The 53,850-nt window shown below is 60.0% G+C and carries 68 protein-coding genes and 1 pseudogene (1 of these 69 only partly in view); 49 read left to right on the top strand and 20 right to left on the bottom strand.

The window, feature by feature from the left end:
* The 3 genes in view from AAC076_RS08380 to AAC076_RS08370 are tightly spaced (at most 9 nt apart) and all read left to right on the top strand, a layout consistent with a single transcriptional unit that may run on beyond the window.
* On the top strand, positions 1-161 hold the end of the coding sequence (locus AAC076_RS08380; protein ID WP_339844508.1) for an iron ABC transporter permease. It extends 877 nt beyond the left edge of the window; the window shows 161 of its 1,038 coding nt (coding positions 878-1,038); the start codon falls outside the window, past its left edge; the stop codon is at positions 159-161.
* Positions 161-925 carry a heme ABC transporter ATP-binding protein gene (locus tag AAC076_RS08375; protein WP_339844381.1) on the top strand — a complete coding sequence of 255 codons (765 nt, stop codon included), beginning with the start codon at positions 161-163 and terminating at the stop codon, positions 923-925. Before AAC076_RS08380 ends, AAC076_RS08375 begins: the two co-directional genes overlap by 1 nt.
* Before the next feature lie 9 nt (positions 926-934).
* Positions 935-1,477: a ChaN family lipoprotein gene (locus AAC076_RS08370; RefSeq protein WP_339844378.1), complete on the top strand. Its 543-nt coding sequence runs from the start codon at positions 935-937 to the stop codon at positions 1,475-1,477.
* Positions 1,478-1,575: 98 nt separating this feature from the next.
* Here AAC076_RS08370 and AAC076_RS08365 read toward each other — a convergent pair whose 3' ends face one another.
* The 16 genes from AAC076_RS08365 to AAC076_RS08290 all read right to left on the bottom strand — a co-directional run bounded on the left by AAC076_RS08365 (position 1,576) and on the right by AAC076_RS08290 (position 11,246).
* Positions 1,576-1,929: a Mor transcription activator family protein gene (locus AAC076_RS08365; protein WP_339844376.1), complete on the bottom strand. Its 354-nt coding sequence runs from the start codon at positions 1,927-1,929 to the stop codon at positions 1,576-1,578.
* Position 1,930: 1 nt separating this feature from the next.
* Positions 1,931-2,464 carry a hypothetical protein gene (locus AAC076_RS08360; protein WP_339844374.1) on the bottom strand — a complete coding sequence of 178 codons (534 nt, stop codon included), beginning with the start codon at positions 2,462-2,464 and terminating at the stop codon, positions 1,931-1,933.
* A 118-nt stretch (positions 2,465-2,582) separates the two neighbouring features.
* Complete coding sequence (locus AAC076_RS08355) at positions 2,583-3,176, bottom strand: regulatory protein GemA (protein WP_339844373.1); 594 nt, start codon at positions 3,174-3,176, stop codon at positions 2,583-2,585.
* Complete coding sequence (locus tag AAC076_RS08350) at positions 3,173-3,391, bottom strand: TraR/DksA family transcriptional regulator (protein WP_339844372.1); 219 nt, start codon at positions 3,389-3,391, stop codon at positions 3,173-3,175. The genes AAC076_RS08355 and AAC076_RS08350 overlap by 4 nt, the downstream gene beginning before the upstream one ends.
* Positions 3,388-4,098 carry a DUF2786 domain-containing protein gene (locus AAC076_RS08345; protein ID WP_339844370.1) on the bottom strand — a complete coding sequence of 237 codons (711 nt, stop codon included), beginning with the start codon at positions 4,096-4,098 and terminating at the stop codon, positions 3,388-3,390. The genes AAC076_RS08350 and AAC076_RS08345 overlap by 4 nt, the downstream gene beginning before the upstream one ends.
* 2 nt (positions 4,099-4,100) lie before the next feature.
* Positions 4,101-4,346, bottom strand: a complete 246-nt coding sequence (locus AAC076_RS08340; protein ID WP_339844366.1) for a hypothetical protein — start codon at positions 4,344-4,346, stop codon at positions 4,101-4,103.
* A gap of 1 nt (position 4,347) precedes the next feature.
* Entirely contained in the window at positions 4,348-4,980 is a 633-nt protein-coding gene (locus tag AAC076_RS08335; protein WP_339844364.1) for a DUF3164 family protein, read from the bottom strand.
* 10 nt (positions 4,981-4,990) lie between these two features.
* Positions 4,991-5,272 (bottom strand): hypothetical protein, encoded by a 282-nt coding sequence (locus AAC076_RS08330; RefSeq protein WP_339844362.1) that lies wholly within the window; start codon positions 5,270-5,272, stop codon positions 4,991-4,993.
* A complete protein-coding gene (locus tag AAC076_RS08325; protein ID WP_339844360.1) occupies positions 5,272-5,610 on the bottom strand; it encodes a hypothetical protein in 339 nt (112 codons plus the stop codon). Before AAC076_RS08325 ends, AAC076_RS08330 begins: the two co-directional genes overlap by 1 nt.
* Before the next feature lies 1 nt (position 5,611).
* A complete protein-coding gene (locus tag AAC076_RS08320; protein WP_339844358.1) occupies positions 5,612-6,808 on the bottom strand; it encodes an AAA family ATPase in 1,197 nt (398 codons plus the stop codon).
* Entirely contained in the window at positions 6,805-8,577 is a 1,773-nt protein-coding gene (locus AAC076_RS08315; protein ID WP_339844356.1) for a transposase family protein, read from the bottom strand. The genes AAC076_RS08320 and AAC076_RS08315 overlap by 4 nt, the downstream gene beginning before the upstream one ends.
* 1 nt (position 8,578) lies before the next feature.
* The gene (locus AAC076_RS08310; RefSeq protein ID WP_339844354.1) at positions 8,579-9,559 is read right to left on the bottom strand and encodes a hypothetical protein; all 981 of its coding nucleotides are present in this window, start codon (positions 9,557-9,559) and stop codon (positions 8,579-8,581) included.
* A 15-nt stretch (positions 9,560-9,574) separates the two neighbouring features.
* Positions 9,575-9,886 (bottom strand): helix-turn-helix domain-containing protein, encoded by a 312-nt coding sequence (locus tag AAC076_RS08305; RefSeq protein WP_339844351.1) that lies wholly within the window; start codon positions 9,884-9,886, stop codon positions 9,575-9,577.
* On the bottom strand, positions 9,879-10,364 hold the full coding sequence (locus AAC076_RS08300) for a hypothetical protein (RefSeq protein WP_339844349.1): 486 nt from the start codon (positions 10,362-10,364) through the stop codon (positions 9,879-9,881). Before AAC076_RS08300 ends, AAC076_RS08305 begins: the two co-directional genes overlap by 8 nt.
* An 83-nt stretch (positions 10,365-10,447) precedes the next feature.
* Positions 10,448-11,023 (bottom strand): hypothetical protein, encoded by a 576-nt coding sequence (locus AAC076_RS08295; RefSeq protein WP_339844346.1) that lies wholly within the window; start codon positions 11,021-11,023, stop codon positions 10,448-10,450.
* A gap of 10 nt (positions 11,024-11,033) precedes the next feature.
* Positions 11,034-11,246, bottom strand: coding sequence for a DNA-binding protein (locus AAC076_RS08290; protein ID WP_339844343.1), 213 nt, complete (start codon positions 11,244-11,246; stop codon positions 11,034-11,036).
* A 98-nt stretch (positions 11,247-11,344) separates the two neighbouring features.
* Between AAC076_RS08290 and AAC076_RS08285 the strand changes: the two genes are divergently transcribed.
* The 39 genes and pseudogenes from AAC076_RS08285 (at position 11,345) to AAC076_RS08095 (ending at position 42,001) form a co-directional block, all read left to right on the top strand.
* Positions 11,345-11,749, top strand: a complete 405-nt coding sequence (locus tag AAC076_RS08285; RefSeq protein ID WP_339844341.1) for a helix-turn-helix domain-containing protein — start codon at positions 11,345-11,347, stop codon at positions 11,747-11,749.
* Positions 11,750-11,752: 3 nt separating this feature from the next.
* Positions 11,753-12,337 carry a hypothetical protein gene (locus AAC076_RS08280; RefSeq protein ID WP_339844339.1) on the top strand — a complete coding sequence of 195 codons (585 nt, stop codon included), beginning with the start codon at positions 11,753-11,755 and terminating at the stop codon, positions 12,335-12,337.
* 582 nt (positions 12,338-12,919) lie between these two features.
* Positions 12,920-13,273 carry a putative holin gene (locus AAC076_RS08275; RefSeq protein WP_339844338.1) on the top strand — a complete coding sequence of 118 codons (354 nt, stop codon included), beginning with the start codon at positions 12,920-12,922 and terminating at the stop codon, positions 13,271-13,273.
* A 2-nt stretch (positions 13,274-13,275) separates the two neighbouring features.
* Positions 13,276-13,968, top strand: coding sequence for a transglycosylase SLT domain-containing protein (locus tag AAC076_RS08270; RefSeq protein ID WP_339844335.1), 693 nt, complete (start codon positions 13,276-13,278; stop codon positions 13,966-13,968).
* Positions 13,965-14,210, top strand: coding sequence for a hypothetical protein (locus AAC076_RS08265; protein ID WP_339844334.1), 246 nt, complete (start codon positions 13,965-13,967; stop codon positions 14,208-14,210). Before AAC076_RS08270 ends, AAC076_RS08265 begins: the two co-directional genes overlap by 4 nt.
* A complete protein-coding gene (locus tag AAC076_RS08260; RefSeq protein WP_339844332.1) occupies positions 14,207-14,815 on the top strand; it encodes a lysis protein in 609 nt (202 codons plus the stop codon). Before AAC076_RS08265 ends, AAC076_RS08260 begins: the two co-directional genes overlap by 4 nt.
* Before the next feature lie 39 nt (positions 14,816-14,854).
* On the top strand, positions 14,855-15,175 hold the full coding sequence (locus tag AAC076_RS08255) for a DUF2730 family protein (RefSeq protein WP_339844329.1): 321 nt from the start codon (positions 14,855-14,857) through the stop codon (positions 15,173-15,175).
* Positions 15,172-15,471, top strand: coding sequence for an ArsR family transcriptional regulator (locus AAC076_RS08250; protein ID WP_339844327.1), 300 nt, complete (start codon positions 15,172-15,174; stop codon positions 15,469-15,471). Before AAC076_RS08255 ends, AAC076_RS08250 begins: the two co-directional genes overlap by 4 nt.
* A 2-nt stretch (positions 15,472-15,473) precedes the next feature.
* Positions 15,474-16,022 carry a phage protein Gp27 family protein gene (locus tag AAC076_RS08245; RefSeq protein ID WP_339844324.1) on the top strand — a complete coding sequence of 183 codons (549 nt, stop codon included), beginning with the start codon at positions 15,474-15,476 and terminating at the stop codon, positions 16,020-16,022.
* A complete protein-coding gene (locus AAC076_RS08240; protein ID WP_339844322.1) occupies positions 16,022-17,695 on the top strand; it encodes a hypothetical protein in 1,674 nt (557 codons plus the stop codon). Before AAC076_RS08245 ends, AAC076_RS08240 begins: the two co-directional genes overlap by 1 nt.
* Entirely contained in the window at positions 17,689-19,269 is a 1,581-nt protein-coding gene (locus AAC076_RS08235) for a DUF935 domain-containing protein (protein WP_339844319.1), read from the top strand. Before AAC076_RS08240 ends, AAC076_RS08235 begins: the two co-directional genes overlap by 7 nt.
* Entirely contained in the window at positions 19,259-20,464 is a 1,206-nt protein-coding gene (locus AAC076_RS08230; protein ID WP_339844317.1) for a phage minor head protein, read from the top strand. The genes AAC076_RS08235 and AAC076_RS08230 overlap by 11 nt, the downstream gene beginning before the upstream one ends.
* Positions 20,464-21,018 (top strand): phage virion morphogenesis protein, encoded by a 555-nt coding sequence (locus AAC076_RS08225; RefSeq protein WP_339844314.1) that lies wholly within the window; start codon positions 20,464-20,466, stop codon positions 21,016-21,018. Before AAC076_RS08230 ends, AAC076_RS08225 begins: the two co-directional genes overlap by 1 nt.
* Before the next feature lie 226 nt (positions 21,019-21,244).
* Positions 21,245-22,342, top strand: a complete 1,098-nt coding sequence (locus tag AAC076_RS08220) for a phage protease (protein WP_339844311.1) — start codon at positions 21,245-21,247, stop codon at positions 22,340-22,342.
* A 2-nt stretch (positions 22,343-22,344) separates the two neighbouring features.
* A complete protein-coding gene (locus AAC076_RS08215; protein ID WP_339844308.1) occupies positions 22,345-22,749 on the top strand; it encodes a hypothetical protein in 405 nt (134 codons plus the stop codon).
* Positions 22,750-22,779: 30 nt separating this feature from the next.
* Positions 22,780-23,670, top strand: a complete 891-nt coding sequence (locus tag AAC076_RS08210) for a Mu-like prophage major head subunit gpT family protein (RefSeq protein WP_339844306.1) — start codon at positions 22,780-22,782, stop codon at positions 23,668-23,670.
* Between the two features lie 15 nt (positions 23,671-23,685).
* Positions 23,686-24,129, top strand: a complete 444-nt coding sequence (locus AAC076_RS08205) for a hypothetical protein (protein WP_339844304.1) — start codon at positions 23,686-23,688, stop codon at positions 24,127-24,129.
* The gene (locus AAC076_RS08200; protein WP_339844303.1) at positions 24,129-24,644 is read left to right on the top strand and encodes a DUF1320 domain-containing protein; all 516 of its coding nucleotides are present in this window, start codon (positions 24,129-24,131) and stop codon (positions 24,642-24,644) included. The genes AAC076_RS08205 and AAC076_RS08200 overlap by 1 nt, the downstream gene beginning before the upstream one ends.
* On the top strand, positions 24,641-25,084 hold the full coding sequence (locus AAC076_RS08195; protein WP_339844301.1) for a hypothetical protein: 444 nt from the start codon (positions 24,641-24,643) through the stop codon (positions 25,082-25,084). Before AAC076_RS08200 ends, AAC076_RS08195 begins: the two co-directional genes overlap by 4 nt.
* Positions 25,081-25,299, top strand: a complete 219-nt coding sequence (locus AAC076_RS08190; protein ID WP_339844299.1) for a hypothetical protein — start codon at positions 25,081-25,083, stop codon at positions 25,297-25,299. The genes AAC076_RS08195 and AAC076_RS08190 overlap by 4 nt, the downstream gene beginning before the upstream one ends.
* 8 nt (positions 25,300-25,307) lie before the next feature.
* Positions 25,308-26,087 (top strand): hypothetical protein, encoded by a 780-nt coding sequence (locus AAC076_RS08185; RefSeq protein WP_339844296.1) that lies wholly within the window; start codon positions 25,308-25,310, stop codon positions 26,085-26,087.
* On the top strand, positions 26,087-26,566 hold the full coding sequence (locus AAC076_RS08180) for a DUF6631 family protein (RefSeq protein ID WP_339844293.1): 480 nt from the start codon (positions 26,087-26,089) through the stop codon (positions 26,564-26,566). The genes AAC076_RS08185 and AAC076_RS08180 overlap by 1 nt, the downstream gene beginning before the upstream one ends.
* A gap of 283 nt (positions 26,567-26,849) precedes the next feature.
* Positions 26,850-30,233: a phage tail length tape measure family protein gene (locus tag AAC076_RS08175; RefSeq protein WP_339844290.1), complete on the top strand. Its 3,384-nt coding sequence runs from the start codon at positions 26,850-26,852 to the stop codon at positions 30,231-30,233.
* Entirely contained in the window at positions 30,233-31,090 is an 858-nt protein-coding gene (locus AAC076_RS08170) for a hypothetical protein (protein WP_339844289.1), read from the top strand. The genes AAC076_RS08175 and AAC076_RS08170 overlap by 1 nt, the downstream gene beginning before the upstream one ends.
* Positions 31,090-32,016, top strand: coding sequence for a hypothetical protein (locus tag AAC076_RS08165; RefSeq protein WP_339844286.1), 927 nt, complete (start codon positions 31,090-31,092; stop codon positions 32,014-32,016). Before AAC076_RS08170 ends, AAC076_RS08165 begins: the two co-directional genes overlap by 1 nt.
* A 2-nt stretch (positions 32,017-32,018) precedes the next feature.
* Positions 32,019-33,737, top strand: coding sequence for a hypothetical protein (locus AAC076_RS08160; RefSeq protein WP_339844285.1), 1,719 nt, complete (start codon positions 32,019-32,021; stop codon positions 33,735-33,737).
* Positions 33,727-34,548 carry a phage BR0599 family protein gene (locus AAC076_RS08155; RefSeq protein ID WP_339844283.1) on the top strand — a complete coding sequence of 274 codons (822 nt, stop codon included), beginning with the start codon at positions 33,727-33,729 and terminating at the stop codon, positions 34,546-34,548. Before AAC076_RS08160 ends, AAC076_RS08155 begins: the two co-directional genes overlap by 11 nt.
* 10 nt (positions 34,549-34,558) lie before the next feature.
* Positions 34,559-34,789 (top strand): hypothetical protein, encoded by a 231-nt coding sequence (locus AAC076_RS08150; RefSeq protein WP_339844280.1) that lies wholly within the window; start codon positions 34,559-34,561, stop codon positions 34,787-34,789.
* Positions 34,786-35,001 carry a hypothetical protein gene (locus AAC076_RS08145; protein ID WP_339844277.1) on the top strand — a complete coding sequence of 72 codons (216 nt, stop codon included), beginning with the start codon at positions 34,786-34,788 and terminating at the stop codon, positions 34,999-35,001. The genes AAC076_RS08150 and AAC076_RS08145 overlap by 4 nt, the downstream gene beginning before the upstream one ends.
* Complete coding sequence (locus AAC076_RS08140) at positions 34,991-37,219, top strand: hypothetical protein (RefSeq protein ID WP_339844275.1); 2,229 nt, start codon at positions 34,991-34,993, stop codon at positions 37,217-37,219. The genes AAC076_RS08145 and AAC076_RS08140 overlap by 11 nt, the downstream gene beginning before the upstream one ends.
* A 1-nt stretch (position 37,220) precedes the next feature.
* Complete coding sequence (locus AAC076_RS08135) at positions 37,221-37,547, top strand: hypothetical protein (protein WP_339844272.1); 327 nt, start codon at positions 37,221-37,223, stop codon at positions 37,545-37,547.
* Positions 37,544-37,843: a hypothetical protein gene (locus tag AAC076_RS08130; RefSeq protein ID WP_339844269.1), complete on the top strand. Its 300-nt coding sequence runs from the start codon at positions 37,544-37,546 to the stop codon at positions 37,841-37,843. Before AAC076_RS08135 ends, AAC076_RS08130 begins: the two co-directional genes overlap by 4 nt.
* Positions 37,843-39,081 (top strand): hypothetical protein, encoded by a 1,239-nt coding sequence (locus AAC076_RS08125; RefSeq protein ID WP_339844267.1) that lies wholly within the window; start codon positions 37,843-37,845, stop codon positions 39,079-39,081. The genes AAC076_RS08130 and AAC076_RS08125 overlap by 1 nt, the downstream gene beginning before the upstream one ends.
* Positions 39,078-39,416 (top strand): hypothetical protein, encoded by a 339-nt coding sequence (locus AAC076_RS08120; protein ID WP_339844264.1) that lies wholly within the window; start codon positions 39,078-39,080, stop codon positions 39,414-39,416. The genes AAC076_RS08125 and AAC076_RS08120 overlap by 4 nt, the downstream gene beginning before the upstream one ends.
* A gap of 142 nt (positions 39,417-39,558) precedes the next feature.
* Positions 39,559-39,681 (top strand): annotated as a pseudogene (locus AAC076_RS08115) (Com family DNA-binding transcriptional regulator); the annotation flags it as partial.
* Between the two features lie 40 nt (positions 39,682-39,721).
* On the top strand, positions 39,722-39,877 hold the full coding sequence (locus AAC076_RS08110; protein WP_339844514.1) for a hypothetical protein: 156 nt from the start codon (positions 39,722-39,724) through the stop codon (positions 39,875-39,877).
* Complete coding sequence (locus AAC076_RS08105; RefSeq protein WP_339844262.1) at positions 39,874-40,995, top strand: hypothetical protein; 1,122 nt, start codon at positions 39,874-39,876, stop codon at positions 40,993-40,995. The genes AAC076_RS08110 and AAC076_RS08105 overlap by 4 nt, the downstream gene beginning before the upstream one ends.
* Entirely contained in the window at positions 40,986-41,582 is a 597-nt protein-coding gene (locus tag AAC076_RS08100; RefSeq protein ID WP_339844261.1) for a formyltransferase family protein, read from the top strand. Before AAC076_RS08105 ends, AAC076_RS08100 begins: the two co-directional genes overlap by 10 nt.
* An 86-nt stretch (positions 41,583-41,668) precedes the next feature.
* Positions 41,669-42,001 carry a ChaN family lipoprotein gene (locus tag AAC076_RS08095; RefSeq protein WP_339844260.1) on the top strand — a complete coding sequence of 111 codons (333 nt, stop codon included), beginning with the start codon at positions 41,669-41,671 and terminating at the stop codon, positions 41,999-42,001.
* A 167-nt stretch (positions 42,002-42,168) separates the two neighbouring features.
* On the opposite strand, the gene AAC076_RS08090 is transcribed toward AAC076_RS08095, so the two are convergent.
* From AAC076_RS08090 to AAC076_RS08080, 3 genes are all read right to left on the bottom strand, one after another.
* The gene (locus tag AAC076_RS08090) at positions 42,169-42,963 is read right to left on the bottom strand and encodes a cyclic nucleotide-binding domain-containing protein (protein ID WP_339844256.1); all 795 of its coding nucleotides are present in this window, start codon (positions 42,961-42,963) and stop codon (positions 42,169-42,171) included.
* A gap of 195 nt (positions 42,964-43,158) precedes the next feature.
* Complete coding sequence (locus AAC076_RS08085) at positions 43,159-43,425, bottom strand: TfoX/Sxy family protein (RefSeq protein WP_339844506.1); 267 nt, start codon at positions 43,423-43,425, stop codon at positions 43,159-43,161.
* Positions 43,426-43,634: 209 nt separating this feature from the next.
* Entirely contained in the window at positions 43,635-45,182 is a 1,548-nt protein-coding gene (locus AAC076_RS08080) for an AAA family ATPase (RefSeq protein ID WP_339844254.1), read from the bottom strand.
* Between the two features lie 122 nt (positions 45,183-45,304).
* On the opposite strand from AAC076_RS08080, the gene mrcB reads away from it, so the two are divergent.
* From mrcB to AAC076_RS08065, 3 genes are read left to right on the top strand one after another with little or no spacing between them, the layout of a single operon-like run.
* Positions 45,305-47,626, top strand: coding sequence for a penicillin-binding protein 1B (gene mrcB / locus AAC076_RS08075; RefSeq protein ID WP_339844251.1), 2,322 nt, complete (start codon positions 45,305-45,307; stop codon positions 47,624-47,626).
* Between the two features lie 17 nt (positions 47,627-47,643).
* Entirely contained in the window at positions 47,644-48,273 is a 630-nt protein-coding gene (locus tag AAC076_RS08070) for a tetratricopeptide repeat protein (RefSeq protein ID WP_339844248.1), read from the top strand.
* Positions 48,270-48,614, top strand: coding sequence for a YqcC family protein (locus AAC076_RS08065; protein ID WP_339844245.1), 345 nt, complete (start codon positions 48,270-48,272; stop codon positions 48,612-48,614). The genes AAC076_RS08070 and AAC076_RS08065 overlap by 4 nt, the downstream gene beginning before the upstream one ends.
* Before the next feature lie 22 nt (positions 48,615-48,636).
* Here the strand turns inward: AAC076_RS08065 and AAC076_RS08060 are convergent, their stop codons facing one another.
* On the bottom strand, positions 48,637-49,068 hold the full coding sequence (locus tag AAC076_RS08060) for a DUF4124 domain-containing protein (protein WP_339844244.1): 432 nt from the start codon (positions 49,066-49,068) through the stop codon (positions 48,637-48,639).
* A gap of 426 nt (positions 49,069-49,494) precedes the next feature.
* Between AAC076_RS08060 and AAC076_RS08055 the strand changes: the two genes are divergently transcribed.
* The 4 genes from AAC076_RS08055 to pssA all read left to right on the top strand — a co-directional run bounded on the left by AAC076_RS08055 (position 49,495) and on the right by pssA (position 53,737).
* Positions 49,495-51,219 carry an acetolactate synthase 3 large subunit gene (locus tag AAC076_RS08055; RefSeq protein ID WP_339844243.1) on the top strand — a complete coding sequence of 575 codons (1,725 nt, stop codon included), beginning with the start codon at positions 49,495-49,497 and terminating at the stop codon, positions 51,217-51,219.
* Positions 51,219-51,710: an acetolactate synthase small subunit gene (gene ilvN / locus AAC076_RS08050; protein ID WP_339844504.1), complete on the top strand. Its 492-nt coding sequence runs from the start codon at positions 51,219-51,221 to the stop codon at positions 51,708-51,710. The genes AAC076_RS08055 and ilvN overlap by 1 nt, the downstream gene beginning before the upstream one ends.
* 47 nt (positions 51,711-51,757) lie before the next feature.
* On the top strand, positions 51,758-52,774 hold the full coding sequence (gene ilvC, locus AAC076_RS08045; RefSeq protein WP_339844242.1) for a ketol-acid reductoisomerase: 1,017 nt from the start codon (positions 51,758-51,760) through the stop codon (positions 52,772-52,774).
* 129 nt (positions 52,775-52,903) lie between these two features.
* Complete coding sequence (gene pssA, locus AAC076_RS08040; protein ID WP_339844240.1) at positions 52,904-53,737, top strand: CDP-diacylglycerol--serine O-phosphatidyltransferase; 834 nt, start codon at positions 52,904-52,906, stop codon at positions 53,735-53,737.
* Positions 53,738-53,850: the final 113 nt, after the last annotated feature.

Genomic DNA, 53,850 nt, shown 5'->3' with positions numbered 1-53,850 from the left:
CCGGCTCCATGCTTTTGGGCGGTGGTTTACTGTTGCTCGCCGACGTGGTCGCGCGGTTGGTCATCGCGCCGGCGGAGCTACCTATCGGTATTCTCACCGCCCTGCTAGGCGCACCCTTCTTTCTGATTTTGCTGCTGCGCTCGCAGCGCAGGGGGTGGTGATGCTCAAAGTCGGGAACCTGGGGTGCGCTCGGGGTGGCTGCCAAATTTTGAGCGGGATTGATTTCTGCCTCGAAGGCGGCGAAGTTCTGGCCGTTCTTGGAACCAACGGTGCGGGCAAGAGCACCTTGCTTGCGACCCTGAGTGGCGAGCTACCCCGGGCAGATGGAGATATTGTGCTAGCCGGCAGGCCGCTGGATGCCTGGTCTGCGGTGGCGCGTGCGCAGCGTTTGGCTGTATTGCCACAGTCCTCGTCACTGGCATTCGCGTTCAGTGTGGAGGAGGTTGTGCTTTTGGGTCGCCTGCCGCATGCCAGTGGCCGGGATGAGGACAGGCGTATAGCGCGGGAGGTCATGTGCGCTGCAGATATCGAACACCTGCGACAGCGTAGCTATCTTGCATTGTCCGGGGGTGAGCGGCAGCGCGTGCATCTGGCCCGCGTGCTGGCACAGATCTGGGATAGTGCTGAGCCCGGCTGTCTGCTGCTGGACGAACCAACAGCTTCACTGGACCTGGCCCATCAACGACTGATCCTGCAACAAGCCCGTGAGATTGCCCAGCGTGGAAATGCGGTACTGTTGGTGTTGCACGATCTCAATCTGGCCGCGCGTTACGCAGACCGTCTGCTGCTTCTCGATCAGGGTGGCATGTCCTCACTAGGCACTCCCTGGCAGGTGCTGCAGGCAGAACGCATCAAACGGGTTTTTGGGGTCGAGGTGCAGGTCGCGCCTCACCCGCAACTGGATTGTCCCCTGATTATCGCCTGAGGTATCACCATGCGCCGCTTTCTTCTGGTGTTGTTATGCGTTTCGAGTTTTACCACCCATGCGCAGGATTTACCGGAATGGATCAGTCCCGAGGGACAGGATGATCCACACGTAGGAAAGGTGCTGGATACTGCTAACGGGATATGGCTCACACCCAATCTGCTGGTTGAAAGTCTTGTGTCGGCACCCCACGTCATGGTCGGCGAAAAGCATGATAATCCTGACCACCATCGATTACAGCTATGGTTGCTGGAGAGCTTGCAGGCTCATCGTCCGCAGGGCTCCCTGGTCATGGAAATGCTCGGACCTTCGCAGCAGGCGGCGGTAGATCGCTTGCAGGGTGAAACAACCTTCGATCCAGATGCTTTGCCTGATGCCTTGGAATGGAATCCAGGCTGGGACTGGGCGCTGTATGGGCCTCTGGTTCAATGGGGGCTGACTAACCCGCAGCGGTTGCTTGCGGCCAATCTTGCCGAAGATGAAATGCGTACTGTTTACGCAAGCCCGCAGCCACTTGCTGACGCATACAGCGCTGAGGCTGAGGGGGGGTGAGATAAATCTAATACCAAACGCTAGATAAATTGCGGGATATAGAGAAACAAGTGGGGATTTAGCGGGACAGAAATGAAAAAGCTTTTCAGAAATAGGGGCTAGAAAAGCTTGGGCTGACGATGGTCCATGTCGCGCTTCCTGGCGCGCTCGATGATCTTATAAATGCCACGCATTGTCATGTTCCAGCGGCGCGCCAGCTCGGCGTGGTTATTGCCGTTGAACTCTTCATATATAAGCAGATCACGATTGGCCAGCTTGAAGCGGTAATCCTTCGGGATATTGATCAGCTGGCCACCCCAGTGGGTAGCCAGCCGATCGGCCAGGGCGAGCCCGGCCTGTTCTGCCAGCGGCTGCTCGATGCCATGGTCCTTCAGCACTGACGCAACAGTATCGGCGACATCAGACAGCAGCTCGTGCCGTTGTTGTTCCATATGTGGCGAGGTGCCTGACATGTCAAAGCTCCTTGAGGCGTTTATCAGCCTCGTCTTGTGAGATCAATTTGAGGCGGAGGTCGTTCTGGATCTGGTAGTACGCCGCGTCGCGGGCTGATCGGTCAGCGGCAGCGGCCTTGGGCGTGCGAGGCGCAAGCGCCTGGACGGCTGCAGCATCACCTGCAATGCCATGCACGACGGCCCGCAGATAGTGGTGTGTTTCCAGCGGCAGAGTGAGCTTCTCGCGCTGAGCGATCATCTGCTCGATGCCGGAAACCCACAGCGCTGGGGAGGCTTGGCGCCTGTCATTGGTACGGGCATCGCGGGTGACGGTCCCATCGCTGACCATTTGGTGCAGATCCTCGACCAGGCGGATTGCTTTGCCCATTTTCAGGCTGCGCTTCGGCGGGCTGAACAGGCGCAGGTAGGACAGCACTGCTTTGCCCAGTTTGGGTGGCATATCGGCAAACAAAGCAGCCAGGCGCTTGCCTTCCTCGTCGGCCAAGCCGGCCTCGAACGGGAACTGCTGGCTGCAGCAGGGGCAGGTCATTTGCATGGGGGCCTCATTCCAGCTCGGCAGTCACGCACGCCATCAAGGATGCCGAGCGCGATCGCGCTGCAAAAGGAAGTTATTCCCGCCCACTGTAAAATCCACAAAGTGGCCTCGGGGTGCATCAGATATCCTCCAGGCTTTGGTCAGAATCGGCATACATCGCTTTCTCGCGGCGCTCTCTGCACAGCGCATCAATCAGAGATTCCATGATTGGAACCTTGCGATCCCAGCCCGCCGGCAGGCTTTCCAAAAGTGCGGCCCGTTCTGGACCGACGTATCCGAGTTCGTTAAGCAGCTCTTCCAATGATCCCTTGAGCTGCTGTTTCTTCTGCTCGACGTGTAGCGCAGCGATGACTCCTTCGAAGTGCTTACGGCTTTTGAGCCAGGCGCAGCGCTCAATCTTGAACATCCGTTTTGCGATCGAATCAGCATATGACCAGGGCAGACCGAGGTCAGTGAGTAGCGCCTCGATCTTGGTGATCTCACCCGGCATGTCGGCAAAATTACGCGGCTTGCCTTTGGCCTTGGTGCTGGGCTTGGGCTTGAACCCGAGACGTTCGAACTCGCGAAGTACTGCACCGACCTGCCGGGCCCCGAGATCCTTCGAGGATTGGACGCCAGCGACCCTGGCCAGCAGCGCGCGGTAGCCCTGGTCGTCCATGCCCAGCTGCTGCCGGGCTATATGGATTTTGGCTTGATTGGGCCGGCTGATCATCGGTTGCCTCGCTTTGATGCTCTGGATTCCAACAGGCCCTGACAGAATGTGCATGTCTGGACTCCGGGCAGCGCCTTGCGGCGGCGCTCCGGGATCACGTCGTCACATTCCTCGCAGTGGGTGGCGCTTGGGCCCGTATGCCTGGGGCAACTGGCGATAGCTTCCTGGATGCGAAGCTCAACCAGATCGTTTGCAAGATCGACGATATCGGTCATGACATGCTCCCTATGCGCAGAGGCTGGGCGCCGGCATTCACAGCGGTGTGCAGTTGGGCAGACTTGCCAGCCCGGTACCCGGCATCGGTGGCGCCGACGTCGCGCCCCTTGGTCTTTCTGCGCTTCATTTTGTGTTTGCCGAGGTTAGGGTGGTTCTTGTCCATGAATGCCTGGATGGCGTCGGCGATGTTGTCATCCACGCCGGCGAACTCGTCGACCTTGTGATACACCGCCCGGATCCAGCCGGTGGCGAACTGGTCGCCGCGAGACACCTTTGTGGTGCGTTTGCAGCGCTTGTTGTTGGGCAGCTGGAGGTACTCGCGTCGCGCCTTTTGCAGCTGCCGCTCCAGTACCTGGTAGGCGTAACCAGTAAGCTCTGGCGCCGCACCGCAGCCGACGAATAGGAAGCCACCGACCCAGTTGAATATGTCAGCCTGGACTGCGGTGATGATCATCCGAGTACCAAAGGCGTGAGCACAGACATAGGCCAGCTCTACTCGCCACGCTGGCGGATCGCCCTCCGATCCAGCCTTGATGCTGACCTCCGACGCCATGCTGGCCAGCACGTCGCCGACCTCAAGGTTGAACGCTTCCATCATCTTGTGCGCCTGGCGCAGCGCGGTTTCTGCTTCATTTGGGTTGGAGCTTTTGCCCTTCGCCATCTCCAGGCATTTTTTGATCTTTTCGAGCGCGCGTTCCTGGTCCATGATCAGACCTCCCCTGCAGCTGGGTTTAAAGGCGCACCCGGAACGATCAGCCACTTGCTGTGCAGCCGACCAACCGGGGTGGATTCCTGGCGGTCGATGGTTTTGTGGTGGTCCGGGAAGAGCTTGTCAGCCAACCGCTCGACCGCCAGGGAGGCGTCATAGGTACAGCAGCCGATTTTTCCCTGAACCTTTCCCGCTTTGTAACCTGAATGGTCAAATCGAACGGTGACTTCGACTGGCTTCTCCATGTCACACCGCCGCGATATCGAGAGAGATAGGCTTGTACTGATCGGTGTCGCCCACCCGCTCATAAATGCGGATGTATGATTTGCTGCCGATCGCCTGGCAGGCTTCGCCGATCGCAACCATCGCCTGCTGCCAGCGCTTGTCCTGAATATCCAGGCGGCGCAGCGCGAGCACGGAGGCGGTGCGGATTTCGCCCTTGGTATCGGTGCGGAAGGCGTCATTGATCAGCGCCACAACCTCTGGCCGGGCCCCAGCAGTCCACTCGGTCAGGCATTCATCGATCAGGGCGCGTGCAGCCTGCAGGCGCTCATCAAAACTGATGGTTTCCTGCACTGAGCGCTGGATCTTGAACCGGCCGTCGAAGCTGAACAGCGTGACGTTGCCCTTTTTGCCGCCGATCTTGGCGCCGTACTCCTCGGCTGACATCTCGATGAAAGCCGCGATATCGCCGAACGCCATGGCCTTGTAATCGGCCAGTTCGGCGTTCAGCTCGGTGGCGCGGTCCACCAGGTGGCAGACCAGCCGGTCGCGCTCGATATCGACAGGCTTGATCAGATCCTCGTGGGTAAGGCGTCCCTGGGCATCCTTGCGGTAGCCGGGTGGTATCACTTCTGGAGCTTTCTGGGTAGCGGTCATGGGTGGCCTCCTAAACGATGCCGTGTGAGTAATCGAGCATGCAGATGCGGCTCGAATCGAGGTCGCCACGTGACTTGATTTGGAGCGTTTCGCTTTCGCCGTAGCACTCCGCTTCAAGTCCGAGGCTGGACAGAAAACCCGCAGCGACCGGCTTTGCGGTTGCCAATTCGGGCAGTTTGGTTATGGCCTCCGCGACGTCGGCATGCACCAGGGCATCAGGGAAAATGACCGGGAATTCACGGACCAGGTCTCCCTGGGTGCCGGTCATGATTTGGAGCATGATGTATTTCATCAGTGAACCCTCATCGCGTTGATCTGCTTGACCTGTGCAGGACGCACACGCCATTCGATATCGCAGCCCAGGAGCAACGTCCGGACCTTGATGAATACGCCAGGCGTCTTGAGCAGGGCTAAGCGGAAGTGGCCAACGCGCGCCAGGTGCAGCGGCTGGTCGCATTCCACGACCAGGAACGGGCGCTCGCCGTCTACCGCTGCGAAGATGACAACGCAGTTGAACCGGCGCAGCTCGCGGGACACGCAGTTGGCCAGCGCCAGTACTTGCTGGACCTTCTTGGTGAACACCTTGCTTTCGCGCTCGAATGGCTGCTCTAGGTTGATTGTCTGGCCCATCTCACACCCCCATCACGATGTCAGCGTCGACGCGATCGGCGCCCACTTCGGCTGCAGCGTTGATAGCGGCTGTCAGCAGGTTATGAACGGCCAGCGGATAGAGCATGCTGTAGTGGCCTTTGTGCTGATTCTGACCCTGCAGGCGCGTGCGCAAGGCTTCGATCCCGCCGGCATCCACCACGTCGTCAATCGATTTGCCGGCCAGGCCGAAGCGGTGCTTGAGGTAGGCGCTCAGGTTTTCACCCAGCGGGGGCAAGCGGACCAGTTCCATCCGCTGCACTACTTCGCGCAGCGCTGGATTGCGCTCGCTCAGCCGCTCGCCCAGCTCGGTCTGGCCAATGATCACGACCGACAGCAGCCGCGCGAAACCTTCCTCCAGTTCGAAGAAACGCTTCAGATGGCGCAGGGTAGAATTCGGCAGGCTGTGTGATTCTTCGATGATCAGTACGTGCCGGTTGCCCATGCGATAGGACTCGCGCAGCGCTTCGTGTACCGCACGGAATCTAGCCTCCGACGATTGCGGCAGGCGCTTCTCAGGGGCAACCCCGTGCAGGATCGACGCGCAGATGTCAGCGGCCCGCAGGGGCCTGCCTTGGCTCTCGCGCTCTTCCATACCCAGTACATAGGGCTCGATAACGATTAGGGTTTGGCTGTCGTTGCGCAGGCGCTCGTGCAGCTCCTTGCGAATGGTCGATTTGCCGCTACCGCTTTCCCCCACAACAGCGAGGAAGATGCCGAAAGTGGTGGCTTGATAAAGCGACTCGCGGACATAGCGGATCTCTGCCGAAAGGAACAGATCTTCGCTCGAACGAGGATCCGCGAAAGGATCCCTGGTCAGCTGGAAGTGCTGTTTGGCCTGTGGCTTTAACGATTGTTTGCGTAGTAGCATGGGGGTGAGTTCCTTTTCTTGCAGTAGTTGGTTGATTGGACACAGGGCGTTGCAGCGCCCTGGTGTCTGTCTGGATCTGAATTCCGCAGGCTCAAAGCAGCCCTCCAGCTGTTCCTCCTTCACACCTTTTGATGAAAGCCACTCGACGACATCGCCCTGCAGTTTCTGGCGCTCTGGCGACTTGGGGTACTTGCTCCGGTTGACCAACAAGTTGATGGCCGCCGTTGATAGGCCCACTCCGCGCGCCAGCTCTGCCTGGCTGAGCCCGGCATACTCAAGCACGGTCTTGAGCCTCATTTGCAGCATCATTGATTGCCTCCTACGACGCTGAGTTTTGGCCGCGCCATGGTGGCGCGGACACGCTCTGCAGCAGCTTCGAGTTCATCCTCACGGACACCGTCCGGGAAGCTGGCTTTCAGCGCTGAGAAGTGTTCTTTATTCCACTCCGGGAACTGGTTCATAAGCCGCTTGGCGGCAGCAAACAGGGTCATGGGCGGCAGCTCGACGATCGGGCCGGCCAGCTCGTGATCGGTGCCACGGCGCGGCATGAAGGTCGGCAGGTCTGCCTCTTCGGTGGCCTTGTACGGGTTGTACTTGCCGCCCAGGGGCAGCGCCTTCGCCTTGCGCTGCGCCTCGGCTTCACCTGGTGTGGTGGTGCCGGTCATCAGCTGCTCGATGGCCTGCCGATCCTTCTGCGCGACGGTGTCTGCGGGGGCGTTGTAGCTGGTGCCGATGATCGCGGCATTCTCGGCAAAGCCGAACTCATCCTTGACCACGCGCGGGACCACGTTGAACACCTCGCGGCCGTCTGCGTTCACGGTTACCACCTGGGCAGCGTCGTCGCGCCATGGGTTGCGGGTCACCAGCACCTTCTCGGCGACCATCACACCCGGTACCCGGCTGACGTCGTACTCCTCGCCCTGGAAGTTGATGCGCAGTTTCGGCGTGACCTTGCGCTCCTGCGGCTGGGCAACCGCCAGCTCGCGGCACACCGCGACCGTGGGCGCCTTGATCAGTTGGTCCTGGGTGATGGTCAGCCACATGGCGCTGCGGTTCTTGCCGTGGCGGCGGTGAACGGTGGTGGCGTTGAACACCGCCCGCCATTGCGCGGCCAGGGCGTTCAGCTCGGCCAGATCCGCGACCGGGCGGAATTTCAAACCGCTCTCGAACTTGCGCTCGATGATGTTTCGGGCGTTCTCGACCTGGCCGGTGGCGCGAGCGTTGCCCGGTGCGTGGGCGATCGCCTGGATGCCCAGGGACTTGCACAGATTCAGCGCCATGGTGCTGGTGTTGGCGCTGCCGGGGTCCATGAACAGAATGGCCGGGATCCCGTGCAGAATGTCGGCACCGCCGCGCTCCTGCAGGGCGTTGATCAGCACGTTGCACAGGTTCTCGCCGCTCTCCGCGCCCATGACGTACTCGACGTAGATCCAGCCCGAGGTGTGATCGGTGATCTCATACGACCAGACCCTGTCAGCCATGATGCGCTGCAGGTTCTTCGGCTTATTCTTGTAGAACTCGTCGTGCGCCATCACATGCAGGCCGTTGGTGCTGCGGGCCTGGGGCTTGAGGTAGTACAGCACGCACAGCGAGGCGTCGATCTGCCAGACGTGGTTCGGGTGCAGGCTGGCCAGCTCAGTGTGCGGAGTCGGAGCCAGCAGCTGGTCGGGATGCACGCTATAAGCTCGCAAGGCACGATGGATGGCGCTGTCGCTCAGCGGTGCCACTTCACCGGTGGCGCGGTTGACGCGTTCGGCTCTGATCAGATTGTTGGCGCGCAAACCCTGGACGGCATCGGTGATGCTATACAGGCGCTTGCCGCTGTTGCGCAGGGTCTCCATCAGGACTCCGCTGATCATCAGAGCCTCGTCGCGGGTCAGGTCTGACTGGCCGGCATCCGTGCGGCGCTTTCGGGTTTTATTGGTCACGGTGAGATCCTTCAGCTTGCGATGCAGGGTCGCTCGGGACAGCCCCAGCTCCTGGCAAGCATTCGCGTATATGGCCGACTTGCCGCCGTGGCCGGCAGCGCGGACGGCTTGAGCAACAGCGACCAGGCGTTCGGTTATGACGGCGCTCATATCAGTGGTCCGACTCGATGCCGAGGGACACAGCGGCTTGCTCTGCCGCGCCCGGCTTCATCCAGTCGTGCTCGCTGCTTGAGTCATCGGGCAGGTCGTAGTCTTCGCGGATCGCGAGGATCTGAATCTCTAGCTGCTTGACCAGGCTGGCCATGTAATCGCGGGAATCTTCGCCGCTGGTGGCGCTCTCGGTGTTCAACAGCTCAAAAGCCCCGCGCAACTTGCCCATGATCAGCGCCTCCGCCTCGTAGGCGGCGGCTGATACCTCCATGCGCAGCTCCTTCATCGCTTCGTTGCTGGGCAGGCTCTGGATGCGTTTCTGCGCCCTTGCGAGCTGCTGGCGAGTTTCGTCCAGCTCCAGGGCGCGCTTGGCCAGCACTTCGGACTGGGCGTCGTAGTCGGCGTGGGCTTCGTCGCGCTCCTTGGTCAGCTCGTCTTTTTCCTTCTGATGCTTGGCGATCAGCTCCTCGGCCAGGAATTCAACGTCGTCGGTATTGCCGGCCTTTGCAGCTTCGATCAGAGCATTGCGATGGTCGTCCGGCAGCTTGCGCAGCGCGCGCATTTTGGACGGGCCAATGCCGACCTGGTGCATCGCCTCATATAGCTCTTCCCCAAACGCAGCGAAGTTGGCCAGGGCGTTGTCAATTGATTCCCTGGACTTGCCTTCGACCAACCGGCAGTAATCGTCCCAAGTGGTAACGGTTACCGGTTTTTCATCCACAAAAGCCTCGAAGCCCTTGTATCCCTTGCTTTCCTTGATGGCTTGCAGGTCGATCAAATCGGTAACGGTTAACAGTTTTACGATCATGTTGGTGATTTGGCGCCGCCCAACTCGCTGATTGATCAGGGCGGAAACGCGCATGGTGTCCTGGGCCAGCAGCTTGCCAGCTGCAGCAGCAGCGTTCTGGATGTCTGAAACCTTCTGCCCATCCAGCTCGGGCAGATCAACCGGCGCTACACCCTCTGTCTTAGTACGTCCCATGGTCTGTTTCCTTGCTTAGTGGTGGCTGCCAGCGGCGACGCGCTGGTTCAGTTCATTGATACGTGCGCTGGCCCTGGCCATCTCTTCTGCGTGCGCCTGGGCAAGCTGCAGGGCGCTGACGCTCAGGGCAAAGCGCCCCGAGTCCAGCTTGGTGGCGAAGCCCTCGGCGATCAGGGTGCCCAGGGAGCGGTTGACAGCGCTCGGGCTCAGGTCCAGCCCTTTGGCCAACTCGCCATTGCTCAAGCCCTGCAGGCTGTTGCCGCGCAGCGCTTTCATCACGCGCAGGCAGCGGGCTCCGCTTTCTGAAATGCGGGTGTTGTCACTCATCGTCGATTTCTCCGAGTTCAAGCTGAGGTTGGTCGTGCTGCTGTACGTTGCCGTGGTGCCACGCGAGTGACTCCAGACCGGCGCGCAGCGCGTCCAGGGTTTGGTTGGCGGTCTGCTTGCCGTCGCTGAATGCGAGCACTGCGCCGACCGCTTCATTGAGTACGGTTTGCAGCTGCTGCACGTCCTGCGCCTGGGTGTTGCGGCCGGTAGGTATGTCCACCAGCAGCTTGCCGTGGGCAGCGGCCAGGTAGCGGGTAATCAGCGGGACGCCGCAGGCGCGCTCAAGCGGCAGAATCAAGGTCAGCGGCAGGCGGCCGTTACCCATCCACTTATAGAGCGAGCTAGCGTTGTGCTGTCCCAGGTGGTCGCAGGCGATGCGTTCAATGCCTCGGTTGTGTTGTTCCAGGGCGCGCTGTGCGCAGCCTTCCATAGCCTCTGCAGGTGAGCGCGGTACCCAGCTTTTCCATTTTCTTCTCATTATTGGAAGCCCTCCCGGAGCCGGTAAAAGCCGGCGTCTAAATAAATAAGGTTTTTGCCTATGGGCAAAAGTGTTTCAATAACTCAATCTGATATGGACTTATTGATCAGAGGCGAATGCGATGAACGAGGCACGGTTGTTACAGGTAGAGGGCCAGATCCAGGCGCTGGCACAGGCTTGGCTGCGGTTGGCCGCGCAAGTTGAGATGGCCGGTGAACGTTCAGGTCCGGTAAGTCCGGACCGTCTGGATAAATCGCTATCTGCTGTGAAGTGGCCAGACGCTCCCGCTCCCGTTGCAGCAGCTGCTGAGCAGATGTTGGGCGATCTGGTGCAGCAGCTGGCGTGTGCACGTAGCCGCCGTCATCAAAGCGCTGATGACCAATGACCTTGGCATTGCTGGGGAAGCCATGGCTGTCGATACGGGGCCGTGGCGCGCACAGGATGAGTTGCCCAACCGCTAGGTAGGTCAGCTGGTTGCAGGTTTTGCGTTCACCTACGGTGACCCGTTGGATCGGACCCTGTTGCTGGTAGGAGCGCAGCGCGTCCTGTAGTTGCTGGATGACCTGGGGGCCGTAGCCAACCGGCGCTGATGCGATTACGACGTCAAGCACGCGACGCCAGGCGTCGAGGGGGTCGATACGGGGGGCGGCTTGTTTCATTTTGGTGGCCTCAGGCTGCTACTGGTTCTTCGGTGGCTTTGATGCCCAGGGCGACAGCGATGTCGTGGGCCTGGCCGTAGTGAGCTTTGTCGAAGCCGTTGAGCACGCGGTAAACCGCATTGCGCTTAAACCCTTGCTCTTCGGCCCATTTGGTGACCGTCACTCCGCGCTGCTTGAAGCGCTGTTTGACCTGTTCAGGGGTCAGTACCTTCTGGCTTGCCATGGCAGTGGCTCCGTTGGTTGCTGAATGATGTTTGTGATTTGTTGTGCTGATATTGGTAGATAATTATCTACCTGTCAAGCACGTATAGGTAGGTATTTATGGACCTAGGCGAGCGATTGCGCGCAGAGAGAAAGCGGCTGGGTTTTAGTCAGACTGAATTTGCAGAACTGGCGGGTTCTTCCAAGCATGCCCAGATCAACTGGGAGAAAGGAGTTGCGGCACCCAACGCCCTGGCTCTCAGGGCGTGGGCTGAGGAGGGTTTGGATGTGCTCTTCGTGGTACTGGGTACTCAGCCGGGTGTAAAGCCGCGTGGAGACCTGCCTCCGGACGAGCAACTGCTACTTGAGTCCTACCGAGGAATGGCTGCCAAGACGCGCAAGGAACTACTCGCCGAAATGCTGACAGGCAGGAAGGTGACTAAGGCGAAGGCACGAGGTGGGGTGAGCGTTAGTGGGAACAACAACCGTGCTGCGGGCGGGACTTATCACGAAAACAAGGAGTGACGCGTGTCTGTAGGAGTTGAAGGAAACGAAAATCGAGTTGCGGGCAGGGATTACCTGGAAATCAACGTAGGTCCCGAGGCAGATAAGGAGCCGCTTTCGAGCGCGCAGCGGCAGAAGCTGAACGCGCTAGTGGCAAGTGTGAGTGAAACCCTGGAGATCGACCCACGGCAGGTCTGGCGAGAGGTGGTCCACGCCAAACTGGGAGTCGAGAGCATTCACGAAATCCCCAGGACCGCGTTTGATCAGGCCTATGATGCGGTCATACACTTTCGGGATACCGAGCGCGAGTTTGTGAATGTGCGGTTGATGGTTTCCAGGATCACCAGCCTGACCAAGGAAAAAAAGATTTACGAAGAGCGTGATTCGTTCTGCCTTCGGACCTTTGGTGAGAGGCATCTGAATCACATGAACAAGGATCAGCTACGAAAAGTGCTGGCTTATGTGGAGGATTACGAGGTCAAGGTTGTTCCGCAGGATCCGATTGATGGCTTTTCACTTTCAGGAATTGCCCTGGTAGTGCTGGCTCATCCCGTGCATTTTGCTGCTACCCTGATTCTAGGCATCATCGTCGGGCAAATAATTTTGTGAGGCCAAGCGGGCCGTATGTTCTTTGCGGCCGTGATGACATCCTCAAAATCGAAAAGGAGTTTGAAAATGGAGCCAATTTTTGGTTTTTCTCTGTTCGCAGTGGCCACTATCATTGTCGCTTGTGTGGCTTGGAAGCGCGGTCGTTCGGGCTGGCTTTGTATGTTGCTTACGCCTGCGGCCGGATTCGGTTTAGTGGTCTTGGCGAATATGGCTGGGGCGTCGCCAGCTATGACGGGCTTGACCGCTTTCTTGGCTCCTGCAGTGGCCTTCTTTATGGTGCTCGCGAACAGTTCAAGTTCTGATCTCGCGGTGAAGCACGGTGCTCACGGCCAGTATATAAAATGCCCATACTGTGCCGAGTCCGTTCGATCTGAGGCAATCAAATGTAGGCACTGCGGCAGCAGTTTGAAAACCGAAACGCCTACAGAGGCTTCGTAGTTAGAAAGAGTATTAACCAAGCCCGCCACCCGGCGGGTTTTCTTTTGCCCTCGTTCAAAATACATCGGCCGGCTTGACCGGCATTCTGATCCTGTCCTTTGCACTTAACGCAGATTACCCAGACAGGTATCAGGAGATGTGACCATGTACAGCGTTCCCCAAAGCTCTCTCTTTTCTCGACTCCCCCGGTTGGTCGGTTGGCTGATAGCGACCGTGGCGATCATGATCGCCCTGGCCTTTTTTGCCTTCGAGCAGATGCCGGTTATCGGCTACAAGCTGGCCCTGGTCATGCTCGGTGCCGTGCTCGGTTACTGGATCGACCGCAGCCTGTTCCCCTACGGCCGACCGCACGAGTGCCTGCCTAAACGCAACTGCCCCGGCGGCGGGCATACCGATGCCCAGGAAGCATTCCGCTACACCGTTGCCTTCGCCGCCGCCTGCCTGCGCCGCTCGCTGATCGTGCTGGCCTGCGTGCTTGGCCTGACGCTGGGGCTTTGACCATGCAGCCCACACAGAGACCCCGCGCCACTCGCGCAGATTACGTCCGCTCGACGCTCGTCGTGGGCCTGCTGTGGGCGATCGTTCTGGGCGCGGCCACCTGCAAGCCGGAACCCGTTCAAGCACAGGAGGTGCCCCGTGCTGCAGAACATTATCGTCGTGATCTCATACGAGCTGGGCAGCATGGTTTCGGACTCGATGCTCCGATCGCTACGCTCGCTGCCCAGATTCACCAGGAAAGCGGATGGCGCCCCGGCGTCACGAGCCGTGCCGGTGCGCAGGGCCTGGCGCAATTTATGCCGGGCACCTCGAAGTGGATGGCTGAGATTTACCCGCTCAGCGTGGGGCCCGCACAACCATTCAATCCGGGCTGGTCGCTCCGCGCCATGGTGGCCTACAACCAATGGCACCTCGAACGCATTAATGCGCGCACTCATTGCGAGCAGTGGGCGATGGCGCTTGCTGCATACAACGGCGGGCTGGGCTGGATCAATCGCGATAAACGGCTGGCATCGGCTTCCGGGGCCGACCCGCTGACCTGGTTTGAGTCTGTCGAGCGGTACAACGCTGGCCGCTCGGCTGCCAACTTCCGCGAGAACCGAGGCTACCCCCGCAAGATCCTGCAGCGCTGGGAGCCCATGTATGTGGCCGCTGGTTGGGGCCCCGGTGTATGCGCTGAGAGGTACACGCAATGACCAAAGACGACATCGATCTGGGTTTGGTGAGAACCCTATTCAGGAGCCGATCCTCTGACCGTTGGGTGTGGCTGCGCGCCTATGTCTGGCAGCTAATCCGCCCGGCATTGGCGACGGCCGCCATCGCAGCCGGCTTGATCATCCTGTTTTACGCTTTGGGTAATGCATTCGGTGCTGGCCTGGTAGCGCAGCTCAGAGACTCAGGAATCGAGTTCGATCTGATCCTGCAGGTGCCCGAATGAACGGTTGGCTCACGGGTGGCGCGATAGCGATCGCCCTGGGCGCGAGCTACCTCATCGACAGCTACGGCTACGACCGTGGCCATGCCGAGGCCACGGCGGCCGAGCAGGCCAAGCTGCACGCCCTGAAAGAAGAGCACTCAGACCTGCGCGACCAGGCAGCGCAGGACTATCAACTGGCCTTCAAGCAACAGGTCACCCGAGCCAACGCAGCTGAAGAGCGGCTAATGGCAACCCTGGTGGAGCTTGAGACTCTCGAAGAAGAAATATCGGAGCGCATACCTGATGTCACCACTGTCTACCGCACGGCGCCCCAGGCTGCGCCTGTCGCTATTCCTCATTGCGTGTTCACTCGCGGCTGGCTGCGCGACTACAACGCCGCCCTCGGAGCCACAGCCCGTGTGCCCGCCAGTAGAACAGGCACCGCTTCCGCCGCTGCTGAAGAAGCGGCCGAGCCCGCCCCCGGCTCTGACGCCGAACTACTGGAAAGCGGCGTCTCGCCTGCCGATATTCTCGCCCACGCCCGTGATTACGGTGCTTGGGCACGAGGCAATCTAGCGCAGCTGAATGGCCTGTTGGATCTACATAACACCCCGCCTGAGGAGTAACTGGTGCTAACTCTTAACCCCTTACAGGAGAAACGCTGAATGGATATCGACACGGTGATCCGCTTCGGCCAGTTCGTGTTCACGGTCGCTGTGGGCCTGTTCTCGATAATCGCCGCGCGCAAATCCAGTTCCAAAGCAGATGCGAAGGAGCTAGCCAGCCGGATGAATCACCAGGACTCCCGAATCCTGACCCTTGAGCAGCAGCTGCTGCATATGCCCGACAGCCAGCAGATGTCTGAGCTGGCCGGGGACATGAAGGCAATCAAGGCAGAGCTTGCGGGGGTAGCTCGGGAACTGGCCCCTTTGGCCAGATCTTTAGATCGGATCAATGACTACTTACTGAATGCGAGAAGCCAATGAGCATGTACGCCAAATACCTGGCCGAAGACCGCCGCCTGGTGATTTTGCGCATCCTGGCGGAGATGCCCACATACAGAGCCAACAGCTCAATACTCCATGCAGTGCTCCAAGAGTGGGGTCACGAGCCAAGCCGAGACCAGGTGAAAACCGAGCTGTATTGGTTAGAAGAGCAACAGCTGCTTGAGATTGATGACGTCGGCGGCGGCGCAGTGCTCTTGGCCAAGCTGACCGAGCGCGGCGCCGATGCGGCTGCTGGCCGGGTCCGCGTGCCCGGCGTCAAGCGGCCGGGGGCATAACCATGGGCCGCAAATCCAGCATCGAGAAGCTGCCAAAGGAAGTTCGATCGCACATCGAGCGCACCCTGCGCGAGAACCGCCTGACCCTCGACGAGCTGATCCAGGAGCTGCAGGCGCTTTTCCCTGAGAAGGAAACGCCAAGCCGATCGGCCGTTGGCCGGTACAAGGTCGGGTTTGATCAGATGATCAAGGAAATGCGGCAGCAGCAGAACATGGCGTCGCAGATCGTCGAGGATCTCGGTGAGAACCCGGACGAGAAAGGCGGCGCCCTGATGGTGCAGCTGCTGACCACGATCACCACCCGCGCAGCGATGGACGCCCAGAACGATGAGGACACGTCGATCGAGGACGTGCGCAAGTTGGCCCGCGCCACGAAAGACGTACTCTCAGCCCGCAAGGTCAGCCGGGAGGAGCGCAAAGCCATCGAGCGTGAAACCCGCGAGAAGCTGATAGCCGAACAGGAACAGCGTCTGGAAGAAATGCGCGGCAGCGACGGCATGAGCGAGCAGCTCGAAAGCCGCATCCGCAACGTGCTATTGGGTAAAGCCTGATGGCCGCCCGCACCGCCAAGGAAGAGATCAGCGCCGACCTCAAAGCGACCGGCGCACCGCGCAAGATCAACCTGGCCGAAGAGATGGCCCTGGCCGGTGTCGATGTGCCCCAGGACATGATCGACGCCCAGCCGGCCAATGAGCCGGTGTTCCTGCCATACCAGCAGCGGTGGTTCGAGGATGAAAGCCCGATCATGCTGGGCGAGAAGTCACGCCGCACGGGCATCACCTGGGCAGAGGCCGGGCGCAACGTCGTCAACGCCGCCAAGCCCCGGCGCCGTGGCGGCTGCAATACGTTCTATGTGGGCAGCAAGAAGGAGATGGCGCTGGAATACATCGCCGCCTGCGCGCTGTTCGCCAAGGCCTTCAACGAATTGGCCGAAGCCGACGTGTACGAGCAGACCTTCTGGGATGAGGGCAAGAAGGAAGAGATCCTGGCCTACATGATCCGCTTCCCGAAAACCGGGCGGAAGATCCAGGCGCTCAGCTCGCGCCCGAGCAACCTGCGCGGCCTGCAGGGTGACGTAGTGATCGATGAAGCGGCATTCCATGAGTCCCTGGAAGAGCTGCTGAAGGCTGCGCTTGCTCTGACCATGTGGGGCAACAAGGTGCGCCTGATCAGCACCCACAACGGCGTAGACAACCCGTTCAACACGTATATCCAGGATGCCCGCGAAGGCCGCAAGGATTACAGCATCCACCGCATCACCCTGGACAGCGCCATCGCCGAGGGCCTGTACAAGCGAATCTGCTACGTCACCGGCATGACCTGGTCAGCAGAGGCGGAGAAGAAATGGCGCGACGACCTGTACAAAAACGCGCCCAACATCGAATCCGCCGAAGAAGAATATGGCTGTGTACCGAAGAAGAGCGGCGGCGGCTACCTGAGCCGGGTGCTGATCGAGCAGGCGATGGTTTCCGATCGGTCGATCCGCATCTATCGCTATGAAGCGCCGGAGGGTTTCGAGAGCTGGACCCCGGAAATGCGCGAGGCCGCAGTCAAAGCCTGGTGCGAAGAGAACCTGGAACCCGAGTTGGCCCGGCTTAACCCCAACTGGCGCCATGTGTTCGGTGAAGACTTTGCCCGCCGTGGCGACCTCTCGGTGTTCGCACCGCTGGCGATCATGCCCAGCCTGCGTAAGCGCGTGCCCTTTGTGGTCGAGCTGCGCAACGTGCCCTATAAGCAGCAGGAACAGGTGATGTATTTCATCTGTGATCGTTTGCCCCGGCGCGGCGGTCTGGCTTTCGATGCCACCGCCAATGGCGGGTACCTGGCCGAACAGGCAGCTCTCAAATACGGCACCACCGTCGTTGACCAGGTGAACCTGAGCCTGAGCTGGTACCACGAATGGATGCCCAAGCTGAAAGGCGAATTCGAGGCGTTCAATATCGAGATCCCGCGCCACCAGACCACGCTCGATGACCTGCTCAGTATCAAGGTCGAGAAAGGCGTGCCGGTGATCGACAAGGGCCGCACCAAGGATCTGGAGTCAGTCGGCGGCAAGGGCAAGCGGCACGGTGACTTTGCTGTAGCCCTGGCGATGGCCGTGCGCGCCTCCTGGATGGATGGTAGCGAGATAGACTTTACCGCCGCGCCCAAGCACAGCCGCGGATTCGACAACATGGATGACTCAGACACCGACATCTCATTACCGGAGCCACAGGCATGGTAAGTACTTCACGCATTCTCGGCCCCGATGGCCAGCCGATCCGCATCACTGAGCTGCGCACCCCTCAAACCGCGCACATGGTCAACCTGCAGCAGGAAGTGGGCACGCACCCTTCACGCGGTCTGACGCCATCAAAGCTAGCCCGCATCATGGACGCAGCTGAACACGGCGACATGAATGCGCAGTGCGCCTTGTACGAGGACATGGAAGAGAAAGACGGCCACATAATGTCCGAGATGGGCAAGCGCCGGCGCGCCGTCTCTGGGCTCAACTGGGACATAGTCCCGCCGGATGGCGCCACCGCTGCCGAGAAGAACGCGGCCATCGAGCTTTCCAGTCTGATGCAGGGCCTTGATGACTTTGAGGACGTGCTGTTCGATATGACCGACGCCATTGGCAAAGGCTTTGCCAATCTTGAAATTGAATGGCATCGCCAAGCTGGCGAGTGGTTGCCCAAGCACATCGACCACCGGCCGCAGGCCTGGTTTCAGCTGCACCGTGGCCAGCGCCAGGAGATGCGCCTGCGCGGATCCTTGGGCGGCGAGCCGCTGCAGCCCTTCGGCTGGATCACCCACACCCACAAGGCAAAGAGCGGCTACCTGGAGCGCTCGGCGCTGTTCCGGGTGCTGGTGTGGCCTTACCTGTTCAAGAACTACAGCGTCGGTGACCTGGCTGAATTCCTGGAGATCTACGGCATCCCCATGCGCCTGGGCAAATACCCCAGCGGCGCGACCGACAAGGAGAAGCTGACTCTGCTGCGCGCGCTCTCTCAACTTGGCCATAACGCTGCTGGCATTATTCCGATCGGTATGGAACTGGACTTCCTCGACGCGGCCCAGGGCGACCCGGCCGCGTTCAAGCTGATGATTGAGTGGTGCGAGAAAACCCAGAGCAAGGCCATCCTCGGCGGCACGCTCACAAGCCAGGCCGATGGCGCGAGCAGCACCAATGCCCTGGGCAACGTTCACAACGAGGTGCGCAAGGAGCTGCGTAACGCCGACGCCAAGCAGGTAGCCAAAACCGCCAGCCGCGACCTGGTCTACCCGATCGCAGTACTCAACGGCCTAACCACAAGTTGGGAGCGCTGCCCCCGTTTAGTGTTCGACATCCAGGAGCCAGAAGATTTATCCACGTTCGGCGCCGCGCTGCCGGGCCTGGTCACCCTGGGCATTCGCATCCCGCGCCAGTGGGCCCAGGAGAAGATGGCCATCCCCGAGCCCCAGGAAGGCGAAGAGATACTCACCGGCGCGGCCGCTGCGCCTGCAGCACCACCCGAGCCGGCCGCACAAGAGAAACGGCCAGCGCCGGCGCTCGCGGCCGCAACCGCGCAACGCGCAGCCCTGACCGCAGCCGATCGCCTGGATGACAACCTGCAGCCGATGACGCGCGCCTGGATCGATCGGATCCGCGCCCTGGTCGAAGGGGCCGAAAGCCTGGAAGCCATCCGCGACCAGTTGGCCGAGCTGCTGCCTGACATGAGCATCGAGCAATACGCGGACTTTATGGCCCAGGCCTTGGCCGCTGCTGCGCTGCAGGGCCGGCTAGACATAGTCGAGGAAGCCGCCCGTGGCCGTTAGCGCAACCAGCCTGCCGTTCCGCGAGCAGAACCAGTTCCTGCGCCGAAAGCTGAACTTGCCCACCACGGGCTGGACGGACGTGTACACCCGCGAGCATGACTATGCGTTTGTGGTGGCCGGCGCGAACCGCGACGAGATCGTCAGCGGCTTCCGCCAGGCGATCGAGCGCGCGATCGAGAACGGCACCACCCTGGAAGACTTCCGCCGCGACTTCGATCGCATCGTTGCCCAGACGGGCTGGAGCTATAACGGCGGGCGCAACTGGCGCTCGCGCGTGATCTACGAGACCAACCTGCGCAGCAGCTACATGGCCGGCCGCTACGAGCAGCTGATGGCCGTGCGCAATGAGCGGCCCTATTGGCAGTACATCCACAGCGATGCGGTCGAGAACCCGCGCCCCGAGCATGAGGCGCTGAACGGCCTGATCCTGCGCTGGGACGACCCTTTCTGGAACTACTTTTTCCCGATCAACGCCTGGGGCTGCCAGTGCAGCGTGCGCGCCTTGAGCGAGGATGATCTGCGCCGCATGGGCAAGGATGGCCCGGACACAGCACCGGCCATCGTCATGCAGGAGCGCACTATCGGCCAGCGCAGCCCAGGTGGCGCTCGCACGGTGATGGTGCCGGAAGGCATCGATCCCGGCTTCGAGTACACCCCTGGGCAAAGCCGCTACGTGGCGAGCATTCCGCCGCAGCAACCACCGCCGCCGATTGATCCGGTGCCAGCAGCTGGTGCGCTGAACCCGTTGCGGCCACCCAGGCCCGCGCCGGCGCAGCTTCTCGATACATCCGATATCGCCGATGGCTTCCTGCAGCAGCTGGGCACCGGCGCAGGCCGATCGCCCGTTGTGGTGCGCGATATCATCGGTGAACGCCTGGTGATTGGCCCGCAGATGTTTGACCAAGCGCTGCCCTCGGTACCCGGCCTGGAGCCGGGCCTGCAGAGCCAGCTGATGGTCAATGCCTTGCTGGATCCAGACGAGATCTGGACGCGGATCGAATGGCACGAGGCGGTCTCCCGCGCCACGGTGCGCCGCCGCTACGTTGCCCGGTTCCGCGTTCCTGGCATCGCCGAAGCGGTGGCCATCGTCATGGAGCTGGGCTCAGATGGCTGGTGGGTGCAACCCGGTACGCTGACGCCTCCGCAGCTGGCCGCGCTGCGCACGGGCGTGCTGCTGTATGAGCGGGAGGACTGATGGCCGGCATCACGCTTGAGTACCAGAGCGAAACCGCGCTGGCGGCCATCTCCCAGGCGCTCGCCTTCCTGGCCGAGCCAGCGACCATGCTGCGCGACATGGGCGAGTATTTGCTTATCGCCCACGACCAACGCTGGGCAACGCAGACATCACCTGGTGGTGTGCCCTGGGCGCCACTCAGCCCCGCCTACCTCAAGCGCAAGCGCAAGAACAAAGACAAGATTCTGCAGCTCGACGGTTACCTGAAGAACACCCTGCGCTACCAGCTGGCCGGCAATGAGCTGCTGTTCGGCAGCAACCGGGTATATGCTGCCATCCAGCACTTCGGCGGTACGGTCGACATGCCGGCGCGCAGCCAGGAGGCGTACTTCAAGCGCGACCGCAGCGGCAACGTCGGCCAGCGGTTCACCAAAAAGGCGCAGAGCAACTTCGCCCAGCGCGTGACCATCGGCGCCTACACTATCGAGATCCCGGCTCGCCCTTGGCTGGGTACCAGCACCAGCGACGACAGCGAGCTGCTGAATATCGCCATGCGATACCTGCAGGAGCGCTGATTTGCCCGAGGCTCTGAGAGGCCCTGTGAGCGCGTAGGAGCGTTCGAGCGCCATGGTTCATCGTTGTGAGGGGCTTGCGCGGCGTCCTGAGCGTTTATAAACACCCCTGACCCCATCACCGCGCCGTGATCGCGGAGCCGGTTCCAGATTCCCGCCGCTTTACCTCACATTCAAGTTTTGCCCCCGTTCAAAAGACTCTTCGCGCGCGCTGCCCAATCATGGGCCCATGAAAAGACATCCCCACCTGATTGCCATTGCTCCGTGCAGCTACGTGATGCCGAGCGAACCAGCCCAGAACCTGATCGAGATTCAGGTAACGCCGGCTGGTCGCTTCCTGCCGAGTGATGGTCGCGAGATGAAAGTGCCCGGCTGGTACATCGATGCAGAAGTGGCCGGCAAGGTGATCGAGAAATTCAACGCGCTCAAGACTGATGTCGTCATCGATTACGAGCACCAGACCCTCTACAAGGAACAGAACGGCCAGCCTGCACCGGCTGCTGCCTGGTTCCGCTCATTGGAGTGGCGCGAGGGTAGCGGACTGTGGGCCTGGATCGAACCCACCCCACGCGCCAAAGGCCATCTGGCCTCGGATGAGTACCGCTATTTCAGCCCCGTGTTCGCTTACGACAGCGTAACCGGCGCCGTCCTCGATCTGCTGATGGGCGCGCTGACCAACAAACCGGCCATCCACGGCATGGAGGGCATCGCCCTGCAAGCTGCTGCGACGTTCGGCTTTACCTTTGAACCGGAGGATGTATCCGTGAAATTACTTTCCGCAATTATCGCCGCGCTGGCTCTCAAGGCAGATGCCACTGAAGACGACGCCATTGCTGCACTGACCGCCCGCCTTGACGCCGATCCGCTGGCCGACGTGCGCAAAACCCTTTCCCTGGAAGAAACCGCCGACGGCGCAGCCGTAATCGCGGCGTGCAGTTCGCTGCAGGCCCAGGCCGCCAAGCCAGACCCGGCCAAGTTCGTGCCCGTGGAGGCCGTCGAGCAGATGCGCACCCAGGTGGTCGCGCTCACGGCTCAGATCAAGGCCAACGGCGACAAGGAAGTCGACCAGATGATTGAGGATGCCCTGGAAGACGGCCGCTTGCTCAAGCCGCTGGAGAAGTGGGCCCGCGATCTGGGCGAGAAGGATGTGGCCGCGCTGACGGCCTATCTGGGCGCAGCGCAGCCGCTGTCTGCACTTCACCAATCCCAGACCCAGGGCAAGCCCCCGGTGACGGATGACAAAACCGGCTTGACCGACGCCGAGCTGGCTGTTTGCAGCGCGATGGGGCTCAAGCCTGAAGACTACAAAGCCACGAAGGAGTCTTGATCATGGCCCTGACTAAAGATCGTGATACCCACCGCCGTGAAGGGGTGCAGAACAGTGACCCCGTCGCGGCAGCCACCCGGATCTTTGCCGGCTCGCTGGTATGCCTGAACGCCGCAGGTTTTGCGGTACCGGGCGCCACCGCCACCACGCTGACCGCTCGCGGCCGCGCCGAAGAGCAGGTGGACAACCGTGATGGCGCCGCAGGTGACCTGAAGGTCGAGACGCGTCGTGGCGTGTTCCGCTTCGACAATAGCGCCGCCGCCGATGAGATCACCCGCGCTGACATTCTGAGCGAGTGCTACATCGTCGACGACCAGACCGTGGCCAAAACCGACGGCACATCCACCCGCTCAGTGGCGGGCATCATCCAGGACGTGGATGAGGCCGGCGTCTGGGTCGAGATCTAACCGGCCCTGGCCTTTTAAGGAGCACTAAAGATGCAAATCAATCAACAGAACCTGATCGCGATGTTCACCGGTTACCGGACAGCGTTTCAGAACGCCTTTGCAGGCATCGAGCCTGACTTCAACCCGTTCACCATGACTGTCCCGTCCGTGAATGGAACCGAAGATTATGGCTGGCTCGGCAGTAGCACAGCCTTCCGTGAATGGATCGGTGACCGCGTCATCCAAAACTTGAAGCTGCACGATTACAGCATCAAGAACCGGACCTTCGAGAACACCGTGGGTGTGAACCGCGAAGCGATCGAAGACGACAGCTACGGCCTGTTCACACCGATGATGGCGCAGCTGGGGCAGGACTCGAAGGAGCACCCCGCCGAGCTGATCTACGACCTGCTCACCAACGGTTTCACCAGGAAGAGCTACGACGCCCAGAACTTCTTCGATACCGATCATCCGGTAACCGACAAGAACGGCGTGGAGGTCTCGGTGAGCAACTTCCAGGGCGGTACCGGCACCGCTTGGTATCTCCTCGACACCACCCGGATGATGAAGCCGATCATTCTGCAGAAGCGCAAGGACTACAAATTTGTAGCTATGCAGAGCGAGACCGACGAAAACGTGTTCATGCGCAAGGAATACGTCTATGGCGTCGATGCTCGCCTGAACGCTGGCTACGGGCTGTGGCAGCTTGCCTATGCATCCAAGGAAGCGTTGGACGCGACCAGCTTCAACGAGGCGTATGCCGAGATGAAGTCCATGCAGGGTGATCGCGGTAAGAAGCTGGGTATCCGTCCGAAGCTTCTGGTCGTTCCGCCTGGTCTGCGTGAGCAGGCTCTGGAAGTCGTCAAGGCTGAACGCAACGCCGCTGGCGCCACCAACATCAACCTGAATGTGGTCGACGTGCTCGACACGCCCTGGTTGTAATCGAGGAGCGACATCATGGCTAAGGCAAAAGCGGCAGCGGGCACCAAGCCCGCCGCCAGCAACACTCCAAAGGCTGACAAGCCTGAAGAGAAGATCGAACCCACCGGCGCAGCTGCTGCGCCGGCGGGCCCGGTCGACCAGGGCGAAACTGCCCCGGTCACTCCTGTACCAGAACAACCCACCGAGAACGCGGCTCTGGCCGTGACTGCGGCTCCGGCCGCAAAGGAAACGCCCAGCCTGGAGGCCGCCAAGGATGGTGAAGCCGTTGAAGGGCTGTGGATTCGGTCGGTTCCGCCATCAATCCGCCGCGCTGGTTATCGCTTCACCCGTGAGGGTGTTGGCTTCTCAATCGAGGCGGCTCAGGAGCTTTTCAGCTGGGACCAGGTCGAGCAGCTGCGCACTGACCCGGATCTCGTCATCGAAGAATGCACCTTCATCGACGGTGAGGCCCAGCGCTGATGAGCTACATCACCCACGCGCAGCTGAACGAGCGCCCTGGTGCACGCGAACTCGCGCAGGTGGCCACGGCTCAGCATGAGCGGCTGGTCCCTTATGACCTGATGGAAGCCGCCCTTACCGGCGGCGACACCAGCAGCTGGTCGGCCGAGGAGATTGCGCGCGCCCAGGACGCACTGCAGCGTATTGATGACGCAGTGACCGATGCCGTGGCGGTGATTGATGGCTACCTGGCCAAGCGTGGGTACCTGCCACTGGATCCGGTACCGCCGATGGTATCGGTCTGGTGTCGGGCCATTGCCCGTTATTACCTGCACCAGCATCTGCTGGGCGGGGAAGAGAAACACCCGATCATTCGCGACTATAAGGACGCGCTGCGCTTCCTGCAGCTGACCGCTGACGGCAGGTTCAGCTTGGGCGCAGATGACACCGTTGAGAACAACCCCAACGCTGTCGAGATTCAGATCGACTCCGACCCGAAGGTGTTCAGCCGCGACCAATTGAAGGCGTTCAGATGAGTTTTGCGCCGCTTGATATGCAGCCAATCATTGAGCACCTCCGCGCATCTGTTCCTGCGCTCGACCGCGTCGAAGGTGCAGCGGAGTACAACCAGGTCAAAGCGCTAAGCGACTTTCGGATTGGCACCGCTTATGTGGTATTGGCCAACGAGCGCAACCCCGTCGGTGCCGCACCTCAGGCGCGGCGGGCAGCCAGCGCTGATTCGATTTTCGGCGTTGTACTCGTGGCCCGTAACTATCGGGACCAGTCAGGCGCCGAGGCGCTGCAAGATCTTGGTCCACTGATTGGAGGAGTGCGCCAGGCGCTGGTCGAGTGGGATGCGCCGGGAATGGATGCGATTAGATGGCTCCAGGGTGATGCGGTCGATAGCGATGCGAGTCGGGTGCTCTGGATCGATGTTTTCACTACAACCCATGTATTGAGGGGAACTAAGTCATGACAGAGCAAAAAAAGCAGAAACCGAAGCAAGAGCTGCATGAGGTCCAGTTGCTGAAGGACCACAAGCATGCAGGCAAGAAGGAGCCCGCTGGCAAGAAGATCAAAGTCAACGCCATTGATAAAGCATGGCTGGCGGCGCAGAAGATCATCGCCCCGGACGAGCCCACCACCGCACCGGCTGCAGCCGCTGCACCCGCAACCGCTAAGAAAGGTTAGGAGGCGTCATGCCATTGCAACCAAAATACATGTACGGCCAAGGCGTACTCGAAGTGGCTGAAATTATCAGCCCAACTGTCGACGGCCCTTGGGTCGACATCGGTGATGCGTCAAGCCTGGAAGGCACCGTATCTGAAACAGCGATCCAGCACCGTGAGAGCAGATCCGGCAAGAAGGCCCTGGTTCGCAACTTCGGCATCGAAGCCAACATGGCTTGGAGCGTGAATATCCACCAACTCGACGCGCCGAACATTGCTCGCTTCACCCAAGGCACGGTCTCCTCAGCGGTAGCCGGTACGGTCACTGGAGAAGAGTTTCCGGACGATCTTGAAGCCGGAGACGTCATTACTCTCGATGAGTTTGGGCCGAGCGACCTGGTTATCCTCGACAGCGCAGCGACGCCCGTCACGCTCGATCCTGAGCACTATGCTTATAACGCATACGGTGATGTAGAGATTCTATCTCTGCCAGATCCGGCGCCGACCCAACCCTTCACCGCGTCATATAGCTATGCGGCTCGCCGGCAGGTGGCGATGTTGAACTCTAAGCGCAAGCAGTACCGGCTGCGCTACAAGGGCATTAACCTGGCTGAAAACGAGCAGCCGTTTATCCTGGAGCTGTACAAGCTCGATGCCGGACTGTTGCAGACGCTCAGTTTGATCACGTCGGGCAACCAGGTGGCGCAGGCTCCGGTTACTTTCACTTCGCTAGCCGACACTACCAAGCGCGCCGATGGCGAACTTGGGCAATTCGGACGCCTGATCGAGATCGGTGAAGGGGCAGCGTAATGGCCGTTAAGAAACCATCCAAGGCCCAAAGGGAAGCCGCCGTAAGCGCGGCGGCATCCCCAGCCGTTGAAGGCGCTGATGAGCTGGGCATCTTGCATCCAGATCGCACGCAGAAGATTGCTGGCCGAACAATTACCATGCGCGAGTATGGGTTTGTGGAAGGGTTGAAGCTCGAGCCGCTCATCAAGCCTTTCATTGACTCATTGCACCAGGTAGTCAAGCCAAACACGTCGGCCACGCTGGACGAAATCACCGCCGTATTGGGTGAGCACCACGAGATCACGCTGCACATGATGGCGCAGAGCTGCGATGTGGAACCTGAGTGGATTGATACGCTGAACGATCGTGACGGTACATCTCTGCTTCACCTGTGGTGGTCCGTTTGTGCCCCTTTTGTCTTGAAGCGCGTGTTCGACCGGTGGATAGCCACAGCCGCAGTGGAGCGTCACAAGGCTGGGGCATCGTCTACCAAACCCTGATCGACCACGGCCACGCGCCCCGTGACATAGGCCAATACACCAAGCGCCAGGTGCTTTTGTACTACCGGTGTGCAATCAAGATTGAACGGACTCGCCGGGCTGAGAGCGTACTGGATATGAACCAAGCCCATGCCGGCGGAGAGGATGCCACCGCGCACTTCAAAGGATTGCTGGAGTAACTCCCTTAGCCGCCTCCGGGCGGTTTCTTTTTGCCCTCGTTCAAAAGACTCTGCGCCCCGCGCGCGCGACCATGGCCTCACATTCCCCGGCTGTGTTCCCCCTGATGGCAAACAAAGACCTCGAACTCGCGCTCCGCATCAAAGCCGACCTGAAACAAGGCCAGGACGAGCTTGCGCGGCTGAAAGACGGGTTTGAGCAGACCGGCGCCGCCGCAGAGACCGCTAACGTCAGCCTGAACAAGGCCGGTGAGACTGCAGAGCAGCAGTCGGCGCGGATCCGCCAGATGGTAGACGCCAGCCTGGCCCAGTCGGCAGCGCACCAGCAAAACGCCACTTCCCTGGACGAACTGACCCAGAGCCAGCAGCGCGCGGCAGGTTCCAGCCAGGAAGCCGCCCAGCGTCAGACCATGGCCATGCAGGCCTCATGGGATGCAACCAGGAAGAACACCGACGGCCTCGGCCGGCTGGGTACTGCCAACCGATCGGCCAGCGAAGGCGCCGCTGCGGCGGCTGCAGCCACGCAGAAGCAGTCCCAGGAATTGAGCGAGCTGCTGGGCAAGATTGATCCGGTTATCCGCGAGCTGGACCGCCTGGATGCCCAGGAACGCCAGCTGATGATGGCGCGCCGGGAAGGCCGCATCGATCTGGACACTTACGACCGCTTCAACGCCAAGCTGAGCGAGAACCGCGCCAGGCTTACGCAAAGCACCCACGCCATGGGCCGCGCCGGCATCACCGCCGGCCAGTACCAGCAGGCCATGCGTCAGCTGCCGATGCAGATCACCGACGTAACCACAAGCCTTGTCTCCGGCATGCCGATCTGGATGGTCGCCATCCAGCAAGGTGGCCAGATCAAGGATTCGTTCGGCGGCGTGGGCCCAGCATTCAAAGCGGTGACCAGCGCCATCAACCCGATGACGTTGGCGATCGGCGCTGCTGTAGCTGCGGCTGCAGCTCTGGTGATTGCCCATGAGATGGGTGCCGGTGAGGCACGCGCCTACCGTGAAGCGTTGATCATGACCGGTAATGCCGCCGGCACCAGCTCCGACCAGATGAACGACATGGCTGAGCGCATCGACGGCATCGCAGGTACACAGCGCCAGGCTGCAGCGGCGCTGGCCGAAATAGCTAAAACGGGCAAAATCTCCGGCGAGCAGATGGAACAAGTTGCTTTAACAGCCATCCAGCTACAGATCGCGACCGGCAAGGCTGTCAGCGAGACGATTGCCGAGTACGTGAAGCTGGCCGAAGACCCGGTTGATGCAATTGCCAAGCTTAATGATCGTTACAACTTCCTGACTGCCGCTGTGTTCGAGCAGATCATGGCCCTTAAGGAACAGGGCGATGAGGCCGGGGCCGCCAGACTCGCGTTCGATACTTATTCCGACACGATGCAAAGCAGATCGGCTGAAATTGTTGGTGACCTCGGTCTGATAGAGGCTGCCTGGAAGGGCATCAAGGTCATTGCGGCTGAAACTTGGGACGCCATGTTGGGTATCGGTAGGGAAACTAGCCTTACCGATCAGCTTGAAGCGGTCGAGCGCAAGATTCGCAATCGCGCCATGAACGCAACCCCGAACCCTATGGGTTTTGTGGTACGGAATGGTGAAGACGAGCGCCTGGAGGCGAAGGCTGAGCAACTTCGTCTAGATGTTGAAGCGGAAAGAAAAGAAGCGGACCGAGCTGAAAATGTAGCCAAGACGGAAAAAGCATCCATTGAGGCTCAGAAGTACCTCGCGCAGCTGCGTGAGGAGTCGCTCACCCGCATCGAGAAGAAAGAAAAAGCAATAGCTGAGTACCAGGAGAACCTCTCGCGGATCCGCGCTGCCAATCCCGACTCGGCCCTGCTCAGCGATGCCCAGATCGCAAAGGACATGGCCGCGATCGATGCCAAGTTCGCCGAGCCCAAAACCCGCACGCCGGTCGACCGCGACGCCCAGGCAGCAACCCGCTTCATTCAGCAATTAGAGAAAGAGGCTTCCACATACGGCAAAAGCCGCGCGGAGCTGCGCAAGTACGAGATGAGCCTGCTCGATCTGTCCGACGCCCAGCGCGCTCGGGCCGAGACCGCCGCAGCTGCGCTGGCCACCGCCGAAGCCCAGGCCGAAGCAGACAAGCAAGCCACTCAGGACACCAAGCTGCTCGCCCAGCTGCAGCTGGACTACCTGAAGGCCACCGGCCAGGCAGTAGAAGCCGCCGAGATCGAGATCGAAAAGAAGTACGGCGAACTGCGCGGCCGTCTGCTGGCCAGCGGCGACAAGGACGGCGCGAGCCTGGTCGACAAGCTGATCGGCATCGAGAAAGCCGGCGCCGCTTTTGCCGAGCTGGAATCGGAGCTGAACCGGATCTACGCAGAACAGGCCCGCCGCGAGCAGTCGATACAGACCGAGATACAAGCCGGCCTGATATCCGAGCGCGAAGCCCGCCGCCAGATCATCGAACTGCACCAGGCCACGGCCGAGCAGATCGAAGAGCTGATGCCGAGAATGCGCGAGCTGGCCGAGGCCACTGGCGACCCGGCCGCGCTCGATCGCCTGAAGGACATGAGCAACCAGCTCGAAACCCTGCGCACCCAGGCTGACGAGCTGACCCTCGCTCTGCGTGACGGGCTCGAAAGCGGCCTGCAGGACGCAATCATGGGTCTGGCTGACGGCACTATGTCGCTGCGCGATGCGATCGACAGCCTGCTGCTGGGCGTTGCCGAATCCATGGCGCAGATGGCCTCCGAGGGCCTGGCAGAGATGGCCGCCCAGGGAATCATGGACCTGTTTCGCCAGGGCGCGCAGGCCGCCATCAGCGCAGCAGGCCAGAAGGCAGCGGCAGAGGTCGCGGCCATCAATACCGTGACCGCTGCCCAAACCATCGCAGACACCACCCGCGCCACCTCGTCAGTGGTCGCAGCCAACACCGCAGCCGCTGGCCAGGCGACGGCCGCAGCCACCACAGCCACCGCCTGGACGCCGGCAGCGATCGCGGCCTCGATCGGCAGCTTTGGCTCCGCTGCCGCGATCGGCCTGGCCGCCGTGGTCGCCGCCATGGCGTTCCAGGCTTTTGCCGACGGTGGCCACGTTCAAGGCCCCGGTACCGGCACCAGCGACAGCATCAACGCCAGGCTCTCGAACAATGAATACGTGACCCGCGCTGCGGTCGTCACTCAGCCCGGTGCGCTCAGCTTCCTGGATGACTTCAACCAGCGAGGCATGTCCGCGCTCGATGACTGGGCCGGCGCTGCTCACCATTCCACCGGTGGCCTCTCTGGCGTGCCGGCACCCGCCGCGCCGGCCCCGGTGATGAACAACGGCCGCCTGGCCGATCCGGGCGCCAAGCAGCAAAACACCACCCTCAAGAACGCTGTGAACCTGTACGCAGTCCAGAACCCGGCGGAGATAGCGTCGATGGCCTGGGGCCGCGAGGGCGAAGAGCACTTTGAGGTGTACCTGCAAAAGAACGGCGCCCGCGTGCGCCAGTTAATGGGGATGAAAGGCTGATGCCGCACGAGATTGGATTTGTAGACAACAGCGTTCAGCTCGCGCACTACGCGATGCTGGAGAAGATCCGCGACTTTGCCGCCGCCAACGGCTGGACGGTGCTGCGCTACGACACCTCGATCGCCAACCGCGAGCTGATCCTCAAGGGCGTGGGGTACTCCGGTACCGAGGAGATCTTTGTCGGCTTCAGGACGTACCAGAACGCCGATGCGGATTACTACAACTTGGCAGCGGCAGGCTTCACCGGCTATGTCGCCGGTAACCCGTTCGATAACCAGCCCGGAGCGATTCTCTCCGGCGTGCCTGCTCACAACCAACGCATCGACTATTGGTTGACCGTAAACCCCCAGCGCATTGCCCTGGCGATGAAGGTCGGCACTCCGGTTTATGAAAGCGCCTACGTGGGCAAGTTTTTGCCCTATGCCAGGCCTAGCCAGTACCCGTACCCGGTCATCTGTGCCGGCATGCTCAGCGGTGTGCCAGGCACCCGCTTTAGCGATACAGGGCACTCCATTCCTTACAAGGGCAACCGAGCGAACATGCGGTTGCGCTTCAACGACGGTGTATGGCAAACGCCCCATTGCTACCCGTGGGGTAATGCTTTCATCGCTGGTGGCGCCACTAGCAATACAAGTCTGCGCTTGCGCGACACGGGCGGCATTTATCACCTGATGCCGGTTGAGCTGCATGACAACTCGACAAACGTGTGGGGCGCATTGGACGGCGTTTTCCATATAAGCGGCTTCAACAATGCTGTCGAGAACACCCTGACGATCGAGGGGGTGAACTACGTGGTAATCCAGGATGTGTCACGCACCGGGCATAACGACTATTACGCAATGAGGCTCGATAACTGATGGCCTATTACAACGGTTCTGCAAACAGCCTCACCGCGCTTCGAACGGCGCTTGTAGATACCTGCCTGCTTGAGGGTTGGTCCTGGGATAGCACCGCCGAGGTGTTAAGTAAGGGCGTGATGTTTCTGCGGGTAACCGTGGATGCCAGCAATATCTGGCTGCTCGGGCGCACCTCATCAGCAGCGGGAGACGCACCGGGCTGGGTAAGGATTGGTCGTGTGTTTTCCCGGTCAGGCTACCCGACCTACGAAATCACCTTTCCGGCATCTTACGAAATATTTGTTTTTGAGCAGGAAGTGTACATGGTGGTCAACTATGACGTTGACCGCTACCAGTGGTGCGCCTTTGGTAAATCAACCGTGGGCGGCCTCGCTGGGACCGGAATGTGGGTTGGCGCGTCTCTGGCAGCCACAACCGTCGGCACGCAAGGCTCCAGCAAGACCGGTCCGATTTACATGTTCGCCACGGGTGGAGGAGATGCCGGCAACAATGCGCAGGTCGCACCAGCATTGTGCTGGGGGTATAACAACGCTTACAACACCGCAGAGAACTGGTGGTTGCATTCTGATCTGGATGGCCAGGGGTGGTTCAGGTCCAATGATGGATCAAGATACGACTGGATCGGCGTAGGCCCCGCCGCCCCTCTGATTTCGAATCTGCCCAACCGTTGGAACGACGAATCCGTACTACTGCCCATTCGTGCCTACAAAGCCCGCCCCGAGTACTACCTGAGCCTGGTCGGTGATTTTGCTCATTGCCGCTACGTCAGGATCGACAACTACGACCCCGGCCAAGTAATCACGATTGGAGACGAAAGCTGGAAAGTGTTCCCATGGTTCCGCAAGAACGCTTCAGCGCGGAACGGCGGAAATCAGGTTGATCATACCGGCACCTTCGGCTGGGCTATTCGGTACGAGGGGCCTTGAGCATGTCCCTACTCAGTGGTGCCCTGGTGAACGAGACTCAGGGCGGGATCGTCAATTCCAACCTGACCCAGGCGCACTCGCAGTTTGCCTGGATCAATCAGTTTGATATTTTCCCTTACGCCTCTGCGGCATCCCGGTCTGGTCAAGCTGCTCGCCAGGCATTATGGCCCGTAGCCGCAAACGGCCGGGCAGTTCACGGCAGTCAGCTTGGCACATTTGTTGACGACTACTACTACCGGATCCACGTCCTCCCAGCCCTGCTCGATCTCGGAAACGTCGTTTCAACCCAGACCACACCCGTGCAAGTCTGGAACGCGCACCTCGTGCCGCACACCCTGACCGATATCGCCGGCGAAGACGAAGGCATCACCATCAGCGGCCAGCCCGAGGCCCCGCTGCTGTTCGCCGCCCTGCAGGAGCGCGAGTACCAGGTATCCGTGACCCCCGATGGCCAGCCCGTGCTGGATACCAACCTGACCTGGTTATTCAACAACGGCGAGTCGCCGGCGGTGCGCATCACCGCCAACCGCATCATCGCGTGGTCATTTGCGCCCGATTGGGGCGATGGGATCCGCGAGCGGCTCACCTGGAAGACTGACATTCTGGTCTCCGAGTCGTTTGCCGAGCAGCGCCGCGCATTGCTGCTGGCCCCGCGCCGTGAGCTGTCGGGCCCCATGTACGTTGAGGGCCGCGAGCGTCAGCTGCTCGATCTGGCGCTGTTCAGCTGGAGCGGCCGCATCTGGGCCGTGCCGGTCTGGCCGGAAATCCAGATCCTCTCGGTACCGGTTGCCCTGGATAGCCTACGCATCGACTGCGAGACCGCGTTCCTGGACTTTCACGTGGGCGGCATCGCCATGCTGCGCAGCGAGTCCGCGTTCGAGTTTGAGGTGGTCGAGATCCTTGCGATCGACGAAACCGGCCTCGATTTGCGCCGCGCCACCCAATCAGCCTGGCCGGCTGGCTCGCGCTTGTATCCGGCCCGCACCGGGCGCCTGATGCAGCAGCCAGAGCTGTCGCGCATGACCGACATGCTGACCTCTGCCGAGGTCGAATTCCTGATCATGGACCCTTCAGACTGGCCCGAGCTGGAAGCCGCGGATTTGCCCACCTACCGTGGCCGGCCCGTGCTCGATGCCAAGCCGGATGAGTCAGAGGATCTCACCAGCAGCTATGAGCGCCTCACCAGCACGCTGGACAGCCAGACGGCCATGCCGCTGGTGACCGATATCGCCGCCCGCGCCATGCCTGTTACCGGCTACCGGTGGATTGATATGGGCCGGGCCGATCGCGCCTTCTGGCGCAGCCTGGCCTATACGCTGCGCGGCGCGCACGCAAGCCTGTGGATCCCGACCCATGCCGACGATCTGACGCTGGTCGATACCGTACCCAGTGAATCACTCACCCTCGACGTCGCCAACTGCGGCTATGCCCGGTTCGGCCAGGCTCGCCCAGGGCGCCGCGACATCCGCATTGAGCTGTTCAGCGGCGCTGTGCTGTATCGCCGCATCACCGGGGCCGTTGAGGTGTCACCCGCGCTCGAGCGTTTGGCGATCGACCAGACCCTCGGCCAACTGGTCACGCCGGCGGACGTGATGCGCATCTGCTGGATGGTCTGCTCGCGCATGGCCGGTGACTCGGTCGAGATCGACCACACCACCGACAGCGAAGGCGTTGCCACCGGCAGCATGGTTTTCAGAGGAGTGCGCGACGATGAGTTTTGATCAGCGCGAGGGCTCGATCGCCCTGGGCCAACCCATCCGCCTGTACAAGTTCAGCCGGGGCGTAATCCGCTGGCTGTACAACAGCTCCGATCGGGACATCACCTACAACAACCAGGTGTTCCGCGCCCTGGTCGGCGGTATCAGCGATCGCGGCATCCAGCAGTCGGGCGACGCCAAGGCCGACGCGCTAACGATCACCGCGCCGTCTGATATCAGCGTGGCGCAGCCGTTCCGTACCTTCCCGCCGAGTGAGCGCATTGAGCTGGTGATCTTCGATATGCACTACGGCGATGCCGAGGCGCGCCTGGCCTGGCCGGGCCGTATTGCCTCGGTCAACTGGCCCAGCCTGGACAGCTGCCGCATCGAGTGCGTAACCCGCGATGCCGAGATGTCAGAGCCGGGCCTGACCGACGTCTACAGCCGCATGTGTACCGCGCGCCTCGGTGACAACCGCTGCAATGTCGACCTCAACCCGTACCGCATCACCACCACGCTGCAGGCGCAGGACGGCCAGACCGTCTCCGCGCCGGCGTTCGCGGGCTACCCGGACGGCTGGTTTGCGGCGGGCTGGCTGGAATGGTCGATCGGCTCGGGCGAGTACGACAGGCGCCACATCGAGCAGCACATCGGCACCGACCTGCAGCTGCTCGGCGGTACCGCCGGCATCCCGGCCGGAGCCACGGTGCGCGTCTATCCCGGCTGTGACTTCCTGGCTGAAACCTGCGACGGCAAATTCGACAACCTCGACAACATGCGCGCCATTCCCCATCTGCAGGGCAAGTCGCCCTTTGATGGCGACCAGGTCTGGTGAGGAGCTAACCATGTGGACACTCGTAATACTCATCGGCGCCTTCGCTCTTATGTCGGCGCTGGCCCCCAAGCAACCCGACCCCAAGCCGAAAGCCCTGGAAGACTTCGACTTTCCGCGAGCCGAGGAAGGCGCCGAGCAGCACGCGGTGTTCGGCCAGCGCTGGAGCAAAGGGTGGATGGTGCTGACCGTCGGCAACTACCGCACCCGCCGCGTCACGGTGAAGAGCGGTGGCAAGAAATGATCGTGACCGTACAGCACATGCATGAACTGCCCACCTGGAACGGCCGCCAGGGCTACTGCCACGGCCAGGCCAGGGCTTTCTTTCAGCTGCACGGCCTGGATTGGATGGGCTTTCTGCACGACGGCATCGAAGCCAAGGTGCTGCTGGCCACCGGCGATGCCCGCGCCGAGCACCTGGTGCAATACGTGATGGAGGCTGAGCATGGGCAGTAGCAGCAGCAAAAAGCCGAAGGTCACGCGGTACTACTTCGACATTCACATGGGCTTTGGCCTGCCGATCGACGAGCTGGTCGAGATCAAGGCGAGCGACAAACGCGCCTGGCGCGGCTCGGTTACCGACAATCAGCAGGTGTTCATCAACGCGCCGAACCTGTTTGGCGGCGACGAGGGCGAAGGCGGTCTGCAGGGCACGCTCGATGTCATGATGGGCGCAGAGGATCAGGGAGTACTCCCGCGCCTGGCAGCGATGCTCGGCGGCCTGGTGCCGGCATTCCGGGGCATCTCGACCGCGTTCTATTCCGGGTTGATCTGTACCAGCAACCCGTACCCCAAGCCCTGGTCGATCCTGCGTCGCGGCGGCAACCGCCTCTGGGACGCGGACGGCGCCTGGTACCCAGAGAAGCAGTTCATCTGGTTGGCCGATGGCCAGATCAAGGCCATGAACCCCGTCCACATCCTGTACCTGATGCGTACCGGCTCGCGCTTCCGTGGCTGGCCCCGCAGCCTGCTCGATGACGCCGCCTGGCGCGCAGCGGCTGACCAGTGCTTTGAGGAGCAGCTCGGCCTGTGCCTTGAGTGGGCCCGGTCTGACAGCTTCGAGTCATTCTCACGCAGCGTGTGCGAGCACGCCGGCTGCGAGGTCTACGACCACCGCACCACCGGCCTGGTCAGCATCCGCCTGCTGCGCAATGACTACGTAGCCGCCGACCTCCCGCTGTTTGACGAAGACAGCGGCCTGCTGGAGATCCTCGAAGATGACAACGCCGGCGCGGACGACGTGCCCAGCGAGATGATCTGCAAATACGACGATGCGATCGACGGCGACACCAAGCAGGTCCGCGCGGTAAACGCAGCAGTCGGCGCCCGCAGCCGGGGCCGCTCGGTCGAGATGGTCGAATATCCCGGCGCACCCACCGCGAGCATCGCGGCCAGGCTGCTGCAGCGGGATCTGCGCATCAAGACGTCAGGCCTAAAGCGCTTCGAGGTGGTGTGCGATCGCCGGGCCCGCAACCTTAACCTCGCGCAGCCGATCCGGATCCGGTCGCTCAAGCGCGGTATCGCTGAAATGGTCGTGCGCGTCGGCAAGATCGAAGACGGCACCATGATCGACGGCCGCATCACCCTGCATGTCCTGCAGGACGTGTTCAGCCTGCCGGTCACCAGCTACGTGGCCGTGCCGCCGGCGGGCTGGATCCCGCCCGATCGCACCCCCCAAGCCGCAGCAACGCGCCGCCTGTTCGAGGTGCCATACCGCGACCTGGTCACCACCATCGACCCGGCCAACCTGGCGCTGGTCGACGACACCGCCGCCTATGCCGCGACGGTGGCCATCGCACCAACGCAGATGTCGCTTACCTACCGGCTCACGACCCGCGTCGGATCCACCGGCGAATTCGTCGACCAGGGCATTGCAGACTGGTGCCCCTCGGGGCTGCTGGTCAGCGCGATAGGCCGTGAGAGCGGCCCCACGGTTGTGCAGCTCTCATCCTTCAGCCGCCTGGATGAAGTAGAGCTGGGCACGCCGGCATTGCTGAATGATGAGATCGTTCGCATCGACTCCCTGGACATCGACACCGGCATCGCAACCATCGCCCGTGGCTGCCTCGATACCACCCCGGCTCAGCATGCCGCCGGCAGCCGCCTGTGGATCTACGAGGAGCGCAGCGGCGCTGATGAGAACGCGTACACCCTCGGCACCACGCTGCAGGCGCAGCTGCTCACCATGACCAGCTCGGCCGAGTTAGATCCAGCCCTGGCCGGTACCAGCTCGATCAGCCTGCAGGCGCGCCAGGGCAAGCCGTATCCACCCGGCCAGTTACGCATCAACGGCGGCGCATACCCCGCAGACGTAGTCGGCGCCATCAACCTGGCCTGGGCACACCGCGACCGCGTTACCCAGAGCGACCAGGTCATCGATACCGCCCTGGGCAACATCGGGCCCGAGCCCGGTACCGAATACAGCGCCCGCCTGCTGCGCGCAGACACCAACGCCGAGCTGGCATCCATCACCGGCCTGGCCGGCGTCACCACCGCCCTGAGCAACACCTACGAAGGCCAGGTGATCGCCGAGGTCTGGTCTACCCGCGACGGCATCGCCAGCTGGCAGCGTATCACCCACCAGTTCGAATGGACGCGCACCGAACCCTTCCACACCGAGTCAGGCGAGCAGCTGCTCACCGAAGCCGGCGAACCCCTCATTCTGGAGTCATAACATGGCCAAGAAATTCAGCGAACTACCCGACGGCACAGCCCCCCAGGACGCCGATCGGCTAGCGGCGGTCCAGTCGGGCAGCTCAGTCAAATGGACCATCGCCCAGATCAAAACCATGGTCGACGGCCTGATCGGCTACGCCCTGGGGCTGTTGGGTACCGCGTCGGCGTATGACGTGGGTGAAGCGGCTGATCAGTTGCCGGATAACGCTTCAGTGGACATGAAGCTGCAGCAAGCGTCCAACGACCTACAGGCCAACATTGACGCACTCGCGGCCATCACTTCCGACAATGAAACCATCACTATCTACGGAGCATACCGCGCATGAAAACCGGCAAAGCCTATGAGCTGACAGCTTACACAAACGACGCGTGGACCGATGTGGTGGCCGAGAATGCAGACGTGACCGCCGTCCGGGTCTGCAACACCAGCCTGACTGATCCCGTGATCGTGGAGTTTCGCCGCGGTACCGGGCAGATCGCAGGCCCGCACAGTATCGCCGCCAACGATGCCGAGCGGCTGGACCTGGGCACCCTGCGCGTCACTGCTGCGGCTCCCCTGCAGGTGCGCTGCTCTTCCGCTGGCGTGCATGTGACCGCTGATGCTGTCGTCGAGGTGGTGTGATGGGTGCCTTCAAACCTATCTGGCAGCCGGTGGACTCCGGCGAGCCGATCATCGAAGCGTTCGGCGGGCTGGACCTGGACTACATCAATGAGAGGTACCGGATTTATGACCCCGCGCTGGGCCGGCTCGTCGAGAAGCCCTGGACGGACATCGTCAATAACCGGAGCCTGCCTGCGGGGCGGACTTACTGGGATGCGGATGGGGTGCTGCAGACTGCTGCGGCAGATGAGCCAGTGATCGAGTATGACCCTGTGACGGGGGTGAAGCTGGGGAATCGGATTTGGGGGAGTTATGGAAATGTGATCTGGCCTTCAAACGATGACTCTAGCGCTCGCTGGTCTGCACTCGCCGGGGCGACTAGAACGATTAGCACGGCTGTAGCAACGCCTGTTGGCGGTTTTAGTAATTACGTTTTTACTGGATCACCCCAAGGAATTTGCAGATTTGCCGCTCCAATATTGAGCGGAACCGTAGCTGCCAGCGTTTATATCTACATAGAGAACAAAGGTGATGCTACGCACTGCTCTATTGACTACGGTGACGGCACCCTAGTTTATGTCGATATAACAGGCCAGCCCCTGAACACGTGGATAAAAATACCGCTTGTGGCTTTGGCAGGCGCAGGCGCGTGGCTCGACATAACCATGCGCATAGGCGCTCAACCTGTCGCAGCAAATAGCTGGGCTATCCGGGTGGCTGGTGCGCAAGCGTCGTTGTCTTCAGTTTTTACTCCCTACGTTGAAACTACTACCGCCGCCGTCACCATCCCCGCCGAGTCCCAAATCATCGACGGGCAGAACTTTCTTGATTTGTGGAATGCCGCCGAAATTACAGCTTACGTTGATGCAAAGGCACAGCAGGGCGACTTCTCCCGGTTACTGTCGTTCAGTGACGGAGGGTCGGGCAACGAGTTGCGTTTTCAGAGAAACAGCGGCGGGCAGCTTATTTGGCGCATAGAAGGAGGCAATACTGCGACGCTGATAACGTCAGGGGTGTCTTGGGAGGTGTTCTCAAAAGCCGCGGGCGCTTATAGATCGGGTTCAAATATCCGGCTCAGAGTTGATGGGCAGGCATCCGCCAACTCATCAATAAATTCTGATTTTACAGTGCAGCCCTCCCAGCTCGGTGTTGCCTCTACCGCTAGTGGGGTTAGCCCAGCCAACGTCCACATCCGTCGCATTATCCTTTTTCGCAAAGCACTCCCCGACTCCCTGCTGCAAAGGATCACCCAGCTATGACGCACACTTTTCGAACAGATCCTTATTACCTTCACTTCCCTGATCTCGCCGCTTGGATGGATAGCTGGTCTTCCTGCGAGCTTTCAACACTGGACGAGGAGACCGGCGCATATCGCCCCATTTATAGGTGCCACGTAGTCGAGGTGGGTGAAATTCGAAGAGGTGGTGAGTGGGATGACGAGGGCCTTGAGATAGTCGCGCCGGAGATCTTGCCGGGCTACCACGTCAACATCCTGCTCGAGAATGATCTGGTGCTTCCGGCCGCGCTTGAGCAGTACCTACTACCGAAACCGAACCAGCCCCAGATGATCTGGAGCTGCGAGCAGCAAGAGTAACCTCAAAAAGAGAGGTGACCGAGACGGGTGCGCCAACACCCGCACCGGCCACCGACAAGCAGAACAGAGCTGCAAGCCAGCCAAGACCCCTCACACTCGCGAGTGCGGGCCAAGGCTATCAGATAATGAAAAGGCTTTGCAGATGTTGAAAAACATTCGATGCGGTAATTGCACCAAACTGCTCGCCAGAGCAACAGAAGCAGCCGAGGTACAGATCAAGTGTCCTCGGTGCAAGACCCTCAATCATCAGAAGGCCATGAGCCTCCCCAATTGCGCGCCACCGAGCGCCGATTTAGGAGGCCATCATGGCACAGCAACAGAAGCGTCAGCCCGGTCGGAACGGGTATAAGTACCGCCCCCAGTACGGGGTAATTGTCATCTGCGACGGCGAGCAGTCACAGCGCCAAACCTTCCAGAACCTCAAAAGCGCGGGCCATAAGGTCAGGGTGGTCTGCGTATGAATATCCGCATAGAGCACCAGTGCCCCAACTACCAGAGCTACCGCGCAGCCCGCGTGAAGTCCCTCTTTAACGTCGAGCAGGGTCACAAGGTGGTGATCGATGCCGACCTGCCGATTGATTCCCAGGAGTGGCAGATCGGCGTGATCGTCGGCCCGTCCGGATCCGGCAAGACCAGCATCGGTCGCGAGTTTGGCCCCCTTTACGACCCCGCCTGGCCGAAGAACCTGCCAGTGATCGATGCCATCACCCCAGACGGTCCATTCGATCCGGTACCCGCCGCGCTGTCGGCCGTTGGCCTAGGCAGCGTGCCGGCCTGGCTCCGGCCCTACCACGTGCTATCCATGGGTGAGCAGTTCCGCGCAACCCTCGCCAGGCTCGTGTGTGAGGCCCCTCGGTTGGCCGTCCTGGACGAGTTCAGCTCAGTGGTCGACCGGCAGATCGCCCAGGTGGGCGCGGGCGCATTCTCCAAAGCCTGGCGCAGAACAGGCGGTCAGGTTGTTTTGCTTTCTTGCCACTACGACATCCTCGACTGGATCAAACCAGACTGGGTCTACGACACCGCCGATCAGTCCTTTCAACGGGGGTGGCATCGGCGAAGGCCAGAGATCAAAGTCGAGATTCGCCAGGCTGCACAGCGCGACTACGCCGTGTTTGAAGAGCATCACTATTTGAAGCTGCCGCCCATGGTCGCCGCGACCCATTACACCGCTTGGGTGGGTGACGAGGCCGTTGCCCATGTCGCCTTTGCCACTCGCCCTGGGATGGTCGAAGCGAGGGCCTGCAGGCTTGTGGTGATGCCTGAATGGCAAGGCGCCGGCGTCGGTATGCGCTTTCTCAACGCGGTTTGTGATATGTGGCTGGCCGGCGAGAACCGCTATGGCTTGCCGCTGCGCACGCTATTCCACACCAGCCACCCCGGCCTTGCGGCAGCGCTGCGCAGGGATCCCAGATGGACGCAGGTATCAGCCATGCTGGCGGGCGGCAACAAGACCAAGAGCGCCGCGACGCTCGCCGCCAGCGCTGCCAAGGCCGGGGTCAAGTTCAGCGGTGGCAGCGGCTTCGGTGGCCACTTCCGCGCGGTTCAGGGCTTCAGATATATGGGGGACTCATGCGAATAGTCATCGTAGGACAGAAATGGCTCGGCAAGGCCGTGCTCGATCAGTGCCTGCTTCGCGGCCACGAGGTGCTTCACGTCGTTTCCCCGCAGGGTGACAGCTTGGCTGATCACGCCACCCGGCTCTCGATCCCGGTCACCTCGGCGCGGCGCCTGGAGGCTATTCACGTGCCCCGCTGCGACCTGATCCTAGCCGCTCATGCTCATGCCTATATAACCGCCGGCGCTCGGTCGAGGTCAGCCCTCGGCTGCGCCGGGTACCATCCATCGTTGCTGCCCCTTCACAGGGGCCGTGACGCCGTCCGGTGGACCATACACATGCGTGAGCCTGTAGCAGGTGGGTCTCTCTACTGGATGGATGACGGGGTCGACTCCGGCCCCATCATCTACCAGGACTGGTGCCTGGTGCGCCCGGACGATACGGCCGCTACTCTCTGGCAGCGCGACCTCGGGCCGATGGGTGTTCGCATGTTCACTGAGTTACTGCAGCAGTGTGAGGCGGGTAGCGTTCCTGCCGGCAGGGAGCAACTATCCCATCTGGCCACCTGGGAGCCCGCATTCAACCCGAAGCCCCTCAAGTCTATAAATTGAAATTCCTTTTCACGGTGAGCAACACTCACCACCCTTCAATTATCGCGCGGCGCCGGTAGATTTATCGCGCGTCGCTACATGAGGCATTGGCGTTACTCAACGAAACGATCGCCACTTCCCACTGCGGCAAATTACCCGAAGAGCAATTCCCGCCGATGCTGGCAATTCAGCAGGCGCGTGACCAGCGAATCGTCAGCCAATTGATCGATGCCCCCACGCCAGCGCTGCTCCTGGCGGGCAGTTATCATGTACGCAAGGACGTGGGGGCGCCGGTGCACTGGCCGGTCAATGATGCTCCTGCGCCACTGGTGGTGTTGCTCGTTGAAGCGGGTGGTGCGTTACCCGACCGTATGCAGGCTGACTTCGTCTGGCTTACCCCCGCCCTGCCCGATATGGATTATTGCGCGCAGTGGGAGTAGGGGGAGAACCCGGACAAAAAAATGGCCCGCTCATTGAGCGGGCCTAATCCGTGATCAGCCTGATGAGGAGATAACGGCTTGAAGCAAGCTGCTATCAACAAGTCGCCTCGCAGCGACTTGTTGCTAATAATATAGATTCTCATTCGCATGTCAAGCGGTGAGTATCATTACCTCGTGGCCTGCTTGAACTGGGTCAGTTCTTTGTTCATCAGGTCTATCCTGCGGGCCATGCTTTCGATCAGGCTGTGGGCGATACGCGGGTTGCTTTGCATGAGAGCAAGGAACTGATCCTTGGGGATCATCATCACAGTGGTGGCTGCGCTGGCGATGACGGTTGCCGAACGCTTTTCCCGAGTGAAAAGAGCCATGGCGCCGAAAATTTCATCTTTCTGCACGTCACCGACCTTGATTCCCTGAACGAAAGCTTCGGCGTGTCCTTCGGTAATGATAAAAACATGATCGGCGTCGTCGCCCTGGCGAATCAGTTCGGCTCCGGCAGGAAACTGTTGAAAACCGGTTACCGGCCGTACTTCAGGTGGGCGGCTGTAGGCCAGTGCGTCGGACATGAGCGCTGCCTGGCCGAGGATGTACTGGGTAAACTGTTCCTGCCGCTGGCTATTTCCGTGAATGTGCTTGAATAGCGCTTCACGGTCATAGGGAACCAGTATCAGTGGTTCGTCGCTGCGGTAGGTGCAGGGAGCGGTGTTGAGACCCTGGCGCAGCCCGATCAGGTCGCCCTCCTGAATGTAGAACAGGGGTTTTTCTTCAATCACCGCATGCAGCAGTCCGGATTGAAGCAGGTATATACGGTTATTGCCGACATGGTCATACAGGTCGTTTACCGCATCCAGGGAAATGGGTTCCCCGCACGGTGGCAATCCATCCAACAGCTGCTCAGGTATGAGTTGCAGCGCGTTGATGAGCTTTTCTGCGTAGGGGGGCTGGTCACCGATGAGATACATGTGCGAATTCCTTTTTTGTTTTCCTGTTTCCGGCAAGACCTGCAGCTGAAAGTCGCACGAGCTCGGAAAATCTTTGCCGTTGGCAATAAGATACTGCAGTGGGTTCAGCTACCGCCAATACAAATTGTCGTGAGCGTGATCCGCTTCAACTATTGTGCGAGCGAGGCCCCAGCGTAAAGTGCTCTTCACACCTAATCAATGCTTTGCCTGACGCTGCCTGAGCTGTTCCAGCAACTGTTCCTTGTATTCGGGGTCAAGGTCGTTCCAGTGCACGCCTTGCAGAGCACCGGCAATGGCAAACATCAATGATTTGGATGCCCGAAACCCTCTTTCACGTACCGCGCAATAGGCCCCTACCGGGCCTCGACGATCGAGTTCGTCACGGTCATGAATTCCGGTAGCGTGTAGCCATTGGGCGGATGTCTTGCCGAGATTACGCATGGTCAGGAGTTCATCGTCTATCATGCAACCCCTCCTGGCGCCTGATTGGCAGGGTAGCCATGGTATCTGGTAATTGCTCGTGAACCCCTTGGCGGGATGGTGCAGGCACGGACGTGATTGTCGCGGCCGAGGACTATATTTGTTTGCATGGTCTGGGCTTCTTTTTATTGGTTCCCAGAAAGCAGTGTAGTGCGACGCGGCTGATAGGTACAGCCGCGTCGTTGGTCAAGCTAGAATCGTTCTCGAAGCTGGCTTACCAACTGGCTCAGACTGTCTTGCGCGTCAGTAGCGATACGCATGCTGCACGGTTTTTCATCATCAGTCAGTTCCTCCATCTGCTCAAGCTGATGGCGGGCAACGTTCATATCTGCATCGGAAGGGTCGATACCCTCGCGCTGCCTCTTGCTTATGCGCTCTTCGAGGATATCCAGTGAGGCTGTGCACTGCAGTATGAGACAGGGTGCGCCCTGATTTTCGATGGCTTGACGCAGCAAGTCGCGTTGAGAATGCTTGAGATTGGCGGCATCAACGACCACAGGGTATCCAGCAGCAAGCACCTGAGCGGCCAGGCTGGCCAGCCGGGAATAGGTCTTCTCGCTGACGTCCTGGGAATAAAGGCCAGCGTTCAGGTTGCCAGCTCCTTGTACACCGAACAGCCGTTTGCGTTCGGTATCCGAGCGCAGACGAATCGCTCCGAGTTGTTGCACCAGGTGCAGGGCTATGGTGCTTTTGCCTGAGCCGGCCACGCCCTGGGTAAGGATGCCGAACCGCAGGGGGACATGGGTATACCGCTCAGCCAGGTTGGCGTAGCTGTGATAGCGCGCCAACACTTCCTTGCGTTCCTGGTCGCTGACGTCGGCTTGGGTCAGACGCAACAGCGCTACCTTTGCGCGCACCATCGCCCGGTAGGCCTTGTAGTAGTCCAGCAGCGCCAGGCCGGCGTAATCACCCGTGTGCTCCAGGTAGGCATTGACGAAGCGTTGCGCCAGGTCATTCAGCCCTCGATCCTCAAGGTCCATGGCCATGAAAGCAACATCGCTCATCACGTCGATCCAGCGGAACGCCTCGTTGAATTCTATGCCATCGAACAGGGTCACCTCTCCGTCTATCAGGGTGACGTTGTCGAGATAGATGTCGCCATGACATTCGCGTATAAAGCCTTCAGCTTTACGTTGGGACAGTTGGGGGATTAGTCGCTGGAAGGTACTATGCGCCCATTGTTCGAGCTGCTCCAACTGCGCGAGATCGGCAGGGTCGCTCAGTAGTCCGCGACAGTCGGTGAAGTTTTCAGCTACGGGCGAGTGCAGATTGTTTGGCTCGCCCCAGGGCGTTTCCAGTGGGGCGCGCTCTATCTGCTGATGAAAGTGAGCCAGTTTTTCGGCAAGACTATCGATATGGCAGGCCTCCAATGAGCCTGCCCGCTGCATGTTGCCGAGCAGATCCTGTTGGCGGAACTGCCTGGTTTTGACCATGTACTCGACGACTGGACCTTCGCCGCTCAGGTTGGGTTCGCTCTCGCTGCCATGCACACTGATTACGTCGAGATAGAGATCAGGCGCAAGTCGGCGGTTGAGGCGTACTTCCTCATGGCAGAAATGCTGGCGACGGTCGAGTGTGGAATAATCCAGGAAACCGAAGTTGACCGGCTTCTTTATCTTGTAAACATAGTCGCCAGTCAGCAGTACCCAGGAAATGTGCGTTTCCATCAATGTAAAACTGGTCACTGGGTGGTCGAAGAGATCGGGATTCTGCAGGGCTTTCAGCAGTGTCTGGCTCACGGTGTATCCTTGCTTTGAAAGGCAAAAAGATCATTATGCGGGTTGGTCGGGTTCAGGCCAACCGCAAACAGGTGCGATTGTCGACAGTAGTCGATGACGCCATTTATTAAGTGCAGAGGGTTATGGCTAAAAAACGCGCTCGCAGCAAAAAGAAAGGGCTTTGGCAGGGCTGGTCCGGTCTGTTCATCAAACTCGGCTTGGTGGGCCTGGTACTGCTTGCGGGACTGACCATCTACCTGGATGCGGTGGTGCAGGAGAAGTTTACCGGTAAACGCTGGGCTGTGCCGGCCAAGGTTTTCGCTCGACCGCTGGAGCTTTTTGCTGGTCAGAAGCTCAGTCGTGATGACTTTCTCACCGAGCTGGGCGCGCTGGGCTATCGCAAGGCGACCTCTGCAAAACAGCCTGGTCAGATATCAGTCAATGGCAACAGCATCAACGTCTACACCCGCGGCTTCCAATTTTTCGAAGGGACTGAGCCTGCGCAACTCCTGAAGGTGCAGTTCCAGGGCGGACAAGTCACGAGCCTGGCGGGTAATGGAAACCTGGTGATGGGCCGTCTGGAGCCCTTGTTGATAGGTGGAATCTACCCGGCTCACAACGAAGACCGAATTCTCATTCGCCTGGAACAGACGCCGCCCTTTCTTGTGGAAGCATTGGTGGCTGTCGAGGATCGTGATTACTTCCAGCATTTTGGTGTCTCCCCCAAGGGCATTGCCCGGGCCATGTATGCCAACGTGCGAGCTGGTGGCGTGGTGCAGGGTGGTAGCACCCTGACCCAGCAATTGGTAAAGAACTTTTATCTGACAAGTGATCGCAGCCTTATTCGCAAAGGCACCGAAGCGATTATGGCGGTCCTGCTTGAAGCGCACTATTCCAAGGAGGAGATCCTCGAGGCCTACCTGAACGAGGTTTTTCTTGGTCAGGACGGACGCAGGGCCGTGCATGGTTTTGGTTTGGGTAGCCAGTACTACTTTGCCCAGCCCTTGCACGAGCTGCAGTTGCATCAGGTAGCGTTGCTGGTAGGAATGGTCAAAGGCCCGTCGATGCTCAACCCGCGTCGCCATCCCGAGCGTGCCCAGGCCCGTCGTGACCTGGTGATCGGCCTGCTGGCGGAGCAGGGAATGATAACCGAAGAGCAGGCGAGCGAGGCCATTGCCATGCCTTTGGATATCTCCGCGCGCGGCAGCATGGCGGATACCAGCTATCCCGCTTTCATGGACCTGGTGAAGCGCCAGTTGCGTGAAGACTACCGCGATGAGGATCTGACCAGTGAAGGCTTGCGCATTTTCACCAGCTTTGATCCGTTATTACAGAAAAAAGCTGAGCAGGCGGTACAGTCGACAATAAAACGGTTGACGCGTGCAGATGCGCCCAGTCCGCTGGAATCGGCGATGGTGGTTACCAGTGCCCAGGGCGGCGAAGTTCTAGCGCTGGTGGGTGGCACCGATCCGCGCTTTCAGGGCTTCAATCGAGCGCTTGATGCGTCACGACCCATAGGCTCGCTGGTCAAGCCGGCGATCTATCTGACGGCTCTCCAGCGTCCCCAGGAGTACGCGTTGACCACTCTCGTCGACGACGCACCTATAACGCTGCAGGCCGAGCCCGGACAGACCTGGACTCCGCAGAACTACGATCGCCAGTCCCACGGTTGGGTCCCTTTGCACAAGGCTCTCAGTCACTCCTACAACCAGGCAGCAGTGCGCGTGGGTGTTGATCTGGGTGTGGCCGAGGTCCTGGAGACCATCAAGCGAATGGGAGTGCAGCATGACTGGCCAGCATTTCCATCGATGCTGCTGGGGTCAGGTTCGATGACGCCGATGCAGGTGACTGACATGTATCAGACCCTGGCCAGTGGCGGGTTCAATACGCCGCTGCGAGCGATTCGCAACGTCCTGACCACGGAGGGGGACCCGCTGCGGCGTTACCCCTTCGCGGTAGAGCAGCGTTTTGATGCAGCCAGTATCTATCTCCTGCAGCAGGCGATGACGCGTGTTATGACCGAAGGGACCGGCAGATCAGCCTACAACCGAATTGATCGCAGTGTTCTGCTGGCTGGCAAGACGGGCACCACCAATGATTTGCGTGACAGCTGGTTCGCAGGTTTTTCGGATGATTTGCTGGCGGTAAGCTGGATCGGGCGAGACGATAACAGCAATACGGGCTTGACCGGAGCATCCGGTGCGTTGCAGGTCTGGAGCGACTTCATGGCACAGGCTAACCCCAGGGGGCTCAGCAGTGCGCCGGTCCAAGGTGTTGTCATGGCCTGGGTCGACACGGAGACGGGTATGGGTAGTGATCCGAGTTGTGACGGCAGTGTGCAGATGCCGTTCAAGTCAGGCTATCAGCCACTACCCGGTCCGGGTTGCAACCCGATGCTGAGTGAGGAAGGATTGAAGGACGGAGCCAACCGCCTGATGGATACCATTCGCGGCTGGTTGCAGTAATCAACGAGGAAATAGCAATGCAGATGAGACTTCCCGGCCTGCTGGCCATCGCGACAATCTTGGTGGGGTGTGCCGGTACCGGTGGCTCGGTTCCTGTGGTTGACTCCGGTCGCCCGGTATCCAGCGAAGACATAACCTACTCGCCGGGGATGCAGCCACCACAGCAGGTCGAGCGACCAGCCGGTGGTGGTGTTGTGGTTATGGTGCCGGATGAGGCTGGTGGCTCGCAGGCCGTTCAGTCGTTTCCAGTCGATATCCAGACCCAAGGTCAGAGTGGCGTTCAGAGCTCTTCTGCCGGCTCTGCTCTGCAACAGGACGAGCAGCTTGACGGCCCTGTGCTGGCATTGTTGACCACTGCCCGTGACCAGGAGGGGCGGGGCGACCTGGGCGGCGCTTCCTCCAGTCTTGAGCGCGCCATGCGCATCGCGCCGCGTGAGCCGCAGGTGTTTTACCGTCTCGCGCAGGTAAGGCTGGCCCAGGGGGACGCTTTCCAGGCAGAGCAGGTAGCCCAGCGTGGATTGAGTTATGCCGCGGGTAGACCCGCGTTGCAGGCCGGATTGTGGGAGTTGATTGCCAATGCGCGTGAGAAGCAGGGGAACGCGGCGGGCGCGGCCGAAGCCAGGCAGCGGGCACGCGTAGCGCTGTGAGAGCGGCTGTCTGGGAAGATATATGCCTGGCGCTGAATGATCTGGAAAGCGAAATGCACATGCTGGGTTTGTGGTCGGCGCAGGTTCCGACTCAGGCTCAGTTGGCCAGTACTCAGCCCTTTTGCGTTGATACTCTGACTTTCGAGCTGTGGTTGCAATGGATATTCATACCGCGGATGAGGCTGCTTGCCGACCAAGGACTCCCTTTACCCGGTACTTGCCAGGTTGCCCCGATGGGCGAGCAAGCACTCAGGCAGTTGGGTCGCAGGCAGTCGGACTTGCTGGCGCTACTCGCACGTATTGACCGAATGACGAACGCCCTGGGCCCCATGGAGGGTTAAAGGTCCCAAAGCTTTCCTATGATCAGCTGCAGAATTCTTCCAGGTCCGCGCGTGCCTGATCCATCATTTCCTGACGCTCATCTTCACCTATCCGCATAGTTTGCCCGTCGTCCGTTGTCTTGCTTAGGCGGGGATTACGCTCCATGGTTTGCAGGTTGCTGCGAATCTTGGCGCACTGCTCAGTGCGCTTTGCCGCAAGCGCAGCGTCGGTGGTAGTCGGATCCTCTTCGGTCTGCGCTTGATCGTCCTCGTTTTGTGCAAGCGGGGCGGGTGCGCGCAGCGTGCCTCCGGGTGGCGGTGGGGAGCTGATGTCCATTCGTTGATAGGCTTTGCCTTCGGGCGGCTGCTGCCCGAACTGGGGTACGCCCTGGTCATCAACCCAGCGGTACATTTGCTCGGCAGCAACGACGCTGCTCAGCAGGCCGAAGGTGAGTGCGATTAGCGTCTTGTGCATATCCTGTCCATCCGTGCGTTGAGGGCTTTAAGCCTGCCTAATATAACCGACCCCGAATGATTGGCCAGAGGTCTGTGTCCTAGGCGTGTCGGATATCATGCTTTCGTCCAACTTGGCTTGACTTGTGGCGTCCGAGTGTAAACAATTCGTAGTTCACATGAGCAGTCTGATATTGGAGCCCACTAGGTTGCCGACTCAGATTGCTTTGTTGCTCAAACCAGGTGGCGAAATCCGCCAGCTCCTGGCCTGGCACCCGCACGCGCTACCTCGCGCTGGGTGAGACAGATCCGGCATCGACAGGATCTGCCTCCATTGCACGTAGTCAAGCTGATGCATGGCAACCACCGTTGTCAATGCTCTGCCGAGCAGTAAACAGGTACCCTGTTGCCCGTCTCTGATGGGTGACAAGCTAGAGGTGATTCTAAAGTGGAGCTTTTATCCGGCGCTGAGATGGTCGTCCGCTCATTGCGTGACGAGGGTGTTAAATACATTTACGGGTACCCCGGTGGTGCCTTGCTGCATGTCTATGATGCGATTTTCCGTCAGGATGATGTCGAGCATATTCTGGTACGCCACGAACAGGCAGCGGCGCACATGGCTGATGGCTACGCGCGTGCGTCCGGCAAGGCCGGTGTTGTGCTGGTGACCTCCGGTCCCGGCGCAACCAATACCATTACCGGTATTGCCACAGCCTTCATGGACTCGATCCCCATGGTTGTGCTCTCGGGTCAGGTTGCCAGCAACATGGTTGGTACCGACGCCTTTCAAGAGACCGACATGGTGGGTATCTCCCGCCCTATCGTGAAACACAGTTTCATGATCAAGGATCCGCGGGAAATCCCCGAGGTCATCAAGAAGGCTTTTTATATTGCCCAGAGCGGTCGCCCGGGTCCTGTGGTCGTGGATATTCCGAAAGACATGACCAACCCGGCCGAAAAGTTCGAGTACAGCTACCCCAAGAAGGTCAAGCTGCGCTCATACAGTCCTGCTGTTCGCGGCCACTCGGGTCAGATTCGCAAGGCGCTGGACCTGTTGGTTGAAGCCAAGCGTCCGATTATCTATTCCGGTGGTGGCGTAATTCTGGGTGGCGGCTCTGCCCAGCTTACCGAACTCGCCCGTGAGCTCGGCGTGCCGGTAACCAATACGCTGATGGGGCTCGGCGCCTATCCGGGTACTGATCCGCAATACATCGGCTGGCTGGGTATGCACGGGAGCTATACGGCTAACGTGACCATGCACCACAGCGATGTAATCCTTTGCATCGGTGCGCGTTTTGATGATCGGGTAATTAACGGCGCGAGCAAATTCTGCCCGAATGCCAAGATCATTCACGTTGACATCGATCCCGCATCCATTTCCAAGACCATTCGGGCTGATGTGCCTATCGTTGGTCCGGTCGACAGCGTGTTGAGCGAAATGGTTGCCATGGTCAAGGAACATAATCTGCGTCCTGCCAAGGAGGCACTAACCAGTTGGTGGAAGCAGATTGGTGAATGGCGTGGTGAGGGTCGGATGTTCCCCTATGATGAAGGCGATGGCTCCATCATCAAGCCGCAAAAGGTTATCGAAACGCTTTGGGAAGTGACGCAGGGTGATGCCTATGTCACGTCCGACGTGGGTCAGCACCAGATGTTTGCGGCCCAGTACTACCCCTTTGACAAGCCTAATCGCTGGATCAATTCCGGTGGTCTCGGCACCATGGGGTTTGGCTTTCCTGCGGCTATGGGCGTCAAATTGCACTTCCCGGATGCTCAGGTGGCCTGCGTGACGGGGGAGGGTAGTATCCAGATGAATATTCAGGAACTGTCCACCTGCATGCAGTACAACTTGCCGGTCAAGATCATTACGCTGAACAACCAGGCCCTGGGCATGGTTCGTCAGTGGCAGGATATGCAATACGGCGCAAGGCATTCGCACTCCTACATGGAGTCGTTGCCGGACTTCGTCAAGTTGGCCGAGTCCTACGGTCACGTTGGTATTCGCGTAGAGAAGCTTGAAGATCTCAAGCCAGCCATGGAGCGCGCCTTTGCCAATCGCGACCAATTGGTGTTCATGGATATCCGGGTAGATGACTCCGAACACGTATATCCGATGCACATCAAGGATGGCTCGATGCGCGATATGTGGCTGAGCAAGACGGAGCGCACATGATGAGACATATAATATCCGTGTTGCTGGAAAACGAGCCGGGAGCCTTGTCCCGTGTAGTCGGGCTTTTCTCCCAGCGCAACTACAACATCGAAACCCTGACCGTGGCGCCGACCGAGGATCCGACGTTGTCGCGCCTTACGCTGACCACGGTTGGGCATGATGAGGTGATTGAGCAGATCACCAAGAACCTCAACAAACTCATTGAGGTGGTCAAACTGGTGAACCTGTCGGAAGGGGCGCACATCGAACGCGAGCTGATGCTCGTGAAGATCAAGGCCACGGGCGCTCAGCGTGCCGAGGTCAAGCGTACTACCGACATCTTCCGTGGGCAGATTGTCGATGTAACCAGCAGCGTGTACACAGTGCAGTTGGCAGGTACCTCCGACAAGCTGGACAGTTTTATCGAGGCGATTGGGCCAACCACCGTCATCGAAGTGGTACGCACCGGCGTTTCGGGTATTGCCCGGGGCGAAAAGGTTTTAAGCATCTAATCACACAGCAGGCCCGGATAGGGTCTGCCAAGAAACAGGGGAATTTCATGCACGTTTTTTACGATAAAGATTGCGATCTGAGCATCATCCAGGGCAAGAAAGTAGCCATCATCGGTTACGGCTCGCAGGGTCACGCCCATGCCTGCAACCTCAACGATTCCGGTGTGGATGTTACCGTCGGTCTGCGTCCAGGTTCTTCTTCAGTAGCCAAGGCAGAAGCCCATGGTCTGAAAGTCAGCGATGTGCCATCAGCCGTTGCTGCAGCAGACGTTGTGATGATCCTGACTCCTGACGAGTTCCAGTCCCAGTTGTATCGTGACGAGATCGAACCCAATCTGAAGCAGGGTGCTACATTGGCCTTCGCCCACGGCTTCGCGATTCACTACAACCAGATCGTGCCACGCAAGGATCTGGACGTAATCATGATCGCGCCCAAGGCGCCGGGCCACACCGTACGCACCGAGTTCACCAAGGGTGGCGGTATTCCAGATCTGGTCGCCGTATTCCAGGATGCGTCAGGCAACGCCAAGAATGTCGCCCTGTCCTACGCCTGCGGTGTAGGCGGTGGTCGTACCGGTATTATTGAAACCACGTTCAAGGACGAAACTGAAACCGATCTGTTCGGCGAGCAGGCTGTTCTCTGCGGTGGTGCTGTCGAGCTGGTCAAGGCTGGCTTTGAGACTCTGGTGGAAGCCGGTTACGAGCCCGAGATGGCTTACTTCGAGTGTCTGCACGAGCTGAAGCTGATCGTGGATCTCATGTATGAAGGCGGCATCGCCAACATGAACTATTCGATCTCCAACAACGCAGAGTATGGCGAATACGTTACTGGCCCAGAGGTTATCAACGCCGAGTCTCGTGAAGCCATGCGCAACGCACTCAAGCGTATTCAAAGCGGCGAGTATGCCAAGATGTTCATCGCCGAAGGTGCACACAACTATCCTTCGATGACTGCTGCTCGTCGGATCAACGCAGCGCATCCGATCGAACAGGTTGGCGAGAAGCTTCGTGGCATGATGCCGTGGATTTCCGCGAACAAGATTGTGGACAAGAGCAAGAACTGAAGCATTTCGGATGCAACAGACAAGGAACGCGGCTACGGCCGCGTTTTTTGTGTCCGGTCTCGCCATAACTGGCAAACCGAGTGATCAGTTGCCACACTGTCTCCTCGATAACGTTTTCAGGGTACATTCATGACGGACAAGCAAGAGCATCAATCCACCGATGACGACATGCAGGCAGCACACAACATGCTGCCGATCGATGAACACATCGAAGAGGTACCGGGTCCGGGTGGCGAGAAAATTCGTCACCGGGGTATTTACCTGCTTCCCAATCTGTTTACTACCGCGGCGCTGTTCTCCGGGTTCTACGCTATTGTCAGCGCCATGGATGGAAACTTCGCCAATGCTTCAATCGCGATATTCGTAGCCATGGTGCTTGATGGGCTGGATGGTCGGGTTGCAAGAATGACCAACACGCAGAGTGCGTTTGGCGCTGAATTTGACTCGCTTTCGGATATGGTCGCCTTTGGCGTAGCGCCAGCGCTGGTTGTTTTTAGCTGGTCGCTGAGTGATCTGGGTAAGGTGGGCTGGATATTTGCGTTTATCTATGTCGCCGGTGCGGCCCTTCGACTAGCCCGTTTCAACACTCACGTAGGGGATGAAGACAAGCGGTTCTTCACTGGTCTGGCCAGTCCATCAGGCGCAGGTCTGGTAGCCGGGATGGTCTGGGCGCTGAGCGATTTCGGAATTGATGGTGGCGATATCAGCTTCCTGGTCGGTCTGCTTACTGCCCTGGCGGGCTTGATGATGGTCAGTAACGTGCGGTACTACAGCTTCAAGGACTTTGATCTCAAGGGACGGGTACCGTTTTTCGTGATTCTGCTGGTGGTGCTGGTATTTGCGATCATTTCCACTGATCCGTCACGGATACTCTGGTTTATCTTCATAGCCTATAGCGTCTCTGGACCGGTGCAGGCCCTGTGGCGCTGGCGTCAGAAGCAGAAGCCCGCTCCCGAAGTCTGAAGTTCTCCGCACTCTTTATAAAATAACCGTCAGAAATCAGTTGACGGTTATTTTCTATCCCCTATAATGCGCGTCTGCCCAGTCAGGGCGCTTTGAATAAAGCGCTTTACAAT

Origin of the sequence: uncultured Halopseudomonas sp. (genome assembly GCF_963977355.1) — a bacterium.
In the GTDB taxonomy this organism is placed as follows: domain Bacteria; phylum Pseudomonadota; class Gammaproteobacteria; order Pseudomonadales; family Pseudomonadaceae; genus Halopseudomonas.
The sequence above is the reverse complement of the archived record's forward strand: the minus strand, read 5'-3'. Positions and strand labels throughout refer to the sequence as shown.

Bases quoted from the DNA above. Each gene is read 5' to 3' on its own strand.
- AAC076_RS08250 (WP_339844327.1), top strand. From the start codon at position 15,172: ATGAGCATGTACGCCAAATACCTGGCCGAAGACCGCCGCCTGGTGATT.
- AAC076_RS08165 (WP_339844286.1), top strand. From the start codon at position 31,090: ATGGCCTATTACAACGGTTCTGCAAACAGCCTCACCGCGCTTCGAACG.
- AAC076_RS08290 (WP_339844343.1), bottom strand. From the start codon at position 11,246: ATGGCAAGCCAGAAGGTACTGACCCCTGAACAGGTCAAACAGCGCTTC.
- AAC076_RS08220 (WP_339844311.1), top strand. From the start codon at position 21,245: ATGAAAAGACATCCCCACCTGATTGCCATTGCTCCGTGCAGCTACGTG.
- AAC076_RS08225 (WP_339844314.1), top strand. From the start codon at position 20,464: ATGGCCGGCATCACGCTTGAGTACCAGAGCGAAACCGCGCTGGCGGCC.
- AAC076_RS08135 (WP_339844272.1), top strand. From the start codon at position 37,221: ATGGCCAAGAAATTCAGCGAACTACCCGACGGCACAGCCCCCCAGGAC.
- AAC076_RS08110 (WP_339844514.1), top strand. From the start codon at position 39,722: ATGGCACAGCAACAGAAGCGTCAGCCCGGTCGGAACGGGTATAAGTAC.
- AAC076_RS08265 (WP_339844334.1), top strand. From the start codon at position 13,965: ATGACCAAAGACGACATCGATCTGGGTTTGGTGAGAACCCTATTCAGG.
- ilvN (WP_339844504.1), top strand. From the start codon at position 51,219: ATGAGACATATAATATCCGTGTTGCTGGAAAACGAGCCGGGAGCCTTG.
- AAC076_RS08185 (WP_339844296.1), top strand. From the start codon at position 25,308: ATGCCATTGCAACCAAAATACATGTACGGCCAAGGCGTACTCGAAGTG.
- AAC076_RS08355 (WP_339844373.1), bottom strand. From the start codon at position 3,176: ATGATCAGCCGGCCCAATCAAGCCAAAATCCATATAGCCCGGCAGCAG.
- AAC076_RS08090 (WP_339844256.1), bottom strand. From the start codon at position 42,963: ATGTATCTCATCGGTGACCAGCCCCCCTACGCAGAAAAGCTCATCAAC.
- AAC076_RS08260 (WP_339844332.1), top strand. From the start codon at position 14,207: ATGAACGGTTGGCTCACGGGTGGCGCGATAGCGATCGCCCTGGGCGCG.
- AAC076_RS08160 (WP_339844285.1), top strand. From the start codon at position 32,019: ATGTCCCTACTCAGTGGTGCCCTGGTGAACGAGACTCAGGGCGGGATC.
- AAC076_RS08245 (WP_339844324.1), top strand. From the start codon at position 15,474: ATGGGCCGCAAATCCAGCATCGAGAAGCTGCCAAAGGAAGTTCGATCG.
- AAC076_RS08270 (WP_339844335.1), top strand. From the start codon at position 13,276: ATGCAGCCCACACAGAGACCCCGCGCCACTCGCGCAGATTACGTCCGC.
- AAC076_RS08100 (WP_339844261.1), top strand. From the start codon at position 40,986: ATGCGAATAGTCATCGTAGGACAGAAATGGCTCGGCAAGGCCGTGCTC.
- AAC076_RS08120 (WP_339844264.1), top strand. From the start codon at position 39,078: ATGACGCACACTTTTCGAACAGATCCTTATTACCTTCACTTCCCTGAT.
- AAC076_RS08305 (WP_339844351.1), bottom strand. From the start codon at position 9,886: ATGAGTGACAACACCCGCATTTCAGAAAGCGGAGCCCGCTGCCTGCGC.
- AAC076_RS08215 (WP_339844308.1), top strand. From the start codon at position 22,345: ATGGCCCTGACTAAAGATCGTGATACCCACCGCCGTGAAGGGGTGCAG.
- AAC076_RS08295 (WP_339844346.1), bottom strand. From the start codon at position 11,023: ATGAAACAAGCCGCCCCCCGTATCGACCCCCTCGACGCCTGGCGTCGC.
- AAC076_RS08145 (WP_339844277.1), top strand. From the start codon at position 34,786: ATGATCGTGACCGTACAGCACATGCATGAACTGCCCACCTGGAACGGC.
- AAC076_RS08170 (WP_339844289.1), top strand. From the start codon at position 30,233: ATGCCGCACGAGATTGGATTTGTAGACAACAGCGTTCAGCTCGCGCAC.
- pssA (WP_339844240.1), top strand. From the start codon at position 52,904: ATGACGGACAAGCAAGAGCATCAATCCACCGATGACGACATGCAGGCA.
- AAC076_RS08235 (WP_339844319.1), top strand. From the start codon at position 17,689: ATGGTAAGTACTTCACGCATTCTCGGCCCCGATGGCCAGCCGATCCGC.
- AAC076_RS08335 (WP_339844364.1), bottom strand. From the start codon at position 4,980: ATGACCGCTACCCAGAAAGCTCCAGAAGTGATACCACCCGGCTACCGC.
- AAC076_RS08275 (WP_339844338.1), top strand. From the start codon at position 12,920: ATGTACAGCGTTCCCCAAAGCTCTCTCTTTTCTCGACTCCCCCGGTTG.
- AAC076_RS08365 (WP_339844376.1), bottom strand. From the start codon at position 1,929: ATGTCAGGCACCTCGCCACATATGGAACAACAACGGCACGAGCTGCTG.
- AAC076_RS08060 (WP_339844244.1), bottom strand. From the start codon at position 49,068: ATGCACAAGACGCTAATCGCACTCACCTTCGGCCTGCTGAGCAGCGTC.
- AAC076_RS08285 (WP_339844341.1), top strand. From the start codon at position 11,345: ATGGACCTAGGCGAGCGATTGCGCGCAGAGAGAAAGCGGCTGGGTTTT.
- AAC076_RS08200 (WP_339844303.1), top strand. From the start codon at position 24,129: ATGAGCTACATCACCCACGCGCAGCTGAACGAGCGCCCTGGTGCACGC.
- AAC076_RS08155 (WP_339844283.1), top strand. From the start codon at position 33,727: ATGAGTTTTGATCAGCGCGAGGGCTCGATCGCCCTGGGCCAACCCATC.
- AAC076_RS08130 (WP_339844269.1), top strand. From the start codon at position 37,544: ATGAAAACCGGCAAAGCCTATGAGCTGACAGCTTACACAAACGACGCG.
- AAC076_RS08315 (WP_339844356.1), bottom strand. From the start codon at position 8,577: ATGAGCGCCGTCATAACCGAACGCCTGGTCGCTGTTGCTCAAGCCGTC.
- AAC076_RS08190 (WP_339844299.1), top strand. From the start codon at position 25,081: ATGACAGAGCAAAAAAAGCAGAAACCGAAGCAAGAGCTGCATGAGGTC.
- AAC076_RS08125 (WP_339844267.1), top strand. From the start codon at position 37,843: ATGGGTGCCTTCAAACCTATCTGGCAGCCGGTGGACTCCGGCGAGCCG.
- AAC076_RS08340 (WP_339844366.1), bottom strand. From the start codon at position 4,346: ATGGAGAAGCCAGTCGAAGTCACCGTTCGATTTGACCATTCAGGTTAC.
- AAC076_RS08320 (WP_339844358.1), bottom strand. From the start codon at position 6,808: ATGATGCTGCAAATGAGGCTCAAGACCGTGCTTGAGTATGCCGGGCTC.
- AAC076_RS08105 (WP_339844262.1), top strand. From the start codon at position 39,874: ATGAATATCCGCATAGAGCACCAGTGCCCCAACTACCAGAGCTACCGC.
- AAC076_RS08195 (WP_339844301.1), top strand. From the start codon at position 24,641: ATGAGTTTTGCGCCGCTTGATATGCAGCCAATCATTGAGCACCTCCGC.
- AAC076_RS08175 (WP_339844290.1), top strand. From the start codon at position 26,850: ATGGCAAACAAAGACCTCGAACTCGCGCTCCGCATCAAAGCCGACCTG.
- AAC076_RS08255 (WP_339844329.1), top strand. From the start codon at position 14,855: ATGGATATCGACACGGTGATCCGCTTCGGCCAGTTCGTGTTCACGGTC.
- AAC076_RS08330 (WP_339844362.1), bottom strand. From the start codon at position 5,272: ATGAAATACATCATGCTCCAAATCATGACCGGCACCCAGGGAGACCTG.
- AAC076_RS08325 (WP_339844360.1), bottom strand. From the start codon at position 5,610: ATGGGCCAGACAATCAACCTAGAGCAGCCATTCGAGCGCGAAAGCAAG.
- AAC076_RS08205 (WP_339844304.1), top strand. From the start codon at position 23,686: ATGGCTAAGGCAAAAGCGGCAGCGGGCACCAAGCCCGCCGCCAGCAAC.
- AAC076_RS08300 (WP_339844349.1), bottom strand. From the start codon at position 10,364: ATGAGAAGAAAATGGAAAAGCTGGGTACCGCGCTCACCTGCAGAGGCT.
- AAC076_RS08345 (WP_339844370.1), bottom strand. From the start codon at position 4,098: ATGGACCAGGAACGCGCGCTCGAAAAGATCAAAAAATGCCTGGAGATG.
- AAC076_RS08375 (WP_339844381.1), top strand. From the start codon at position 161: ATGCTCAAAGTCGGGAACCTGGGGTGCGCTCGGGGTGGCTGCCAAATT.
- ilvC (WP_339844242.1), top strand. From the start codon at position 51,758: ATGCACGTTTTTTACGATAAAGATTGCGATCTGAGCATCATCCAGGGC.
- AAC076_RS08240 (WP_339844322.1), top strand. From the start codon at position 16,022: ATGGCCGCCCGCACCGCCAAGGAAGAGATCAGCGCCGACCTCAAAGCG.
- AAC076_RS08360 (WP_339844374.1), bottom strand. From the start codon at position 2,464: ATGCAAATGACCTGCCCCTGCTGCAGCCAGCAGTTCCCGTTCGAGGCC.
- AAC076_RS08180 (WP_339844293.1), top strand. From the start codon at position 26,087: ATGGCCGTTAAGAAACCATCCAAGGCCCAAAGGGAAGCCGCCGTAAGC.
- AAC076_RS08350 (WP_339844372.1), bottom strand. From the start codon at position 3,391: ATGACCGATATCGTCGATCTTGCAAACGATCTGGTTGAGCTTCGCATC.
- mrcB (WP_339844251.1), top strand. From the start codon at position 45,305: ATGGCTAAAAAACGCGCTCGCAGCAAAAAGAAAGGGCTTTGGCAGGGC.
- AAC076_RS08210 (WP_339844306.1), top strand. From the start codon at position 22,780: ATGCAAATCAATCAACAGAACCTGATCGCGATGTTCACCGGTTACCGG.
- AAC076_RS08310 (WP_339844354.1), bottom strand. From the start codon at position 9,559: ATGGGACGTACTAAGACAGAGGGTGTAGCGCCGGTTGATCTGCCCGAG.
- AAC076_RS08370 (WP_339844378.1), top strand. From the start codon at position 935: ATGCGCCGCTTTCTTCTGGTGTTGTTATGCGTTTCGAGTTTTACCACC.
- AAC076_RS08150 (WP_339844280.1), top strand. From the start codon at position 34,559: ATGTGGACACTCGTAATACTCATCGGCGCCTTCGCTCTTATGTCGGCG.
- AAC076_RS08140 (WP_339844275.1), top strand. From the start codon at position 34,991: ATGGGCAGTAGCAGCAGCAAAAAGCCGAAGGTCACGCGGTACTACTTC.
- AAC076_RS08070 (WP_339844248.1), top strand. From the start codon at position 47,644: ATGCAGATGAGACTTCCCGGCCTGCTGGCCATCGCGACAATCTTGGTG.